This window comes from Streptomyces sp. NPDC002776, from assembly GCF_053592195.1.
Genome location: NZ_JBSFVG010000017.1, coordinates 57,672 through 113,619, shown reverse-complemented (window position 1 = coordinate 113,619; position 55,948 = coordinate 57,672). Strand labels below are relative to the sequence as shown.

Sequence of the window (55,948 nt, the reverse complement as noted above, 5' to 3'; positions counted from 1 at the left end):
TCGCGCCCGACCTGGACGACGTGGACGGCCTGCTGAAGAAGCTCGGCCCGGCCGCGGCCCTGGTGGAGGCCACCGTCCGCAACAGCACCAACCCGACGATGCTGGACGCCGGTTACAAGGTGAACGTCATCCCGGGGGAGGCCGTCGCCCATGTCGACGGGCGGTATCTGCCGGGCACCGAGGACGAGTTCCGCACGACCCTTGACCTGCTCACCGGACCTGACGTGGAGTGGGAGTTCGACCATCGGGAGGTGGCCCTCCAGGCGCCGGTCGACTCGCCGACGTTCGCGAAGATGCGGGCCGCCGTCGAGGAGTTCGCGCCGCAGGGACACGTCGTGCCGTACTGCATGTCCGGCGGCACCGACGCCAAGCAGTTCTCGCGCCTCGGGATCACGGGGTACGGGTTCGCGCCGCTGAAGCTGCCGGAGGGCTTCGACTACCAGGCCCTGTTCCACGGCGTCGACGAACGCGTGCCCGTCGAGGCGCTGCACTTCGGTGTACGGGTCCTGGACCGCTTCCTGCGCACGGCCTAGGCGAGTTGGGGGAGAACGTGCAGACGCTGCCGTACGGTTCCTGGCCCTCGCCCATCGACGCGGCCCTCGCGGCCGCGCACGACGGGCACCCCGAGTACGTCGGGTTCGTCGGCGACGAGGTGTGGTGGACCGAGCCACGGCCCACCGAGGGCGGCCGGCGCACCCTCGTCCGCCGCCGCGCCGACGGCACCCAGGAGCCGGTGCTGCCGGCGCCCTGGAACGTGCGCAGCAGGGTCATCGAGTACGGCGGCCGGCCCTGGGCCGGAGCCGTCGTGGACGGCCGGCCGCTCGTGGTCTTCGTCGACTGCGCCGACCAGCGGCTGTACCGCTACGAGCCCGGCGGTGCGCCGCGCCCGCTCACCCCGCTGTCACCCGTGGGCGGCGGACTGCGCTGGGCCGACCCGCAGTTGCTGCTCGACCGGGGCGAAGTGTGGTGCGTGCTGGAGGAGTTCACCGGTGACGGTCCGACCGACGTACGGCGCGTCCTGGCCGCCGTACCGCTGGACGGGTCGGCCGCGCGGGACCGGGACGCCGTGCGCGAACTCAGCGACGGCTCCCACCGGTTCGTCACCGGGCCGCGGCTCTCGCCCGACGGGCGGCGGGCGGCCTGGCTCGGCTGGGACCATCCGCGGATGCCGTGGGACGGGACGGAGCTGGTCGTCGCGGACGTCGGCACCGCCCTGACCGGCGCGCGGACCGTCGCGGGCGGGCCCGAGGAGTCGATCGCCCAGGCCGACTGGGCGCCCGACGGATCCCTGCTGTACGCGAGCGACCGCTCCGGCTGGTGGAACCTCTACCGCGACGGCCAACCCCTGTGCCCGCGCGAGGAGGAGTTCGGCGGGCCGCTGTGGAAGCTCGGCCACCGCTGGTTCGCCCCGCTGGACAGCGGCCTGATCGCGGTGGTGCACGGCCGGGGCGCCACCGCTCTCGGGATACTCGACCCCGAGAGCGGCGAGGTCGTCGACGCGGCCGGGCCCTGGACCGAGTTCGCGCCCACCCTGGCCGTGCACGGCGAGCGGATCGTCGCCGTCGGGGCCAGCCCGCGCAGCGCCTACGAGGTGGTCGAGCTGGACACCCGCACCGGCCGGGCCCGGGTGATCGGCGCCGAGCACGACGACCCGGTGGACCCGGCGTACTACCCCGAGCCGCAGATCCGCACGTTCACCGGACCGGCCGGACGCGAGATCCACGCGCACGTCTACCCGCCGCACAACCCCGGCTGCGTCGCCCCCGGGGACCGGCCCGCGCCGTACGTGGTGTGGGCGCACGGCGGCCCCACCGGGCGGGCGCCGCTCGTCCTGGACCTGGAGATCGCCTACTTCACCTCGCGCGGCATCGGCGTCGCCGAGGTCAACTACGGCGGCTCCACCGGATACGGCCGGGAGTACCGCGACCGGCTGCGCGAGCAGTGGGGCCTGGTCGACGTCGAGGACTGCGCGGCCGTCGCGCTGGCCCTCGCCGGCGAGGGCACCGCCGACCGCGACCGGCTCGCGGTGCGCGGCGGCAGCGCGGGCGGCTGGACCGCGGCGGTCTCGCTCGCCACCACCGGCGTCTACGCCTGCGGCACCATCATCTTCCCCGTCCTCGACCTGGCCGCCTGGGCCGACGGCGAGACCCACGACTTCGAGTCGCATTATCTGGAGAGCCTGGTCGGGCCGCGCGAGGAGGTGCCCGGACGGTACACGGAGCGCTCGCCCACCGAGCACGCCGAGCGGATCACCGCACCGTTCCTGCTGCTCCAGGGGCTGGACGACGTGATCTGCCCGCCGGCGCAGAGCGAGCGGTTCCTGGCCCGGATGACGGGGCGGGTGCGGCACGCCTACATCGCCTTCGAGGGGGAGGGCCACGGCTTCCGGCGGGCGGAGACCCTGGTGCGCGCGCTGGAGTCCGAACTGTCCCTGTACGCCCAGGTGTTCGGACTGCACCCGCCCGGCATCCCCACCCTGGAGCTCGCCAAGTGAAGCCACTCCTGCACCCGCCCCGGCTCGCCCCCGGCGCCCGCGTCGCCGTCGTCGCCACCAGCGGGCCGGTGCCCGAGGAGCGGCTCCAGGCCGGGCTCGACGTGCTGCGCGCCTGGGACCTGGACCCGGTGGTGGCACCCCATGTGCTGGACCGGCACCCGCAGTTCGGCTACCTCGCGGGGACGGACGCCGACCGGGCCGCCGACCTGCAGAACGCCTGGTGCGATCCGTCCGTGGCCGCCGTGCTCTGCGCCCGCGGCGGCTACGGCGCCCAGCGGCTGACCGGTCTGCTCGACTGGGAGGCGATGCGCGCGGCCGGCCCGAAGGTGTTCGTGGGGTTCAGCGATCTCACCGTCCTGCACGAGGCGTTCGCGCGGCGGCTCGGGCTCGCCACGCTGCACGGGCCGATGGCGGCGGGCATCGACTTCGTCAAGAGCACACGGGCCCAGGAACACCTCAGGGCCACGCTGTTCACCCCGGAGACGGTCCGTCACATCGCCTCGGACGGGCGGGCCATGGTGCCGGGACGGGCCCGCGGGGTCACCCTCGGCGGCTGTCTGAGCCTGCTCGCCTCGGAGCTGGGCACCCCGGACGTCCGGCCGTCCGCCCGGGGCGGGCTGCTGTGCCTGGAGGACGTGGGGGAGGAGACGTACCGCATCGACCGGTACCTCACCCAACTCCTGCGCTCGGGCTGGCTCGACGGGGTCGGCGGGCTGCTGCTCGGCTCGTGGGACCGGTGCGATCCCTACGACCGGCTGCACCCCCTGCTCGTGGACCGGCTCGGCGGGCTCGGGGTGCCGGTGGTGGAGGAGTTCGGGTTCGGGCACTGCGCGGACGCGCTGACCGTCCCCTTCGGGGTGATGGCCGAACTGGACGCCGAAGCGGGCACGTTGACCCTGGACGAACCCGCGCTGCGCTGAACTCCCGTCAAGAAACACCCGGCACGGTGATTGACCTCCTCTGACACGTGTCACACCATGACTACCGGCCGGTACTTACCGGTCGGTAATCCGGGTTGTCCTCAGTGTGGAGGTCTCGTGTCCCGTCGTGTGCTCGGATCCTGCGTTCCCCTCGCTCTCCTGCTCGGTGCCACGCTCGCCCCTCCCGCCGGCGCGACCTCGCCGTACACGGTCACCGCGCTGAAGTTCACCGTCCGGGCGGGTGACCGCAGTTGCACGATCGACGCCGATCTGTACCGGCCCTCCGGCGTGGACCGCGCCCCCGCCGTGCTCGCCACCAACGGCTTCGGAGGCAGCAAGAACGACGGCTCCACCGACGCCATCGGCAAGGCCTTCGCCGAGCGCGGCTATGTCTCACTCGTCTACTCCGGACTCGGCTTCGGCCGCTCCGGCTGTCTGATCTCCCTCGACGACCCGGCGATCGACGGCGCGGCGGCCTCCCGGCTCATCGACTTCCTCGGCGGCAAACGGTCCGCCGACGACGGCACCACCGCCGACTTCGTCACCCTCGACTCCGCGGGCGACCCGCGCGTCGGCATGATCGGCGGTTCCTACGGCGGCGCGGTCCAGCTGGCCACGGCCGCAGTCGACCAGCGCGTCGACGCGATCGTCCCGATGATCACCTGGAACGACCTCGCCTACTCCCTCGACCCCAACAACGCCGTCGGCGCCGACTCCGTGCCGGGTGCCTTCAAGTGGCAGTGGGCCAACGGCTTCTACCTCATCGGCGAGGGCCAGCCGCTGCTCCAGCCGAGTCTGGACCCGTCCCGGATCAACTCCCTGGCGTGTCTGCACTTCGTCACCCGGGCCTGCGAGACCGTCCGCACCCTCAACTCCGGCAGCTACCCGGCCGACCGGACCGCCGAGATGCTCTCCTACGCCCGCAGCGTCTCGCCGGTCTCCTACCTGAGCCGCGTCGAGGCACCCACCCTCCTCGTCCAGGGCCAGGCCGACAGCCTCTTCAACCTCAACGAGGCGACCGCGACGTACCGGGCGCTGAAGGCGCAGGGCACGCAGACCAAGATGATCTGGCAGAACTGGGGGCACAGCGGTGGCATGGTTGCCGGTGAACTCGACCTGAGCCGGGGCAATCTGGAGACCAGCTACGTCGGCCGGCGCATCCTCTCCTGGTTCGACCGCTACCTCGACCGGGAGAACGTCGACACGGGTCCCGCCTTCGCCTACTACCGCGACTGGATCAGCGACCCCGACGACACCTACGCCACCGCGGACGCCGTGCCCTCCGTCAGCCGGAAGCTCTACCTCTCCGGCGACGGCAAGCTGGTCGACAACCGGTCCAAGGTGGTGCGCGGCAGCCGTACGTACACCAACTGGGCGGTCCCCACGAGCCATTCGGAGAGCTCGCTGGCCGGCCTGATCGGCCTGCCCGACCCGGCACCGTACGACACCGCGGGCACCTACCTCGGCTGGACCAGCGAGCCGCTGGCCCGCACCACCGATGTCGTCGGCGCGCCCCGGGCCACGCTCAAGGTGGTCTCCCCGAAGGCCGAGCGGACCCAGGACTCCGGTGACGCCGCCGACCGGCTCGTCCTGTTCGCCAAGCTCTACGACGTCGCGCCCGACGGCAGCAAGACCCTGGTGCACCGGCTCGTCGCGCCGGTACGGGTGCCGGACGTGACGAAGAGCTTCACAGTGACCCTGCCCGGCATCGTGCACCGGTACGAGAAGGGGCACCGGCTGCGGTTCGTGGTCGCGGCGAGTGACGGCGCCTACGTCGGCAACCGGGGGATCAAGCCGGTGACCGTGGTGAGCGCCCCCGAGGAGACCGGGGTGCTCCAGCTGCCGGTGACCGACGGCTGAGTCACCCGGAGGAGCGGCCTCACCATGCGTGACGAGGTCTTCGGGCGCACCCTGGTGACATGACGACCTCCGAGAAGGGCGGCGGCAAGGCCGGCGGCACGGGCGGTGGCAAGGGCGGTGGCAAGGGCGGGGGCCGTAACCCGGCGATGACGCCCGCCCGGATCGCCGTGCTCACGCTGGCCGTCCTCGCCCTGATCTTCATCTTCGAGAACACCCGGCAGACCAAGATCCGCCTGCTGGTCCCCGAAGTCACGATGCCCCTGTGGACGGCGCTCCTGGCCACCGGGCTGATCGGGGCGCTGTGCGGGGCGTACTTCACGAGGCGGCGCGGATAGTCCGCCGTAGGCTGGCGGGATGCCGCACATCGCATCCCGCTACCTGGCCGAAGGCCCCCGCGTGGGCATACGCCCCTTCCGCCCCGAAGACTCCGCCGAGTTCACCGCCCGGGCCCGGGAGAGCAAGGAGCTGCATCAGCCCTGGCTCTTCCCGCCGGACACCGACGCGGCCTACGCGGCCTACGCCGGACGCCTGATCGAGGACCCGACCAAGGCGGGCTTCCTGGTGTGCGAGAAGGACGACGGTGGCTCGATCGCCGGGTACATCAACATCAACAACATCGTCCGGGGCGCCTTCCAGTGCGGCGCCCTCGGCTACGGCGCCTTCGCGCACTCCGCCGGGCGCGGACTGATGCGGGAGGCGCTCGGACTCGTGGTGGACCACGCGTTCGGGCCGCTCGGGCTGCACCGGCTGGAGATCAACGCGCAGCCCGGCAACACCGCGTCGCTGGCGCTGGCCCGCTCCTGCGGCTTCCGTCTGGAGGGCTTCTCCCCGGCGATGCTGTACGTCGACGGGGCCTGGCGCGACCACGAACGCTGGGCGCTCACCACCGAGATGCGCGCCCGCGCCCCGCGTCAGGACTGACGGTCCACGTACTCGTAGACCGCGCCGTCGGGATGCATGGCGATCAGATTGCGGCCCGCCGGGGTGGGCAGCGGGCCGGCGATCACCCGGGCACCGAGCTCGACGAGCACGTCCCGGGCCTCCACGACGTCCTGCACGGCGATCGTCGCGGCGACCTTGCGCAGCACCTCCAACTCCGCCTCCGGGCCGCTCATCAGCAGGAAGCAGCCGACCGCGGCGACCTGGACGCCGCCGCGCTCGAAGCGGAGGGCCCGGCCGCCGGCCAGGCGCTCGTAGAAGGGGACCGCGGTCTCCAGGTCGTCGACGCATACGCGCAGCGTGGCTCCCAGAATCTCCATGGGGAGGAGCCTAGTTGGGGCGCGCCGCCGAAGGAGATCGTTTCGCCCGATCTCCACAGGGCCCTTGTTACGCCCACCCCGGCACGGGTACCCGCCGGCCATGGAGCGCTTGGATCACCTTGAACATCTGGACAGGCATCTGGTCGACGAACTGGCGCAGGTGGCGCGGGAGACGATCCGCGAGGAAGTGCGCGAGCAGACCCGCAGGCAGCGCCGTACGGCGATGCTGTACGCCGCTTCCGGCACCGTAGCCCTGTACGCGGGCGCCGCCCTTGCGCTCGCCGCCGGACTGGCCCTGGCCCTCGTCCTGCCCGACTGGGCGGCGGCGCTGATCACCGCGGCGCTTCTCGCCGTGGTGGCCTACGTGCTGCGCGGGGCGGCCCGGCCCAAGCACACCGGCGCGTCCTCGCCCGGGCAGGCGCTCGGCGGCACGGCGCCGACCGGCCCGACGGGCGGCACCGGCATGCCGTACCAGCCGAGCGGCACGGCTGGGCCGTACCCGCCGATGCCGTCCGCCACGCCCCCCGTCCCCGCGAACCCGCCGAGCCCCGGCGGCACGCCCCCCGAGCAGCCGCACCCCCGGGCCTGACCCACGCCGGCCAGGCCCTGTCCGGGTCGCGTGTTCGGCACCCGGGCCACGCTGCGGAAGAGGCGGGCACCCATTACGGGTGCCCGCCTCTTCGTCACCGGTCCAGCCTTTCGTCAACGGTCCAGCTGCGGCAGCACCTTCGTGCGGTAGAAGTCGAAGAAGCCGCGCTGGTCCGGGCCGATCTGGTTGACGTAGACCCGGTCGAAGCCCGCGTCGGCGAAGGCCGTCAGCGCCGCGACATGTTCCTCGACGTCGTCCCCGCACACCGCCTTCTCGCTCACCGTCTCCTCGGTGACCAGCGGCTGCAGCTGCTCGAAGTGCTTCGGAGAGGGCAGGATCTGGGCCATCTCACCGGGCAGGAACTGGTTGGACCACAGCCGGCGCACCGTGCGCACCGCCTCGTCGCGGTCCGTGCCCCAGCAGACCTTGGTCCCGCCGCTGACGGGCTTCGCGCCCCCGCCGCCCTTGCGGAACTGGGCCACCATGTCCTCGTCCGGCGTCATCGTGATGAACCCGTCGCCCACCCGCGCCGCGAGCGAGGTCGCCGCCGGGCCGAAGCCGGAGATGTCGATCGGGACGGGCTCGTCGGGGACGGTGTAGAGGCGGGCGTTCTCGACCTGGTAGTGCGTGCCGTAGTGACTGACCTCCTCGCCGGAGAACAGCCGGCGCATCACCTGGATCGCCTCCTCCAGCATCTCCAGGCGCACCCGCGCGGGCGGCCAGACATGGCCGAGGATGTGCTCGTTGAGGGCCTCGCCGGTGCCGACGCCGAGCCGGAAGCGGCCCTGGGACATCACCGCCGCGGTGGCCGCGGCCTGGGCGATCACCGCCGGGTGGATCCGTACGGTCGGGCAGGTCACGGCCGTCTCCACGGGCAGTGACACCGCCTCGGAGATCGCGCCGATCACCGACCACACGAACGGGCTCTGGCCCTGCGCGTCGTTCCACGGGTGGTAGTGGTCCGAGATCCACAGCGACTGGAATCCGGCCTGCTCCGCCATCCTCGCCTGCTCGACGAGCTCGGCGGGCCGGAACTCCTCGCACGAAAGGAAATAGCCGTATTCGGGCATCAGGAGACACCTCCGGTACTGCCGCGGGGGGCGGCGGGTCGGGACGCGGTCCGGGTACCCGGCCGGGGAGACGGAAACCGGGCTGTCCGGGGTGACGTTTGGCGGTCCTGACCAGGGGGACGCGGAAAGCTTCCGAGGTACGCGAACCAGCCGCCACAACGGCCGGAGGCCCATGTGAGTCGCCCCCGCATCGTGATCGTCGGCGCCGGTTTCGCCGGGTACCGGACGGCCCGGGTGCTGTCCCGGCTCACCCGTCACCGTGCGCACATCACCCTGCTGAATCCGACCGACTACTTCCTGTATCTGCCCCTGCTGCCCCAGGTCGCCACCGGTGTCCTGGAGCCGCGCCGGGTGACCGTCTCGCTCCCCGGCACCCTGCCCGGCGTACGTCTGGTGCTCGGCGCGGCGGAGGCCATCGACCTCGACGGCCGCACCGTGCACTACAGCGGACCGGAGGGCGATCCCGGCACGCTCTCCTTCGACTGGCTGGTGCTGGCCGCGGGAAGCGCCAACAAGCTGCTGCCGGTCCCGGGGGTCGCCGAGCACGCGCACGGCTTCCGCGGCCTGCCCGAGGCGCTGTACCTGCGCGATCACGTGACCCGGCAGCTGGAGCTGGCCGCCGCCGACGACGATCCGAAGACCTGCTCGGCGCGCTGTACGTTCGTGGTGTCCGGCGCCGGATACACCGGCACCGAGGTCGCCGCGCAGGGCAAGCTCTTCACCGACGCCCAGACCAGGCGCCGCCCCCTGAAGCCGCGCTGGCTGCTCCTCGACACCGCCGACCGGGTCCTGCCCGGACTGGACCCACGGCTCTCCCGCACCGCCGACAAGGTGCTGCGGGAGCGGGGCGTCGACATCCGGACCGGCACCTCGGTGAAGGAGGCCACACCGGACGGAGTGCTGCTGAGCGACGGCGAGTTCATCGACACCCGCACCCTGGTGTGGTGCGTGGGCGTACGGCCCGATCCGCTCGCCGCGTCGCTGGAACTGCCCCTGGAGCACGGCCGGCTGCTGGTCGACCCGCACCTTCGGGTGCCGGGCCGCCCCGAGCTGTTCGCCTGCGGGGACGCGGCGGCCGTACCGGATCTGGAGCGGCCCGGCTCGTACACGCCGATGACAGCGCAGCACGCCTGGCGGCAGGGGAAGGTCGCCGCCCGCAACGTGGCCGCCTCGCTGGGCATGGGGGAGAGCGGGGTCTACCGCCACCGGGACCTGGGCTTCGCCGTCGACCTCGGCGGGGTGAAGGCCGCCGCCAATCCGCTCGGCGTGCCCCTGTCCGGGGTGGCCGCCGGCGCGGTCACCCGCGGCTACCACCTCGCGGCGATGCCCGGCAACCGCGTCCGCGTCGCCGCCGACTGGCTCCTGGACGCCGTACTCCCGCGCCAGGCGGTCCAGTTGGGGCTCGTACGGTCGTGCGCGGTGCCGCTGGACACGGCCTCGCCGGAGCTGGTGCGGGCGCCGGGGGCGGCGCAGGCACCCGGCCGTCAGACCCGCACGGACGGGACCGAACCGGTCAGGAATCAGCCGGGTGGTGGGCACGCGGTCCAGCCGGGCGGCGCACCCGCCAGGCACCAGCCCGGTGGTTGGCCCGCCGGGAAACGGTCCGCCGAATCACCCCGCCGCCCCGTCAAACGTCGCGGCAATCCCGCGTAAAGGAGACTCATGAACACCGCCGAACTCGTCGAACTGGGCCAGCAGTTGCGCGTGGACAGCGTGCGCGCCTCCGACGCCGCGGGGTCGGGGCACCCGACCTCGTCCATGTCCGCCGCCGACCTGATGGCCGTACTCCTCGCCAACCACTTCCGTTACGACTTCGACCGCCCCGCCCACCCCGGCAACGACCGCTTCGTGCTGTCCAAGGGACACGCCTCGCCCCTGATGTACGCCGCCTTCAAGGCGGCCGGTGTCGTCGAGGACGCCGAACTGCTCACCTTCCGCAAGCTCGGCAGCGCCCTCGAAGGGCATCCCACGCCGCGGCGGCTGCCGTGGGTCGAGACGGCCACCGGATCGCTCGGGCAGGGGCTGCCGGTCGGCGTGGGGATCGCGCTCGCGGGCAAGCGGCTCGACCGCAGCGGCTACCGGGTGTGGGTGCTGTGCGGGGACAGCGAACTGGCGGAGGGCTCCGTGTGGGAGGCCGCCGAGCACGCCGCGTACGAGCATCTCGACAACCTCACCGCCGTCGTCGACGTCAACCGGCTCGGCCAGCGCGGGCCCACCCGGCACGGCCATGACCTCGACGCCTACGCACGGCGCTTCCGGGCCTTCGGCTGGCACACCATCGAGATCGACGGACACGACGTCGACGCGATCGACCGTGCCTACGGCGAGGCCAGGTCCACCACCGGACAGCCCACCGTGATCCTCGCCCGCACCCTCAAGGGCAAGGGCGTCGAGGCCGTCGAGGACCGGGAGGGCCTGCACGGCAAGCCGCTCAAGAGCGCCGAGGAGGCCGTCGCCGAACTCGGCGGGCGGCGCGACCGCGTGATCCGGGTGCACGAACCGGCCGCCGCGCGCCTGCTGCACGCCGTCGAGGACGGTGACGTCGACCTCCCGCAGTGGGCGATGGGCGAGGAGGTGGCCACGCGCGACGCCTACGGCAAGGCGCTCGCCGCGCTCGGCGCCGGACGCGGCGATGTCGTCGCCCTGGACGGCGAGGTCGGGGACTCCACCCGCGCGGAACTGTTCGCCAAGGAGCACCCCGACCGGTACTTCGAGTGCTACATCGCCGAGCAGCAGATGGTCGCCACCGCGATGGGACTCTCCTCGCGCGGCTGGGTGCCGTACGCCGCCACCTTCGCCGCGTTCCTGACGCGCGCGTACGATTTCGTGCGCATGGCGTCCATCAGCGGCACCGGCCTCAACCTGGTCGGCTCACACGCGGGCGTCGCCATCGGCCAGGACGGGCCCTCGCAGATGGGCCTGGAGGATCTGGCGATGATGCGCGCGGTGCACGGCTCGACCGTGCTGTACCCGTGCGACGCCAACCAGACCGCCCGGCTCGTCGCCACCATGGCCGGCCTGGAGGGCATCCGCTACCTGCGCACCTCGCGTGGTGAGGCCCCGGTGATCTACGGCCCGGACGAGGAGTTCCCGGTCGGCGGCAGCAAAGTGCTGCGCTCCTCCGGCGCGGACCGGATGACGCTGGTCGCCGCGGGCGTCACCGTGCACCAGGCGCTGGCCGCGGCCGACGCGCTGGAGCGCGAGGGCATCGCGGCCCGGGTGATCGACCTGTACTCGGTCAAGCCCGTCGACCGGGTCGTCCTGCGCCGGGCCGCCGAGGAGACCGGCTGTCTGATCACGGTGGAGGACCACCGCGAGGAGGGCGGCCTCGGCGACGCCGTCCTGGACGCCTTCCTCGACGGGCGCCCGGTGCCCCGGCTGGTGCGGCTCGCGGTCCGGACGATGCCCGGCTCGGCGTCCCCGGACGAGCAGCTGCACGCCGCGGGCATCGACGCCGAGTCGATCGCCGCCGCGGGCCGGCTGCTGGTGGCGGAGGCGATCGTGCCGTGAGCGGGGAGGACGGCGTACGGAGCGTGCGGGCCGGGCGGCGCACCGTCGAGGTGCACCGGCCCGAGAAGGTGCTGTTCCCCGGCGACGGCGGCACGAAGGAGTACACCAAGGCCGACCTCGTCGACTACTACCGGTCCGTCGCGCCCTTCATGCTGCCGCATCTGCGGGGCCGCCCGCTGATGCTGGAACGGCACCCCGACGGGCTCGACGGGCCCCGGTTCATGCAGAAGAACACCCCGGAGAGCTACCCGGACTGGGTCACCCGCATCGAGGTGCCCAAGGAGGGCGGCACGGTCTGTCACACCGTGTGCGACGACACCGCCACCCTCGTCCTCCTCGCCGACCAGGCCGCCCTCACCCTGCACCGCTGGCTCTCCCGGACCGGGCGGCTCGACCGGCCCGACCGGATGGTTCTCGACCTGGACCCGGCGGGGGACGACTTCGGGCCGGTGCGCGAGGCGGCCCGGCTGCTCGGCGAACTGCTGGACGAACTGCATCTGCCGTCGGCCCTGATGACGACCGGCTCGCGCGGACTGCATGTGATCGTCCCGCTGAACGGCCGGCACGACTTCGACGAGGTGCGGGAGTTCTCCCGGGACGTCGCCGACACCCTCGTCGCCGCCCACCCCGACCGGCTCACCACCGCGGCGCGCAAGAAGGACCGCGGCGACCGCCTCTACCTCGACATCCAGCGCAACGCCTACGCGCAGACCACCGTCGTGCCCTTCACGGTCCGCGCCCGGCCAGGCGCCCCCGTGGCGGTCCCCATCGACTGGTCCGAACTGGACGACCCGGAGCTGCACGCCCGCCGGTGGACCATCACCGACGCGGTGGACCAGGCCCGCACCGATCCGTGGGCCGGACTGCTCGGCCGGGGCCGGGCTCTCGGGCCCGCCCGGCGCAGGCTCAACGCCCTGAGTGGCCACGGAAAGTAAAGCCAGGGGTTTGACCACGTCTTCTCGGGCCACCCGATGTCGGGAGGGGACCATGACTGATTCACACGACACACACAAGAAATCCCAAGAAGAAACGGATGAATCGGACGCCGAGTCGACGCCGACGCCGATGGAGGTGCTCCGCCAGGCCCGCGCCCAGCTGGCCGAACTCACCGGCATGACCGCCGAGTCGGTCTCGTCCTTCGAACAGACGGAGGACGGCTGGGCGCTCGAGATCGAAGTCCTGGAGCTGGTTCGTGTCCCCGACACGATGAGCCTGCTCGCCAGCTACCAGGTGGAACTCGACCGGCAGGGCATGCTCACCGGCTACCGGCGGGTGCGCCGCTACGAGCGAGGGCGTTCCGACGCACGCGGGCAGGGCGGCCGCTAGGCCGTCCCCCCGTCCCGTTTCGATCACCATCACAGAAGAGGAGGATCGGTCGGCATGACCGTAGTCCCGGCACAACAGAGCGGTGGCGGAGGCGGCAGCAGCGGTCTCTACGACGTCTTGGAGCTCGTCCTGGATCGGGGGCTCGTCATCGACGCATTCGTCCGCGTGTCCCTGGTGGGCATCGAGATCCTCAAGATCGACGTACGAGTCGTCGTCGCCAGCGTCGACACCTATCTCCGCTTCGCCGAGGCGTGCAACCGCCTCGACCTGGAGGCCGGTCCGCGCAAGAGCCCGGGTCTGCCCGACATGGTCGGCCAGATAACCGAGTCCGGCGCCCGCGGCAAGTCCAAGGGAGCGCTGTCCGGCGCGGCCGAGACCGTGTCCGAGGCCTTCAAGCAGGCCCGGGGCGAGGGGCAGGCCGAACCCCGGCGCGCCCGCAAGTCCACCACGACGCGTAAGAAGGAGGAGCAGGAGTGAGCACGTACGTCTATGGCATCACCGCGAGCTCGCATCCCTCCCTCCCCCACGACATGACCGGGGTCGGCGAGCCGCCGCGCCCGGTGCGGGTGCTGAAGGCGGGCGAGCTGGCCGCGCTCGTCAGCGACGCGCCCGAAGGGCTGCGCCCCAAGCGGCGGGACCTGCTCGCCCACCAGAGCGTCCTCGCGGAGACCGGCGCGGCCGGCTGTGTGCTGCCCATGCGGTTCGGCAGCATCGCCCCCGACGACGACACGGTGACCGGAGTGCTCACCGAGCGCGCCGACCACTACCAGGAGCGGCTGCGCACGCTGGACGGCAAGGTCGAGTACAACATCAAGGCCACGCACGACGAAGAGGCCGTGCTGCACCGGGTGATGTCGCAGAGCCCGGAGATCCGCAGCATGACCGAGGCCAACCGGCAGGCGGGCGGCGGAAGTTACGACCAGAAGCTGAAGCTCGGCGAGATGGTGGTGGCCGCCGTCAAGGCCCGCGAGGCCGAGGACGCCGCCGAGGTCCGGCGGGTCCTGGAGGCCGAGGCGTCAGCGGTCAGCGTGGGCCCCGAGTCCAGTGGCTGGCTCGCCAACATCTCGTTCCTGGTCAGCCGGGACACCGCGGATGTGTTCCTGGCCGCCGTCGACGAGCTGCGCAAGAACCGGCCGCACCTGGAGGTGCGGGTCAACGGTCCGCTGCCGCCGTACAGCTTCGTCGAGCCCGGACCGGCGGAACCCGCGACCACCCTGTCCGCCGCGGAGGAGTAGGCACATGGGTCTGCTCGGAGAGGTCCTGCTGCTGCCGTTCGCCCCGGTGCGCGGTAGCGCGTGGGTGATGGGCCAGGTGCTCAGCGAGGCGGAGCGCATCTACTACGACCCCGCCACGATCCGGGCCGAACTCGCCCGCCTCGAAGAGCAACTGGACGCCGGAGAGATCGACGAGGAGGAGTTCGACCGCCGGGAGGACGAACTACTCGACAGGCTGGAGCACACACCATGAACAGAGTGGGACTTGGCCTCGCCGTAGGGGCGGGGTATTTCCTCGGACGGACGAAGAAGCTGAAGCTGGCGTTCGCCGTCGGCACGCTCGTCGCCGGCAAGCGCATGAACCTGAGCCCGAAGATGCTCGCGGACCTGGCCTCCCAGCAGCTGCGCAACAACCCGCAGTTCAAGGAGATCGGGGACCAGCTGCGCGAGGACATGCGCGGCGTCGGGAAGGCGGCCAGCGGGGCGATGCTCGAGCGGCAGCTCGACGCGTTCGCCGACCGGCTGCACGGCCGCACCGCGCAGGTGCGTGACCAGCTGTCGGGCGTGGTCCCGAATCTCGACTCGGAGGACTCGGAGGACAGGGAGGACTCCGAGGAGTACGAGGAAGAGGACGAAGCCGCCGAGGGCTACGACGACCGCGACGCGGAGGGCTACGAGGACGACGCCGACGAGGACGACGAGCCGGAGCAGCGCGCGCCGCGCAAGAAGGCGCCTCCGGCGAAGAAGGCGGAGGCTAAGAAGACCGCCCCGGCCAAGAAGACGGCGAAGAAGACGGTTCCCGCGCAGCAGGGATCGGCCGCCAAGACCGCCTCAGCCGGAAAGAAGACGGCTCGCAAGACCGTCGGCAAGAAGGCGCCCGCGGCTCGCGGTGCCCGCTCGAAGGGCGGTGAAGGGCGATGAGCGAGAACACCGGCCCCGTGAGCTCCCTGGCCCGCAGCGAAGCCGTCGAACGGCTGAAGGCGGAGTTCCAGGAGTATCTCGCCGCGCAGGCCCAGCGCCTGCTGGTCGGCGCCGGCCAGAAGCTCGGCGAGACCACGATGAAGCTGAACGACGTAGCCGACGGCAAGAGCCCGGGCTTCGCCAAGCTCGCCCTCGACGGCGGCCGCAAACTGGCCGAGGGCAAGGGCCCGCTGCGCAGCGCGCTGGAGATCGGCGCCTCGCGCGCCAAGGACAACGTGACCGACGCGCTGCGCAATCTCGGCGGCGGCAAGGGCAAGAGCAAGACCGCGGCGGGCAAGAAGCCCACCGTCATCATGGAGTTCATCGATGTCGGCGTCCCGCTGCGCACCGCCTACGACCAGTGGACCCAGTACCAGGAGTTCAGCACCTTCGCCAAGGGCGTGCAGAGCGCGAACCGCGCCGACGACACCACCTCCGACTGGCGGATGAAGATCTTCTGGTCCAGCCGGAGCTGGAAGGCGCACACGACCGAGCAGGTGCCGGACGAGCGGATCGTCTGGACCTCGGAGGGTGCCAAGGGCACCACGAAGGGCGTCGTGACCTTCCACCAGCTCGCCGACAACCTCACGCGCGTGCTGCTGGTGATCGAGTACTACCCCAAGGGGCTGTTCGAGAAGACCGGCAACATCTGGCGCGCCCAGGGCCGCCGGGCCCGGCTGGACCTCAAGCACTACGCCCGGTTCGTCTCGCTCAAGGGCGAGGTCGAGGACGGCTGGCGCGGCGAGATCCGGGACGGTGAGGTCGTCGTCAGCCACGACGACGCGGTGGCCGAGGAGGAGCAGGAGCAGGAGGAGTCGCAGGACGCCTACGAGGAGGACGAGGCGGACGACGAGGCGACGGACGAGGTCCAGGACGAGGCGGACGACGAGCCGGAGGACGCCTACGAGGACGACGCCGAGGAAGCCGCTGAGGACGACACCGAAGAAGTGGCCGAGGACGAAGCGGCCGAGGACGAACTCGCCGAGGACGAGGCGGACGAGGGAGAGGAAGAGTACGAGAGCGAGCCGGAGGAGACCCACGCCGGCACCGGGGACCGCCGATGACGATGCCCAGCCGGCTCCCGGATCCCTATGGCCAGGGTGGCGGTTCCAACCTCGCCGACATCCTGGAACGCGTCCTGGACAAGGGCGTGGTCATCGCGGGCGACATCCGGATCAACCTCCTCGACATCGAACTGCTCACCATCAAACTGCGTCTGATCGTCGCCTCCGTCGACAAGGCGCGGGAGATGGGCATCGACTGGTGGGAGGACGACCCGGCGCTGTCCTCGCGCGCCCGGCGCGACGAACTCGCCCGGGAGAACGCCGAGTTGCGTGAGCGGCTGGCCCAGCTGGAGCCCAGCCTGGAGCCCAGTCGCTCGCAGGAGGAGGCCTGATGTCCGGGCTGCGCTATGTGTACGCCGTCTGCCGGCCCTTCGGGTCGGCCCTCCAGTCCCAGCTCACCGGCGTCGGCGGGCAACCGCCGCGCCAGCTGACCCATCACGGCCTGATCGCCGTGTACAGCGTGGTGCCGGAGGAGGACTTCGCCGAGGAGCCGCTGCACGCCCATCTGGAGGACCTGGACTGGCTCACCGAGACGGCCAGGGCCCACCAGGGCGTCATCGACGCGCTCACCGCCGTCACCACCCCGCTCCCGCTGCGGCTCGCCACCGTGTTCCGGGACGACAGCGCCCTGCGCACGATGATGGAGTCCCGCGAGGAGTACTTCCAGCGCACCCTGGACCGGCTGACGGGCCGGGTGGAGTGGGGTGTCAAGGTCTACGTCGAACCGCCGGCCGAGGACACCCGGGCGCCCGCCGGGAAGCCGGCCTCGGGCCGGGACTACCTCCGCCAGCGACGCCGCAGCGTGCGCAGCCATGAGCAGACCTGGCAGGAGGCGTCGGCCTTCGCGGACCGCCTGCACGCGACGCTTTCCTCCTTCGCGGAGGAGTCCCGGCTGCACAATCCGCAGAACTCGGCGCTCTCCGGTGCCACCGGGCAGAACGTGCTCAACGCGGCCTATCTAGTAACGCGCGGGAACTCCGAGGAGTTCGTGGAGATGGTGGACCGCACGAAGGACGAGGCCGAGGGGATGCGGGTGGAACTCACCGGCCCCTGGGCGGCCTATTCCTTCACCGGCGAGGGGCCGGGCGAGGAAACGGGAGCGGACAGGAGGGGCGAGGGCAGGTGACGGTCATAGAACGCCGGGAGGTCGCCCTGGTGGACCTCCTGGACCGGCTGCTGGCCGGCGGCGTCGTCATCAAGGGCGACATCACGCTGCGCATCGCGGACGTCGACCTCGTGCGCATCGACCTCAACGCGCTGATCAGCTCGGTGAACGCCAACGTCCCCTCGCCCTTCGGAGACCTCACGTGAGCGCCCGCAACCGGCTCGACCTCGACCCCGAGAGCGTGGACCGCGACCTCATCAAGCTCGTGCTCACCGTGGTGGAACTGCTCCGCCAGCTCATGGAGCGCCAGGCGCTGCGCCGCTGCGACGAGGGCAATCTGAGCGAGGAGCAGGAGGAGCGGATCGGGCTCACGCTGATGCTGCTCGACGAGCGCATGGGCGAGCTGCGCGAGCGCTACGGACTGCGGCCCGAGGACCTGAACCTCGACCTCGGGCCGCTCGGTCCGCTGCTGCCCCGGCAGTGATCCACCTGTACCTAGCGGCCCCTGCCTCCGGCGGCAGCGGGGCCGCTTTCAGCTGTCCTTGCGGCACAGGATCTCGCCGTGCAGCACGCTGAACCAGCCGTCCGCCCGCTCCCCCCACTCCCGCCAGGCCGCCGACACCGCGCGCAGCCGCTCTTCGGTGGCGTGGCCGCCCTCCACGGCCCGCTCGGCATAGGCCGAGGCCAGCGTCCGGTCGGCCCACAGCCCGCTCCACCAGGCCCGCTCCTCGGCGGACGCGAAGGTCCAGGTGTCCGAGGTGGCCGTGATGTCGCGCAGCCCCGCCGCCAGCGCCCAGGACTTCAGCCGCCGCCCCGCGTCCGGCTCGCCGCCGTTGGCGCGGGCCACCCGCCGGTACAGATCCAGCCAGTCGTCCATCCCCGGGGACGCCGGGTACCAGGTCATCGCCGCGTAGTCCGAGTCGCGGACCGCGATGAGCCCGCCGGGCCGGGTCACCCGGGTCATCTCGCGCAGCGCCCGCACCGGGTCGCCGACGTGCTGGAGCACCTGGTGGGCGTGGACCACGCAGAAGGTGTCGTCCGGGAAGTCCAGCGCGTGCACGTCGGCGACCGCGAAGTCGACGTTGTCCAGGCCCCGTTCGGTGGCGGTGGCCCGGGCCTGTTCCAGCACCCCCGGCGCCCGGTCCACCCCGGTGACCCGGCCGTCCGGCACCAGTGCCGCGAGATCGGCGGTGATGGTGCCGGGCCCGCAGCCGATGTCCAGGATCCGCATGTGCGGTTCGAGCGAACCCAGCAGGTAGGCAGCGGAGTTGGCGGCGGTGCGCCAGGTGTGCGAGCGCAGCACCGACTCATGGTGCCCATGGGTGTACACGGCGGTCTCCCGCGGCTTCGACATGCGTTCCCCTCGTTTCGTCGTGGTGGCGCCACGGTACGCCCGCATGTCGAATGATGAGACCCGCGTTTTGAATAGTGGAATGACGGGTGGTCAGCTCTCGGGCAGCGGCCGGTACACGGTCAGCGCCTCCGGCAGCTTCTCCAGCGTCACCTCGCCCTCCACCTCGGTCACTTCACCGTCGTAGGCGAGGAGCGAACCGGGGGCGACGCCGGACAGGCGCAGCCGGCCGACCTGGACCGCCGCGTGGGCGGGGGAGCGGGTCAGCGGCCCGGCGACGGCGGCCGCCAGCAGCCGGGCCGCGGGGCGGCGGCCGCCGTGCACGACCCGCACGTCCAGCACCCCGTCGGCGAGGTCGACCCGGCGGCCGGGGGCCAGGCCCATCCGGTGGTAGGTGCCGTTCCCGGCGAACAGCAGCCACAGCGGCCGGGTGCTGGTGCCGATCTGCGCCTCCAGCGGATGTCCGTCGGTCCGCAGGACCCGCAGCGCGGCCAGCACCCCGGCCGGCCAGCCGCCGATCCGGGGCGACCAGCGGTCCCGCTCGCGCACCAGCTCCGGATAGACGCCCAGGCTGCACGTGTTGACGAACACGCCCTCCCGCGCGCCGCACCGGAACCGGCCCAGGTCCACCCGCACGGCCTGTCCGTTCACCAGGGCATGGGTCAGATCGCGCACGTCCTCCACGCCCAGGTCGTAGGCGAAGTGGTTGAGGGTGCCGCCGGGCAGGACCGCGAGCGGCAGTCCGTACCGCAGGGCGACCTCGGCGGCGGTGTTCACCGTGCCGTCGCCGCCGCACACCCCGAGCACCCGGGCCCGGGCCGCCGCCTTCTCCAGCTCCGGCCGCACCTGGCCGGGTTCGCACTCCACGACCTCGGCGCCGGGCAGGACGTCCAGCAGGGTGCGCACCCGGTCGGCGGAGCCCGAGCCCTTGTTCGCCACCAGCACCAGGCCCTCGCCCTCGGTCAGCGCCGGCACCTCCGCCCGCGGCCGGGCGGGCGGGCGGAGCTGGGCACGGGTCGGCACCAGACCCCGTACGGCGTACGCGGCGCCCGCGCCGAGCACCGCGCCCGCCAGCACATCGCTCGGGAAGTGGACCCCGGTGTAGACCCGGGACAGCGCCACCGACCAGGCGACGGGGGCCACCGCGGCCCCCCAGGCCGGGGACTCCAGCGCCACTCCGGTCGCGAAGGCCGCCGCCGAGGCGGAGTGGCCGGAGGGAAACGAGGTGGTGATCGGCTGCCGCTTCAGCTGCCGCGCCCGCGGTACGGAGTCCAGGACCGGGCGGGGCCGGCGCACCGAGCGCTTGCCGAGCGTGTTGATCGTCAGTGAGGCCAGGCTCAGCGAGGCGAGCCCGCGGACGGCGGCCCGGCGGGCCCGCGGGGTGCGGCTCGCCGCGATGACGGCGCCGGCGGCGAACCAGAGGACGCCGTGGTTGGCGCTCCGGCTCAGCCGGGGCAGTACCCGCTCGGCGCCCGGCCAGTGCTGCCCGGCGGCGAATTCGAAGAGCTGGGAGTCGAGGGCGAGGAGCCGGTCGCGCAGCGCGTGGCGGCCGGGCTTCGGCAAGGTGAGGTCGACATCGGGACTCATAAGGTCACAGGTACCCTGATGTGGCTGTGTCTTGTCCGGTCCCGTCCCCGGAGGGCCCTCGATGCGACTGCTCCTCGTCCGCCACGGCCAGACCCCCACGAACGTCGACTGGCTGCTGGACACCGCCGTGCCGGGACCGGGTCTGACCGCACTCGGCGAGGCCCAGGCCGCCGCGCTGCCCGAGGCGCTCGCCGACGAGGACATCGAGGCCCTGTACGCCTCCACCCTGGTGCGCACCCAGCTCACCGCCGCCCCGCTGGCCGCCGCCCGCGCCCTGGAGGTGACCGTCCGTGACGGCATCCGGGAGATCACCGCCGGCGACCTGGAGATGCTGCCCGGCGACACGGAACTGGGCGAGCTGTACATGCGTACGGCGTTCTCCTGGGCGGCCGGGGACACCGAGCTGCGGATGCCCGGCGGGGAGAACGGCACCGAGTTCCTGGCCCGCTACGACGCCGTGGTCGAGGAGGCCGCGCGCAGCGGCGCCGGCACGGTCGCGATGATCAGCCACGGCGCTGCCATCCGTACCTGGACGGCGGCCCGCGCGCACAACGTCGACCTCGCCTACGCCGCCGAGCACCGGCTGGCGAACACCGGCGTGGTGATCCTGGAGGGCTCGCCGTCCGACGGTTTCAAGGCGCTGTCGTGGGCGGGCGCGAGCGTGGCACCGGCGGGCGCGGGCGGTCCGGCGGGGGAGCCGCTGGCGGACGCCGGATAACGGTTTGCCGCATCCGGCGGCGGACCCGCAGAATGCCACCTCATGGGACATCTGGAAGCCGCGCACCTGGAGTATCACCTCCCCGACGGGAGGGCGCTGCTGGGCGATGTGTCCTTCCGGGTGGGCGAAGGGTCCGTGATGGCCCTGGTCGGCCCGAACGGCGCGGGCAAGACGACCCTGCTGCGGCTGATCTCCGGTGAGCTGAAGCCGCACGGCGGCTCGGTCACGGTCAGTGGCGGCCTCGGGGTGATGCGCCAGTTCGTGGGGTCGGTACGGGACGAGACGACCGTACGGGACCTGCTCGTGTCGGTCGCGCCGCCCCGCATCCGGGAAGCGGCGCGGGCCGTCGACGAGGCCGAGCACGCGATCATGACGGTCGACGACGAGGCCGCCCAGCTCGGGTACGCGCAGGCCCTCGCCGACTGGGCCGAGGTGCGCGGGTACGAGGCGGAGACCCTGTGGGACATGTGCACCACGGCCGCGCTGGGCGTGCCGTACGACAAGGCGCAGTTCCGGCAGGTGCGCACGCTCTCCGGCGGTGAGCAGAAGCGGCTGGTGCTGGAGGCGCTGCTGCGCGGCACCGACGAGGTGCTGCTGCTCGACGAGCCGGACAACTACCTCGACGTGCCCGGCAAGCGCTGGCTGGAGGAGCGGCTGAAGGAGACCCGCAAGACGGTCCTGTTCGTCTCCCACGACCGTGAACTGCTGGCCCGGGCCGCCGAGAAGATCGTCTCGGTCGAGCCCTCGCCGGCCGGCGCGGACGCCTGGCTGCACGGCGGCGGCTTCGCCACCTACCACGAGGCCCGCCGCGAACGGTTCGCCCGCTTCGAGGAGCTGCGCCGCCGCTGGGACGAGAAGCACGCGCAGCTGAAGAAGCTGGTGCTGACGCTCCGTCAGGCCGCCGCGGTCAGCCATGAGATGGCCTCCCGCTACGCCGCGGCCCAGACCCGGCTGCGCAAGTTCGAGGAGGCGGGCCCGCCGCCGGAGCCGCCGCGCGAGCAGGACATCCGGATGCGCCTGAAGGGCGGCCGGACCGGAATCCGCGCGGTCACCTGCGAGGCGCTGGAGCTCACGGGCCTGATGAAGCCGTTCGACCTGGAGGTCTTCTACGGCGAGCGGGTCGCCGTGCTCGGCTCCAACGGCTCCGGGAAGTCGCACTTCCTGCGGCTGCTCGCCGGGGAAGAGGTGGCGCACACCGGCACCTGGAAGCTGGGGGCGCGGGTCGTGCCCGGCCACTTCGCCCAGACGCACGCCCATCCGGAGCTGGCGGGCCGCCCCCTGCTGGACATCCTCTGGCAGGAACACGCCCAGGACCGGGGTGCGGCGATGTCCCGGCTGCGCCGCTACGAGCTGACCCAGCAGGCCGAGCAGACCTTCGACCGGCTCTCCGGCGGCCAGCAGGCCCGCTTCCAGATCCTCCTGCTGGAGCTGGAGGGAGTCACCGCCCTCCTGCTGGACGAGCCGACCGACAACCTCGACCTGGAGTCGGCGGAAGCCCTCCAGGAGGGGCTGGAGGCCTTCGAGGGCACGGTTCTCGCGGTGACCCACGACCGCTGGTTCGCGCGCGCGTTCGACCGCTATCTGGTCTTCGGCACGGACGGCCGGGTACGGGAGACCGCGGAGCCGGTCTGGGACGAACGGCGGGTGGAGCGGGCGCGCTGACGCCCTCCCGCCCGCGGGCCCGGGGCCGGGGATGTTCGTAGAGTGGACGCAGGCGGGCGAAATCCCTCCAGGCGGGTACCCGGACCGCGGACCAGACACGGACGAGACGAGTGGGGCACACCATGACCGGAGTCGACCCCGGCCGGCTGGACGACCAGCAGCTCATGAAGGAGCTGGAGACCATCCACCGCACGCGCCACGACACCCTCCTGTACGGCTCGAACGACGCGCTGCGGGCCCACAACGAACGCATGGCCCAGCTGGAGGGCGAATACCTCCGCCGCAACCCGCGCCGCCCGGTCGCCTCCGGCCGTACCCGCGAAGGAGCCCGGGACCGCGGCTCGGGCGACGCCGCGACCCCGGGCACCTGACCGGCCCGCCTCCCCTCAGCGGCGCAGCGGCGAACGGTCCCAGAACCGGTGGGCCGCCACCGCCGCCGCGAAGGCCCGGCAGAACTCCTCGCTCGCCGTGCCCGGCGAGGTGTCCGTCACCACGCCCTGATCCTCGACCACCCGGTGGAACTCGGTGGAGACGTCGAGGCTCTCCGGCTCCAGCGACGACAGGATCCCCACGCCCGAGCCGAGCGCGCCGACCGGCTTGCCGTGCCGGTAGGCGTCCCGCACGAAGCGCAGGACGTCCGGATCGGCCGCGCCCGGCGGGGTGCCTCCCGGGCCCCCGGGCAGCAGCACCGCGTCGTACAGCACCGAGGCCATGGTCGGCAGCGCCCGGTCCACCGGGACCCGGTCGCCGTCCGCGCCGGCGACGGTGCCGTCGGTGGCCGCGAGCACCTCGACGACCGCACCCTCGGCGGTCAGGCTCTCGCGCACCGACGTCAGCTGGTCGCCGTCGACGCCGTCGGTGACCAGGGCCGCGATCCGCCGGGTGCGCAGGGAGCCGTCGCCCCGCAGCGCCTCAAGGCTCAGCGCGGGGGAGAGCACCTCGGGGGTGCCCTCCGCGGCCCCGGACGGCTCCGGAACCCCGATGCCGCGGGCCACCTGGGTCGCCAGCTCGCCGTTGACCTTGGCCAGCTCCTGCACGGTCCGGGTGCGGACGGCCATCGTGTCCACCTTGCCGAGCTCGAACCGGAAGGCCTCGACGATGTGCTGCCGCTCCCAGTCCGTCATGCTGTGCCAGAACAGCGCGGGCTGGCTGTAGTGGTCCTGGAAGCTCGGGCTGCGCCGGCGGATCTTCGCGCCGTCGACGCGTTCGGCGTAGTGCGTGAAGGCGCCGCTGTCCACGCCCGCGTGCGCGGGGCAGCCGCCGCCCAGGGAGTTGGGGAAGTAGTTGGTGCCCCGGTGGATCGCGCTCTGGCCGTAGCCGTCGCGCTGGTTGGTGCGGACCGGCACCACGGGCCGGTTCACCGGCAGCTGCGCGAAGTTCGGCCCGCCGAGCCGGATCAGCTGCGTGTCCAGATAGGAGAAGTTGCGGGCCTGCAGCAGCGGGTCGTTGGTGAAGTCGATGCCGGGGACCACATTGGCCGTGTGGAAGGCGACCTGTTCCGTCTCGGCGAAGAAGTTCTCCGGGTTGCGGTCCAGGACCATCCGGCCGATCGGCCGCACCGGCACCAGCTCCTCCGGGATGAGCTTGGTGGCGTCCAGCAGATCGAAGTCGAAGGCGAACTCGTCCTCCTCCGGCACGAGCTGGACGCCCAGCTCCCACTCCGGGTACTCGCCCGCCTCGATCGCGTCCCACAGGTCCCGCCGGTTGAAGTCCGGGTCGCGGCCCTGGCACTCCTGCGCCTCGTCCCACACCAGCGAGTGCACACCGAGCCGCGGCTTCCAGTGGAACTTCACGAACGTGCCGCGGCCCTCGGCGTTCACGAACCGGAAGGTGTGCACGCCGAAGCCCTGCATCATGCGGTAGCTGCGCGGGATCGCCCGGTCCGACATCAGCCACATGATCGCGTGCAGCGTCTCGGGCTGCAGCGACACGAAGTCCCACAGGGTGTCGTGGGCGGACGCCCCGGTCGGCATGTCGTTGTGCGGCTCGGGCTTCACGGCGTGCACGAAGTCCGGGAACTTGATGCCGTCCTGGATGAAGAAGACCGGGAAGTTGTTCCCGACGAGGTCGTAATTGCCCTCGGACGTATAGAACTTGGTCGCGAAGCCGCGCACGTCCCGTACGGTGTCCGCCGACCCCTTCGGGCCCTGCACGGTGGAGAACCGCACGAACACGGGCGTCCGCACGGACGGGTCCTGGAGGAACGCCGCCCGGGTGAACTCCGCGCAGGACTCGTACGGTTCGAAGTAGCCGTACGCGCCCGCGCCCCGGGCGTGCACCACCCGCTCCGGGATCCGCTCATGGTCGAAGCGGGTCAGCTTCTCCCGGAAGTGGAAGTCCTCCATCAGGGTCGGCCCGCGCTCACCGGCGGCCAGCGAGTCGTCGGTGTGGTCCACCGGCACGCCCTGGTCGGTGGTGAGCGGCCCGCCCTTCGGGTCGTCCGCCCGGAACCGGTCGCGCTGCTGCTGCTTGCGGTCCTCCATCAAGCGGCCTCCTTCGCGAACACGTCCAGGAATGTCTCGCAGAACGCCGTCAGGTCGTCGGGCTTACGGCTGGTGACCAGCTTGTTGGGACCGTGGTCGCACACCTTCACCTGCTCGTCGACCCAGGTGCCGCCCGCGTTGCGGATGTCGGTGCGCAGGCTCGGCCAGGAGGTGAGCACCCGGCCCCGCACGACGTCCGCCTCGACCAGCGTCCACGGCGCGTGACAGATCGCGGCGACCGGCAGGCCCCGCTCGAAGAAGGCGGCGACGAAGGCGACGGCCTGCTCGTCCATCCGCAGGAAGTCCGGGTTGGCGACGCCGCCGGGCAGGACGAGGCCCTCGAAGGAGTCGGCCGTGGTCTCACCGACGACCTCCTGCACCGGGAAGGTGTCGCCCTTGTCGAGATGGTGGAACGCCTGGATCTTCCCCGGCTCCGTCGACACCAGCACGGGTTCGTGACCGGCGTCCACCGCCGCCTGCCAGGGGTCGGTCAGTTCGACCTGTTCCACGCCCTCGGGCGCGGTGAGAAATGCGATGCGCATGGTGGTTCAGCTTCCTTTCGTCCTCTAGCGCGTGCTCGTGCGCGGCGTCGCCCGCCGGTCCCGCGGCAGCACACGGGCCGGGACAGCGGGCGCCCGCGGCGTCCGGCGCCCCGGCCCTCCTGCAGCAGGGACCGCGCGCTCACTCGTCCGGTGTGGCGCGACTGATGTCGGCCAGTGCCGAGTCCGGGGCCTGCGCCTCGGCCAGGTCGCCGAGGCTCACCACCCCGACCGGCAGGCCGTCCTCGACGACCGGCAGCCGGCGCACGGCGTGCTGCCGCATCAGGGCGACCGCGGCCGCCACCGGGTCCTGCGGGGCGACCACCAGGGGATCGGGCGTACACACCGACCTCACGCTCGCCGTCAGCGGGTCGACGCCCTCGGCGACCGCCCGCACGGTGATGTCACGGTCGGTGAGCACGCCCACGATCCGCTGGCCGTCGGCCACCAGCACATCACCGATGTCCTGGTCGCGCATCAGCTGCGCCGCCTCGGCCAGTGAGGCGTCCGGGCGGACGGCGACCACTCCGGCGGTCATCACGTCCCTGACGAAATCGGCCATCGTGTTCCCCTCCGGGGCTAGCGTCGGGTCAGGGCTTCGGCGAGCTCCTGGACAGTGGTGTAGCGCTCCGCGCGCGGCAGCCGCTCCACCGGCTCCACCAGGGCATCGGGCGCGTAGGCGCGGCGCAGGGTGCCGGCCAGCTCGTGCGGGCTCGCCGGGAACAGACTGCGACTGAGGTACCGGGCCAGCTCCTGGCGCACCGCCGCCAACGAGGCCGTACCCCCGCCGGGTGCCACCGGTCCGCCCGCGACCTGCGGGTCGTCGTCGGCGCTCGGCTCGGGGTCGTACCACTCGTCGACCCGGGTCGGATGACCGGACCTGAGCAGGCCCTGGAGTTCGTGCTTCATCTCGTCGTCACGGTGAACGTTCAGCCGGTCGCTGCCTCGCTGCATGACTCCCTCCAGATCTTCGGGTCCGCACCGCGTACCCGAAGAGCCACGGCCGACACGGTCCGGCCTGGTTTGCCCGGTGCACGGCGGGAGACCCGGCCTGCGCCCCCCGCGCTTCATCCCCGGGGAAGGACAGGCCATGGTGTTGCTCGCTGTGATAGTTCCGCTGCTCATGCTCGGCGTCATGCTGGCCATGGGCCGCTACGAGGAGCTCCTGCTGCCCAAGGAGCCGGGTGAGGCTACTTCTTCGCCCGTCCCGGCAGGAACTCCTGCATCTTTGCCTTGAATCCCTGCTTGACCATGGAGCCGCGGTCCGCGTCACCCTTCAGGATCGACGCGGCCGTGGCCTCCATCTGGTCCCAGGTGGCGTGCGGCGGCACCGGCGGCACCGCGGGGTCGGTGAGGAACTCGATCACGGCCGGGCCGTCCGCCTCCAGACCGGCCCGCCAGGCGGCCTCCACGTCCTCCGGCTTCTCCACCCGGATCCCGGTCAGCCCCAGCGAACGGGCGAAGGCGGCGTACTGCACGTCCGGGAGCTCCTGCGAGGGCAGGAAGGACGGGGCGCCTCCCATGGCCCGCATCTCCCAGGTGACCTGGTTGAGGTCCTGGTTGTTCCAGATGCCGATCACCAGCCGCGGATCCTGCCACTGATCGCGGTACTTCGCCGCCGTGATCAGCTCCGCCATTCCGTTCATCTGCATCGCCCCGTCCCCGACCAGCGCGATCGCGGGCCGGTCCGGATGCGCGAACTTCGCGCCGATGGCGTACGGCACCGCGCAGCCCATCGTGGCGAGCGTGCCGGACAGCGAGCCGCGCATGCCGGGCCGCATCGTCAGATGCCGTGCGTACCAGTTCGCCATCGAGCCCGCGTCGGAGGTGACGATGGCGTCGGCCGGCAGCAGCGGGTCCAGGGCATGGGCGACGTACTCCGGGTTGATCGGGTCCGCCGACAGCTTCGCCCGCCGCTCCAGCACGTCCCGCCAGCGCGTCACGTTGTCGCACACGGTGTCGAACCACTCCCGCCCGCGCGCCGGGTCGATCATCGGGATCAGGCGTTCCAGGGTGGCCCGCGCGTCGCCGACGAGATTTACTTCGTACGGATACCGCATCCCGACCATGTGCGGGTCGATGTCGATCTGCACGCCCCGCGCCTCGCCGAAGTCCGGCAGGAACTGGGAGTACGGGAAGGAGGACCCGATGGTCAGCAGCGTGTCGCAGTCCCGCATCAGCTCGTACGACGGCCGCGTGCCCAGCAGGCCGATGGAACCGGTGACGTACGGGAGTTCATCGCTCAGCACGTCCTTGCCGAGCAGCGCCTTGGCGACACCCGCGCCGAGCACCTCCGCCAGCCGCTCCACCTCGGCCCGCGCCCCGGCGGCGCCCTGGCCGACCAGGATCGCCACCTTGTCACCGGTGTTGAGGATCTCCGCGGCCCGCTCGATCGACTCCCGCGAGGGGAGCGCCGTCCAGGAACTGCGGTCCAGGCTGGACGGCACCATCTTGAACTCGTGCGTGGGCGGTTCGTAGTCCAGGTCCTGGACGTCGCCCGGGATGATGACCGCGGTCGGGCAGCGCCGGGCGTACGCGGTGCGGATCGCCCGGTCCAGCACGTTCGGCAGCTGCTCGGGGACCGTCACCGTTTCCACGAAGTCCGAGGCCACGTCCTTGAACAGGGTGTGCAGATCGACTTCCTGCTGGTACGAGCCGCCCATCGCCGTGCGATGCGTCTGGCCGACGATCGCCAGCACCGGGACATGGTCCAGCTTGGCGTCGTACAGGCCGTTCAGCACATGGATCGCACCCGGCCCGGAGGTCGCCACGCACACCCCGAGACGGCCACTGAACTTCGCGTACCCGACGGCCTGCAGCGCCGACATCTCCTCGTGCCGGGACTGGATGAAGCGCGGCTGGTTCTCCGCCCGCCCCCAGGCCGCGAGCAGGCCGTTGATGCCGTCACCGGGATAGCCGAAGACATGCTCGACCCCCCACTCGCGCAGCCGCTGAAGTACGTGATCGGAGACCTTGGTGCTCATACGGGGACCTCCCGGCCGGGATGAAATGGGCAGCATCCCTACGAGTCACCCTGGTCGTCCGCCGAAAACCTGAGCCGGTGTTTGCGGGACAGGGGCACGGGCAGGCGCACTCCCAGTGCTTCGGACAGGAGGCACATCCGTGGGAGCGGCGGAACGTCGACACGGCTGCGTACCGTCCGGTTCCGCTGCGCGCTCCCACGCTGACCGTCCAACCCAGAGCACCGACGAGGGAGTTGCGACGCACATGCCCACACGAGTGAGCGCGAAGCACCACCCGCACGACGACGCCCCCGACACCGCGGAGGCGTTCCGCACGCTCAGCACGCTGCCGGCGGGTCCGGAGCGCGACGCGCTCCGTGGGCGGATCGTCGAGGCCTGGCTGCCGATGGCGGACCGGCTCGCGGGACGGTTCCGCAGCCGAGGCGAGAGCTACGAGGATCTGCGTCAGGTCGCGGCCCTCGGCCTGGTCAAGGCCGTCGACCGGTACGACCCCGAGCGCGGCAACGCGTTCGAGAGCTACGCCGTGCCGACCATCACCGGCGAGATCAAGCGGCACTTCCGGGACCACATGTGGACGCTGCACGTGCCGCGCCGGGTCCAGGACCTGCGCAACCGGGTGCGCTTCGCCGTGCAGGACCTGCAGACCGTCTCCGGGCGCAACCCCTCGGTGGCCGAGATCGCGGAACACGCCGACATGAGCGAGGCCGACGTCCGGGCCGGCCTCGAGGCGCTGGAGAGCTTCACGGCGCTGTCCCTGGACGCGGAACTGCCCGGCAGTGAGGACGGGTACTCCCTGAGCGACGCGCTCGGCTCCGCGGATCCCGCCCTGGACACGGTGGTGGACCGGGAGGCCGTGAAACCGCGGCTCGCCGCACTGCCGGAGCGGGAGCGGGCGATTCTGTACATGCGGTTCTTCGGGGACATGACGCAGAGCCGGATCGCCGAGGAGCTGGGCATCTCGCAGATGCACGTGTCCCGGCTGATCAGCCGGTGCTGCGGACGCGTCCGGGAACAGATCCTCCGGGACGCGGCCTAGACCTACCGGCGGGCAAAGCTTTCCCTCGGTTTTCACCCGCACGGCCGCCTCGCGTCCCGCTAACGGCGGACGCCGCGCGCGGCCGGCCCCCGGGCGGGCTGTGATGGCTGCGGGACACGTGTCTGCGTGTCCCGCAGCCATCCGCGCGAGGAGCCCGCACCATGCGCCGCAGAGTCCGTGTCCTGTCCGCCCTCGCCCTGGGGGGTGTCCTCCTGGGCTTCGCCGCCTCCTCGGCCTTCGCGGAACCGGCCGCGGAGGTCAGCCCGGCCACCGCGCATCCCGGCGGAAGCATCACCGTCTCGGTCACCTGCGACCCCACCGGCGGCCCCGCGCCCGCCACCCTCGACGCCACCTCGCTGGCCTTCGAGGAGGAGACCGTCGCCCTGCACAAAGCCACCGGCGACGACGGGGCCGCCTACCGCGGCACCGCCCGGATCGCCTCCGCCGAGGAACTCGAAGGCGGAGTCGAACCGCTGGGCCCCGACACCGCCTGGACCGTCGAGGGAACCTGCCCCGCCGCCCCCGGCGGCCAGGGGAAGCAGTGGAGCGCCACCTTCACCGTCGCCAAGGGCGGCCCCACCGCCCCGCGGCCGTGCCCCACCGAGCACCACACCCCGTCCTGCCCCCCGACGGCCGTCACCCCTCACCCGTGCGTGACCGGCGGACACCGCGCGTCCTGCCCGCCCGCGGTCGTCCAGCGCGGGGTACGCGCCGGCGAGGGCGGTACGTTCACCGACTCCGTCCCCGCCCTGGTGGCCGGCGGCGTGCTGATCGCGGGAGCGCTGGGCGGTGCCGTGTACCGGCTGCGCCGCACGGGAAGAGGTGCCGACAGCTGATCTCGTACCGTGTACGTACCAGGAGGGAGTCCAGGTGGCGCGGAGCGTTCCCGAGAGCCACGGCCCCGTCCGGTACGGGCCGCCGCTGCCCGGGGACGGGCTGCCCGTGCTGCCCGAGCTGTCCGCCGAGCTCGCCGCTGCCGCCGCCCGCCCGGAGAGCGAACCCGTCGGAGGCGGCGGGGCCCTGCTCGACGCCGCCTGCGGCCACTGGGACCGGCGTGGTCTGCCCGCCGTGCCCGACCGGGTGGTCGCCGCCCCCGGCGCCCCCGCCCTGCTGCTCGCGCTGACCGCCGCGCTCGGCGGTGACGTCCTGGTGCCCCGGCCCTGCGCGGCCTGGTGGGGGCCGTACGCCCGGCTGCTGGGACGACCCGTCTTCCATGTCGCCACCCCGGCCGAGTGCGGCGGGGTGCCCGACCCGTACGCCCTGCTGGAGACCGTGCGCCGGGTCCGCGCCGAGGGCGGCGACCCCCGCCTGCTGGTGCTGTCCGTCGCCGACGACCCCACCGCCACCGTGGCGCCGCCCGAGCTGCTGCACGAGACCGTCGAGGCCGCCGCGGGCGAGGGACTGCACCTGGTCAGCGACGAGACCTGGCGCGACACCCGGCACCTCCCGTACGACACCGTGCTGCTCAGCCCCGCCGAGATGCTGCCGGAACGGGTCACCGTCGTCACCGACCTGGCCGGAGCCCTGCTGCCGCCCGGCTGGCCGGCCGCGATCGCCCGGTTCCCCTCGGACGAGGTCGGCGCGGACCTGCACGCGCGCGTGCTCGACGTGCTCACCGCGATGGGCGCCCGCGTCGCCGGTCCGGTCGCCGCCGCGGCCGGATACGCGCTGACCGAACCCGAACCGGTCCTCGCCCGCCGGGCGGCCGCCGTGGCCCTGCACACGCACCTGGCCGCCGACCTGCACGCGGCCGTCGTCGGGGCGGGAGCCCTCGCCCTTCCCCCGCAGGCCGGCCGCCACCTCTACGTCGACCTCGGCCCGCTGCGCCCCACACTGAGCGTGCACGGAGTAGGGGACGCCCAGGACCTGGAGGACTTCCTGACCGCCCGCCTCGGCCTGCCCGCGCCGGGCGGCCACCGTTTCGGCGACGACCTCGGGGCGCCGCGCGTACGGCTGTCCACCGGGGACCTGCTCGGCGCCACGGACGAGGAACGCGCGGCCTGCCTCGGATCCCCCGCGCCCTGGGAACTGCCGCATGTGCGACGGGCGTTGAGCCGTGTGACATCGGTCTTCGACGATCTCCGCGACGACGCCCGGCGAGGGGAGCCCGCTCGATGACGCAGCAGTCCGAGACCACCCGGGAAAAAGAAGGGGCAGCCGAGCGGGAAAGGTCAGCTGAGCGGGAAAAGGGAGCCGAGCGGGAAGGGGGAGCCGAGCAGGAAAGGGTGGCCGAGCCGGAAGGGGCAGCCGAGTTGGAAGGGGCAGCCCGTCACCCCGCCTCCACGGCACCGTTTCCGCCGCTCGCCGAACCCCGCCCGCTGGGCGAGCGCCGGGTGTGGCCGCGTACCTTCCACGACCGGCTGACCGCCCCGCTGCCCGGCCTGAAGGCCATGGCCCGGTTCGCCCGCGAGGGCGCCGTCCGACCCGGCCGGGAGGGCCTCGCCGACCTCCCGCTGCTGCCCTTCGAACCCGGCCCGCTGCCGAGCGTCGACGCCCGCACGGTCGCCGTCTCCTGGGCCGGACACGCCAGTTGGGTGGTCCGGATCGGCGGGCTCACCGTCCTCACCGACCCGGTCTGGTCCCGCCGCATCATCGGCACGCCCGCCCGGATCACCCCGGTCGGCATCGACTGGGACGCCCTGCCGCGCGTGGACGCGGTCGTCATCAGCCACAACCACTACGACCATCTGGACGCCCCCACCCTGCGCCGGCTCCCGCGCGACACACCGGTGTTCGCGCCGGCCGGCCTCGCCCGCTGGTTCCACCGCCGCCGCTTCACCCGCGTCACCGAACTGGACTGGTGGGAGGCGGCCGAACTGGACGGCGTGCGCTTCGACTTCGTCCCGGCCCACCACTGGTCCAAGCGCAGCCTCACCGACACCTGCCGCAGTCTGTGGGGCGGCTGGGTCCTCACGGCCCCGGACGGCCGGCGCGTGTACTTCGCGGGCGACACCGGCTACGGCCACTGGTTCGCCCGCATCGGCCAGCGCCACCCCGGGATCGACCTCGCCCTGATGCCGGTCGGCGCCTACGACCCGCGCTGGTGGCTCAGCGACGTCCACTGCGACCCGGAGGAAGCGGTGCGGGCCGTGCAGGACCTGGGAGCGCGCAGGATGGCCCCCATGCACTGGGGCACGTTCGTCCTGTCCGCGGAGCCGGTCCTGGAGCCGCTCACCAGGGTGCGGGCGGCGTGGCAGGCGGCGGGGCTGCCCAGGGAGGACCTGTGGGACCTGCCCGTCGGTGCGTCGCGGGTACTGGAGGACCGGTGACCGGCGGTGACTGACCTCACCCGGCAGCCCGGAGGCGCCGCCAGACGCTGGGCGCCGCACTGACGGCCAGCGTCAGCCCCACCGCCGCGACGACCCCCTCCCAGGGCTCCGGGAACAGCGACCCGCCCAGGATCCCGATCAGCTGATACGTCACCGCCCACGCCAGGCACGCCGGGAAGTTCCCCCGGGCGAACCTCCGCATCGGCCACTTCGCGACCAGACAGGCGAGCATCACCGGAAGCCGCCCCGCCGGAACCAGCCGGGACAGCACCAGCACCGCCACCCCGTGCTCGGCCAGCTTGGTCTGCGCCTGCTCCAGGCGCTCCTCCGGCGCCCGCGACCGTATCGCCTCCAGCCACCGCGACCCGTTCTTCGACTTCATCCCCCGCCGCCCGAGCCAGTACAGCGTGGCATCCCCCAGGAACGCGGCCAGGGACGCCGTGACGAACACCATCGCCAGCGCGAAGGGCGCCGTCTGATGGAACGCCACCACCGCGGCCGTACTCACCAGCACCCCCGTCGGCACGACCGGCACCAGCGCGCCCAGCAGCACCAGGACGAACAGCGTCGGGTAGCCGATCGCCTGGTGCGTGGACTCGGCCGACACCGTCGCCGACGCGGCGGTGAGCCAGGTCACGCGCTCACCCCCAGCCGTATGCTCTCGCCGTGCCCGAGCCGGTGCACGGTGACATCGGGCGCGCGCTGCGCGGCGAGCCGGACGAACTCGTGGCCGGGCGAGTGGAACTCGTGGGGGCGCACGGCGTCCATCCCGATCGGCCAGTACGTGCCGTAGTGCACCGGCACGGCACTGCGGGGCGCCAGCCGCGCCAGTGCCTCCGCCGCGCGCCCCGCGTCCAGATGACCCTCGCCGAGATACGGCCCCCAGCCGCCCACCGGCAGCAGCGCCGCGTCCACCGGCCCGACCTCCTCGGCCATCTCGTCGAACAGGCCGGTGTCCCCGGCGAAGTAGGTGCGCGCCTCGCCCTCGACGACGAAACCGAGAGCGGGGGAGTGATGGCGCCCGACCGGCAGCCGGCGGCCGTCGTGCCGGGCCGGCACGACACGCACCCGCACCGCGCCCACCTGTGCCACATCCCCGGGCACCACCTCGGTGACCCGCAGGTGCGTGAGCCGGCGCAGTCCCGGCACGGCCCGTGGTGCGCCCCGGGGCACGAGCAGGCGGGTGCCCTCCGCGAGCCGCGCCAGGGAGGGAACGTGCAGGTGGTCGGCGTGCAGATGGGAGACGAGCGCGACGTCCGCGCGCCAGGCACCGGGCGCCGGGAGCGCGCCTCGGCGCCGGCGCAGATGCGCGAGCCGGCGGGCGAACAAAGGGTCGGTGAGGACGCGTACGTCCGAGTCGGCGACCGTGCAGGTGGCGTGACCCCACCAGGTGATCTCCACGGACACCTCTTTGCCTCCTTCGCGCGACTCCCCCGAAGCCTACGGGCAGGAGTAGTGTCGGCGCCTGAAACCCGGAGGTGAGGGGGACCCCATGGGACCGGTGCGGGTCACGGCGATCGCGAGTCTGACGCCGCTGGAGGAACTGGACGCCGACCCCTTTCTGGTGGACTCCCGCAGCCAGCACGCCATCTGCGCGCGATGGGCGGCGGAGCGGGGCTACACGGTCAGCCGGGAGCTGCTGGTCCGCAAGCTGCGGCCGGACCACCTGGTGCTGTGGGACGGGGTGCGGCCCGGCGTCGACCTGTTCGTGGTGCCCAGCCGCCGGGTGCTGGAGAGCGCGCTGTCCTCCGCCGAGGAGTTCACCGCGGAGTGCGCGCGGCGCGGGGTGCGGGTGGAGACCGTGGGCTGCGAGGAGCCGCGGTACGACTCCCGGATGAAGGCCCAGGTGCACCGGCGGCTGTCGCTGCCGACCGCGGGGTACGACGGCCGCTAGCAACGGCGCCCTGCCTCCGCGCGTCCATATGACAAGGTGGAGGGCAGGCCCGCCGGTGTCGGGCCGGGACGTGAGGTGTGCGGGGAGTGCAGGGGCGGCGTTGGCGGCGGGTCGCCAGTCAGATCGGGCGCAGCGTCGCGGTGTGGGCGGTGTCGACGCTCACCCTGCTGGTGCTCGCCGGGATCCTGCCGGACTTCCAGCTCCAGTCCCCCCACGGCGACAGCTCGACCCGGATCGCCGTCACCGCCGCGTTCGGCGCCGGCGCCTTCGGTGTGCTGTCCGCCCTGGTCTGGCCGCTCCTGGTCCGGTTGCTGCTGCTGGTGCCCGCCCTCGTCCTCGGCCTGCTGGTCTTCTTCCTCAACGGCGCCCTCCTGCTGGTCGCCCTGCGGCTGAACCCCGCCGAGCGCGGCGGCGTCGCCTGGGAGACCGCCGTGGTGGTCGCCGCCGTGATGTCCGCGGTCGCCTCCGCCACCGGCGCCGCCCTCGCCGTACGGGACGACGACGCCTACCGCCGCCGGCTGTACCGCCTGGCCGACCGCCGGCGCGGCACCGGGCCGCCCTGTCCGTCGACTCCGGGCACCGTCTTCCTGCAGCTCGACGGGGTCGGTCACGACGTGCTGCGGGACGCCGTCCGCAAGGGGCTGATGCCGACCCTGGCCCGCTGGACCGGCGGGGACCGCCCCACCCACCGGCTCACCCCCTGGCGCACCGACTGGTCCAGCCAGACCGGCGCCAGCCAGCTCGGCATCATGCACGGCAGCAACCACGACGTCCCGGCCTTCCGCTGGTACGAGAAGGACAGCGGGGAGGTGATGGTCTGCAACCGCCCGACCAGCGCCGCCGAACTCCAGCGCCGGGCCGTGCGGCACAGCGGCGACGGCGGACTGCTCACCGTCGACGGCGCCAGCCGCGGCAACCTGTTCAGCGGCGGCGCCGAGGAACAGGCCCTGGTGCTGTCCATCGCGACCATGCGCCGCAGCCGCGAAACCCGCTCCCGCGCCGGCTACTTCGCCTACTTCTCCGACCCGGCCAACGCGGTGCGCACCGCGCTGTCGTTCGTCGCCGAGGTCGGCCGGGAGATCGGCGAGTCCACCCGGGCCCGGCTGCGCAAGACCCGCCCGCGGGTCTCCCGAGGCGGCCTCTACCCCTTCGTACGGGCCTTCGCGACCGTCGTCGAACGGGACGTCGTCGTCTCCGCGGTGATGGGCGACATGCTCGCCGGGCGCACCGCCGTCTACGCCGACCTCGTCGCCTACGACGAGGTGGCCCACCACTCGGGACCGGCGAGCCGGGACGCCGAGAAGGTCCTCGAACGCCTGGACCGGGCGCTGGAGCTCATCGAGAACGTTGCCGAGCACGCCCCCCGGCCGTACCGGATCGTGGTGCTGTCGGACCACGGGCAGAGCCCCGGCGAGACCTTCCGCGCCCGCTACGGCCTCACCCTCGGCGACCTGGTGCGGGCCGGCTGCGGGCTGCCCGTGCCGCGCCGGGCCCGCCGCACCCACAGCGATGCCGAGGCCCGCACCGCCGTGCGCGCGGCGCTGCGCATCCCCGTCGAGGAGCGCGGCGAGAAGGACCGTCCGGCCCGCCGCTCGGAGCCGATCGTGCTGGCCTCCGGCAACCTCGGCCTGATCTCCTTCCCGGACGTCCCCCACCGGATGACCAAGGAGGAGATCGACGCCCGCCACCCCGCGCTGCTGACCACGCTCGCCAACCACCCCGGCATCGGCTTCCTGCTGGTGCGCAGCGAGCGGCACGGCGGGGTCGTGCTCGGCCCGTTCGGCACCGAGATCCCGCTGGACCGCCTCGACCAGGACCCCGGCCCGCTCGCCCCCTTCGGGCCCGGCGCCGCGGACGCCGTGCGGCGCACCCACTCCTTCCCGCACACCGCCGACATCATGGTCAACTCCATGTACGACCCCGCCGACGGCGAAGTCCTCGCCTTCGAGGAGCAGATCGGCTCGCACGGCGGGCTCGGCGGCGCCCAGGGCCGGGCCTTCCTGCTCTCGCCGCTCGTGCTGTCCGCGCCGGCCGAGGACGGGGCGGAACTTGTCGGCGCCGAGCACATCCACCGTGTGCTGCGCCGCTGGCTGGACGAGGCGGGCGGGCCCCAAGTGCCGGTGGAGCGGCCCGCGGAGGAGCGGGCGGCCTGAAAACCGGGTGCGTCAAAAGGGTCGTACGCCCACACTGTTCGCAGCCGACATCGCTCGAACACCCCTGAGGAGTCCTGCTTTGCAGGCTGCCGTCACCGTCACCCCCGCCCGCCTTCCGGAACTCCTCCTCGGCCTCGCCACCGTGCGGCCCGTGTTCGTCTGGGGCGCCCCCGGCATCGGAAAGTCCTCCCTGGTGCGGGACTTCGCCGCCTCGCTGGGACTGGAGTGCGTCAGCCTGCTCGGCACCCAGCTCGCGCCCGAGGACCTGATCGGCGTGCCGCAGATCAAGGACGGGCGGTCGGTGTTCTGCCCGCCGGAGACGATCGCCCGCGACGAGCCGTACTGCCTGTTCCTGGACGAGCTGAACGCGGCCGGCCCGGATGTGCAGAAGGCGTTCTACTCGCTGATCCTGGACCGCCGGATCGGCAGCTACGAGCTGCCCGAGGGGTCGATCGTCATCGGGGCCGGCAACCGCGCCACCGACAACGCGCTCGCCCGCCCGATCGCCTCCGCGCTGATCAACCGTCTCACTTATGTCCATCTGGCGGCCTCCCCGAAGGACTGGCTGGTCTGGGCGGGGGAGAACGGCGTGCACCCCTGGGTGGTGGACCACCTCACCGACCGGCCCGACCAGCTGTGGTCCAAGCCGCCCAAGACCGAGGAGCCGTTCTCCACGCCCCGGTCCTGGCACATGCTCTCCGACGCGCTGCACTCCTTCGGACGGGACCTGGACGAGGAGACCCTGAAGGTCCTCGCGCACGGCACGCTGACGCCCGCCCACGCGACCGCGTTCTGCGGCTACGTCAAGATCGTCCGCAGCCGGTTCGGCATCGAGGCGATCATCAAGGGCGAGGCCCGCTGGCCGAACCGCCCGGAGGACCGCGACCTGCTCTACTACCTCGCCGACTCCTTCCGCGGCCGGCTGGTCAAGGAACTGCCCGCCGGCAAGGAGCACATGTCGGCGAGCGGCCGCCAGACCGCCTACCGCGCCAAGTCGCTGCTGGTGCAGCTCGCGGAGATCTCCGTCGAGGTCGCCCAGACCGTCATCGCCTCCGACGCGGACGGCAATCCCGTGCTGCCCTCGTGGTTCCTCGTCGAGGCGGCCCGGGACATGCCGCGGCTGGTGGAGGCCCGCCGGTGAGCCGTCAGCGGCCGAAGAGGCGGGACCTGGCCGCGGAGGCGCTCGCCGAGGGGATGCGGCTGGTGAAGGCCAACCCGGCGCTGGCGGCCGTGGAGTTCGACCTGTGCCGCCAGGAGGACTGCGCGCTGGCCCCGCGCGAGGGGCTGGTGCGCGTCACCTCCTCCGCCACCCTGCACGTCCACCCCGACCTCCCCCACGCTCGAACAGACTCGCGCGGGGGGACCCCCATGGCCACGCCGGCCGCGTGGGCCTGGGCCCTCGCCCACGCGATCCTGCACCTCGGCTTCGGCCATGTCCCGGCGGCCCCAGGCGTCCGCGAGCAGCCCGACGCCTGCGACCTCGCCGCCCGCTGTGTCGTCGTCAACCGCTTCCTGCTCGGCTTCACCATCGGCGAGACCCCCGAGGAACTGCCCGCCGCCTACCCCGACGGCGACGAGGAGCAGCTCGCCGCGCGCTGGCGCCGCACCGGCCTCCCGGCCGCGTACGAGCGCTGCGGCACCGCGGGCGGCGAGCCGGACCTGCGGCTGGTGGAGTGGCAGGGCTGGTACGGGCAGCCGCCCGACCACCAGCTGGCCTTCGCCACCGCGCTGGCCCGGACGGTGTCCGCGGCGATGGACATGGCGGGCGGCCGCCGCGAGAGCCTGGACGGCGAACCGGCCCGGCAGCGCCCCTGGCAGCGCGCCCTGAGCTGGTTCATCGCCTCCTACCCGCTGCTCGCCGGGATCGCCTCCGGCATCAGGCTGGTCGCCGACGCCGAACTCGCCCGCGCCCACGGCATCTCCGTCGCCGCGGTGAACGCCGAGGCGGGCGAGATCTACGTCAACCCGCTCCGCTCCCTCGACGACGAGGAGTGGCGGTTCGTGCTCGCCCACGAGATGCTGCACGCCGCCCTGCGCCACGGCGACCGCTGCGGCGCCCGCGACCCCTACCTCTTCAACGTCGCCTGCGACTACGTCGTCAACGGCTGGCTCAAGGAGATGGACGTCGGCACCATGCCCGAGGGCCTGCTGTACGACGCCGGGCTCACGGGGCTGTCCGCCGAGGAGGTCTACGACCGCATCGCCGGCGATCTGCGCCGGATGCGGCGCCTGGCCACCCTGCGCGGCAAGGGCGTAGGCGACATCCTCGGCGCGCCGCTGTGCCCGCCGGGCGACTTCGCCGACCTCGACGAGTTCTACCGGCGCGGCCTGTACCAGGGCCTGGATCTGCACCAGCGACAGGAACGCGGCTTCCTGCCCGGCGGCCTGGTCGAGGAGATCCGCGCCCTGAGTCATCCGCCGCTGCCCTGGGACGCGCGACTGGCCCGCTGGTTCGACGAGTTCGTGCCCCGCCCCGAGCCGGTACGGACGTACGCCCGCCCGGCGCGCCGGCAGGCCGCCACGCCCGGCATCCCCCGCGCAGGACGCCGGTTCCCGCCCGAGGAGGTCGCCCGCTGCACCTTCGGCGTGGTCCTGGACACCTCCGGCTCCATGAACCGCATCCTGCTCGGCAAGGCGCTCGGTGCCATCGCCTCCTACGCCGAGGCCCGGGACGTCCCGGCCGCGCGGGTGGTGTTCTGCGACACGGCTCCGCACGACGCGGGCTATCTGCCGGTCACGGAGATCGCCGGGCGGGTGCGGGTGCACGGCCGGGGCGGCACGGTCCTGCAGCCGGGCATCGATCTGCTGCACCGCGCCGACGACTTCCCGCCCGGCGCCCCGGTCCTGGTGATCACGGACGGCTGGTGCGACGTGCTCAGGGTGCGGCGCGAGCACGCCTATCTGATTCCGCAGGGCGCCCGGCTGCCGTTCTCCGCAGGCGGGCCGGTCTTCCGGGTGAGCTGAGCCGGAATGTGATCGGATAGTGCTCACGGACCCGAACACGGGACCTCACTGAAGGGAATCATCGTGGCAACCACGCGCTCCGCACACACCGTGTGGGAAGGCAACCTGTTCCAGGGCAACGGCGTCGTGACCTTCGACTCCTCCGGCAGCATCGCCGCGCAGCCGGTGTCGTGGCCGTCGCGCGCCGAGGAGGCGAACGGCAAGACCAGCCCCGAGGAACTGATCGCGGCGGCGCACTCCAGCTGCTACTGCATGGCCTTCTCCAACGGCCTGGACAAGGCGGGCACTCCGCCCACCAAGCTCGTCACCTCCGCGGACGTGACCTTCCAGCCCGGCCAGGGCATCACCGGCATCCACCTCACCGTCGAGGGCACGGTGCCCGGCATCAGCGAGGAGGACTTCCTGGCCGCCGCCGAGGACGCCAAGGCCAACTGCCCGGTCAGCCAGGCCCTCAAGGCCGTCCCGATCACGCTGTCCGCGAAGCTCGCCTGAGCGTCGGGGAGCATGGTTCGCGCAGGCCGCCCGCCGGGGTGGCCTGCGCGACGTCGGTTCGGGGTATGACTTGGACGCCGATGAGTCGGAAGGACCGCGATGGTGACGGGAACCGCAGGCGGCGGGACGGTGCTCGACTCCGCCACCCGGGAACTGACCCGCGTTCTGCTGCTGTTCAGCCTCGGCTGCCGGGTCCGCCCGCCCGACCCCGCCCCGGACACCCTTGTCGACCGCTTCCCCTTCGGCCGGTTCCGGCCGCACCTGGAGTCCGGCGAGGCGGTGCTGCCGGTACCGGTGCTGGCCGAGACGACGGCCCCGGGCGAGCTGAGGCTGCCCGGCGGCGACCACGGCCTGACCCTGGCTCGCGTCGACCTGCTCGTCGTCGCCACCCCGCGCGGGGACGCCACGCTGCTGCTGGACTGCGAGTTCGCCGGAGACACCGAGGCGCTCGCCGTCGCCTCCTGGCTCGCCACCACCTGCTTCGAGCGCGACCGCCTGCGGCTCGGCGGCCGACCGCTGCTGGAGGTGCTGAGGGAACGCCTGGCCCTGCGGGAGCCGGTCACCTTCGGCCTCAACGTCCACCAACTCGTCTACCCGGGCGGCCGGTTACGCGAGGACGTGCTCTCCCACGCCGACGACACCCACCGGGCGGCGCTGCTGAACAGGATCATCTACCGCGGCATGATGCCCGTCGAGGCCGCCGACCGGCTCGCGGTCAGTGTGCCGCCCAACCTCACCCACCACGGCGTCACGCTCACCGCCCACGGCCGCGGGGTCTCCGTCCAGGCGGGCTGGGCGGTCCATGTGGAGAACGGCCTCGCCGTCGTCGCGCTCGGCATGATCTCCGCGCTGGCCGTGCTCCAGCGCACCCGGCTCGCGGCCTTCGCGATGATGAAACAGAACGAACAGGCCCTGACCGACTCGGCGTCCGAGGTCCGCACCCTGATCTCCCGCCTCTCCGACGGCGTGAACGAGCTCCAGCTGGACCTCGCCTTCGGTGTCGAGGCGTACGTCGACAGCCTGCTGATCCCGGAGATGCTCACGGAGGGTTTCCAGTCGTCGCTGCGCGACACCCTCGGCATCCGCGACAGTCTCGACAACTCCGCCCGCATGGTCGAGCGGCTCACCTCCGTCATCAGCGCCCGCTCGGCCGCCCTGGACGCCGCCCTCGCGGAACGGGACGAGCGGCAGAACCGGGTCGTCTCCGCGCTGGTCGCGGCGGCCACCCTGATCGCTCTGCCACCGACCCTGCTGCTGGCCTTCTTCGGCGTGAACGCCACCGACGTCGACGAGGACCGCTCCATCCTCGACCTCGGCCGGTACGGCACCGCGTACGCGCTGGCCTGGCTGCCCTTCGTCGCGCTGGCGGTGATCGGCTACCTGCTGCTGCGCAGGGTCGGCAGACGGCCCGGCACGCTGCTGCCCGCCTCCGACCCGCCGACCGCTCCGGTGCCCGCACCACGTACCTCTCCCGGGAGTTGACCGATCATGCCGCGACGACCCGCCGTCTCCGCCCACCGCGGCGGCTCCGAACGCGCCGGTGCCGCCACCTGGGAGGCGTACGAGGACGCGCTGCTCAGCGGCGCGGAGTACGTCGAGTTCGACATCCGGCGGACCGCGGACGGCGTCCTCGTCGTCTACCACGACGCCCGCGCCTGCCACACCGGGCCGCTCCTGTCGACGATCACCCACGCGGAGCTCAGCGAGCGGGCCGGGTACGCGGTGCCGGTCGTCGACGAGGTGATGGAACTGATCGCCGGGAAACTCGTCGGCCACCTGGACCTCAAGGAGGTCGGCTACGAACGCGAGGTGATCGACCGGGCCGTCGCCCTGCTCGGTGAGGACGGCTTCGTCGCCACCACCCTGGAGGACCGTTCCGTCGCCGCGATCTCCCGGGCCTTCCCCCGGGCGCGCACCGCCCTCTCGCTGGGCCGCGACCGGGACGAGGTCGGCTGGGCCCGGCTCCCCGGGACCCGGCTCAGCGAACTGCTGCCGATGCGGCGGGTGCGGGCCTGCGGGGCCGGCGGGGTCGCGGTGCACCAGCAGCTGGCCCGTGCCCGGGTGCTCAGGGAGGCGACCCGCAACGGCCTGTTCACCATGGTGTGGACGGTCAACGACGACACCCTGATGCGGACCTTCCTCGGCCACCCGCGGGTGGACGTCCTGATCACCGACCGGCCGCGGCGGGCCGTGGCCCTGCGCGGCGAGCCCCGGGAACCGGAGCGGGTGACCGGCTGAGCCCGCGCCCGGGGTACCCGCACCATTGACAAGAGCGCACTCAAGTTTTGTGCTGGAGTTCGGGGAAGTGCCCTGGCACGGAAGGGGACAGCGATGGGACGTGCGGTCGGTATCGATCTCGGGACCACGAACTCGGTGGTGGCCGTGCTGGAGGGCGGCGAAGCCACGGTCGTCGCCAATGCGGAGGGGGCCAGGACCACCCCCTCGGTCGTGGCCTTCGCCAAGAACGGCGAGGTGCTCGTCGGTGAGGTGGCCAAACGGCAGGCGGTGACCAACGTCGAGCGCACCGCCCGCTCGGTCAAGCGCTACATGGGGGACGGCGGCTGGCGCTTCCCGCAGGAGGGCTCGGTCGACGGCACCCGCTACCGCGCGCAGGAGCTGTCGGCCCGGGTGCTGCAGAAGCTGAAGCGGGACGCCGAGTCCTATCTCGGCGAGGACGTCACCGACGCCGTGATCACGGTCCCCGCCTACTTCGACGACGCCCAGCGGCAGGCGACCAAGGAGGCCGGTGAGATCGCGGGCCTGAAGGTGCTGCGGATCATCAACGAGCCGACCGCGGCCGCCCTCGCCTACGGCCTGGACCGCGGCGAGGAGCAGACCGTCCTCGTCTTCGACCTCGGTGGCGGCACCTTCGACGTCTCCCTGCTGGAGATCGGCGACGGCGTCATCGAGGTCAAGGCCACCAACGGCGACACCCACCTGGGCGGCGACGACTGGGACCAGCGGGTCGTCGAGCACCTGGTGAAGAAGTTCAAGGGGCAGTACGGCGTCGACCTGGGCAACGACAAGATGGCCCTGCAACGGCTGCGCGAGGGCGCCGAGAAGGCCAAGATCGAGCTGTCCAGCTCCTCGGAGACCACGATCAACCTGCCCTACATCACGGCCTCCGCCGAAGGGCCGCTGCACCTCGACGAGAAGCTGACCCGCGCCCAGTTCCAGGAGCTCACCGCCGATCTCCTGGACCGCTGCAGGACGCCCTTCCACCAGGCGGTCAAGGACGCCGGGATCAAGCTCGCCGCGGTCGACCACGTGATCCTCGTCGGCGGCTCGACCCGGATGCCGGCCGTGACGGAGCTGGTGAAGGAGCTGACCGGCAAGGACCCGCACAAGGGCGTCAACCCCGACGAGGTCGTGGCGGTCGGCGCGGCCCTCCAGGCGGGGGTGATCCGCGGCGATGTCAAGGACGTGCTGCTGCTCGACGTGACCCCGCTGTCCCTGGGCATCGAGACCAAGGGCGGCATCATGACGAAGCTGATCGAGCGCAACACCACGATCCCGACTCGGCGTTCGGAGATCTTCACCACCGCCGCCGACAACCAGCCCTCCGTCGGCATCCAGGTCTACCAGGGCGAACGCGAGATCGCGGCCTACAACAAGAAGCTCGGCGTCTTCGACCTGACGGGTCTGCCGCCCGCGCCCCGGGGGGTTCCGCAGATCGAGGTCGCCTTCGACATCGACGCCAACGGCATCATGCACGTCTTTGCCAAGGACCTGGCCACCGGCCGCGAGCAGAAGATGACGGTCACCGGCGGCTCGGCCCTGCCCAAGGAGGACATCGACCGCATGATGCGGGACGCCGAGCAGTACGCGGAGGAGGACCGCAAGCGCCGCGAAACCGCCGAGACCCGCAACCAGGCCGAGCAACTCGTCTACCAGACGGAGAAGTTCGTCCGCGAGAACGAGGACAAGGTGCCCGCCGACACCCGCTCCGAGGTGCAGTCCGCGCTCACCGAGCTGAAGGCGCTCCTGGAACGCGAGGCGGACACCGCCGAGTTGCGCACCGGCGTCGAGAAACTCGCCACCGTCAGCCAGAAGATGGGGCAGGCGATGTACGCGCAGGCCGACTCGGAGCCCACGGACCGGCCCACCGCACCCCAGGAGGACGAGGGCGTGGTGGACGCGGAGATCGTCGACGACGAGAAGGACCAGAAGGACCAGAAAGGAGGGGCCGCCTAGCGGTCAGCGGCGGGTCGTCTCCCAGCCCCGCCGCTCCGGTCGCGGGCCGAGCTGCTTCGGGTCCCGGCTGCGGTACACCACGTACGGCCGGAACAGATACTGCACCGGCGCGCTGAACATGTGCACCAGCCGGGTGTACGGCACCAGCGCGATCAGGACCATGCCGATCACCGCGTGGACCTGGTACAGCACCGGCACGCCCGCCATCGCACCGGTGTCCGGGCCGAGCGTGAACAGGCTGCGGGCCCACGGGGCGAGGGAGTGCCGGTAGTCGTACCCGTCGCCGGAGGAGTGGGCCAGCTTGGCGGCCATGCCCAGCACGATCGCCGCGACCAGCACCAGGTACATCAGCTTGTCGTTGGCGGTCGTGGCGCGGAACACCGGGGCCCGGGTGCGACGGCGGTAGACCAGCAGCGCGATCCCGGCGACGGTGACGACACCGGCCGCGGTGCCGCCGTAGAGGGAGAACAGGTGGTAGGCGTGCTCGCTCACGCCCAGGGCGGCGGTCCACGACTCCGGGACGAACAGGCCGACGAGGTGGCCGACCAGGACGAAGAGGATGCCGTAGTGGAAGGCGGGCGAGGCGATGGTCAGCAGCTTCGACTCGTACACCTGGGAGGAGCGGGTGGTCCAGCCGAACCTGTCGTAGCGGTGGCGCCAGAGCAGTCCGGCGACGAGCAGGACGAGGACGAGGTACGGCAGGACGCCCCACAGGAACAGTGTCATCGGCGCGTCCCGGTGGGCGTGGTCGGCAGCGTGGCGCACACGGCGTCCAGGACGGCGGCGTACGGCGTGCCGAAGTCGGTGAGCCGGGAGCGGAGCTGCTCCAGGGCGTCGCGGTGTTCGAGGAGCAGGTCGAGGTTGCCGGTGCGGGCCGCGAACTCCAGTACCGCGGGCAGGAAGTCGGGCAGTTCCTCGCCGCTGAACTCCAGGCCGTGCTCGCGGTAGAGGTCCTTGAAGCGCACCAGCGACATCCCGCGCCGCCGGGTGTCCCCGTCCCGCCACCAGCTCAGGTACAGGCTGTGCCGGTTCTTGAAGTCGAAGACCTGCACATAGTGCGCGGCCAGCTCCTGGGCGTCGGTCACCGCCGCGTGGTCGGTGAACTCCCGCAGCTGGGGCGCGGCTTCGCGCAGCAGCGGAAGCCGGGCGCGGAAGTCGTCGTCGGGATAGGTCAGGCAGAGCGCCGCCGCCTGGTAGAGCACCGCGTCCGAGGGCATCAGGTCTCCTCCGCGTCGTCCGAGGTCTGGCGTCTGCGCAGCAGGTGGAAGTTCTCCACGCTCACCAGGGGAAGCAGCCGGCGGCCCGAGTCCTGGCCGAACGGCCCGTCCCCGCCCATGCCGGGCCCGCCGTCGTGGTCGAGGGAGCAGTCCTGCGGCAGCGCGGACTCCTCCAGGCGCCGCGCGTCACCGACGGCGGCGGTCGGAATCACGTACCGGTCCTCGTACTTGGCGATGGCCAGCAGGCGGTACATCTGCTCGATCTCCTCCGGTCGCATCCCGACGGCGGCCGGCACCGCCGGGTCCGGGTCCTCGCCGAGGTTCAGCGCCCGCATGTGGGAGCGCATCGCGGCGAGCTTCTCCAGCGAGGCCCGCACCGGTGCGGTGTCCCCGGCGGTGAAGAGCTCCGCGAGGTACTCCAGCGGGATGCGGAGGGTGTCGATGGCGCCGAACAGGTTGTCCGCGTCCTCGCCGTCGTGGCCCGTCTCCGTCAGCGCGTCCACCACCGGTGACAGCGGCGGGATGTACCAGACCATCGGCATCGTGCGGTACTCCGGGTGCAGCGGGAGGGCGACCCGGTAGGTGCTGATCAGCGCGTGCACGGGGGAGCGGCGGGCAGCCTCCAGCCAGTCGTACGGGATCCCCGCCTCCTCGGCCGCCCGCCGCACCTCCTCGTCCTCCGGGTCGAGGAAGACGCCCAACTGGGCTTCGTACAACGCCCTCTCGTCCCGCACGGACGCGGCGGCCGTCACCTTGTCGGCGTCGTAGAGCACGACCCCGAGATAGCGCAGCCGTCCCACGCAGGTCTCCGAGCAGACCGTCGGCAGTCCGGCCTCCAGGCGCGGGTAGCACAGGGTGCACTTCTCGGCCTTGCCGGTGCGGTGGTTGAAGTAGACCTTCTTGTACGGGCATCCCGTCACGCACATCCGCCAGCCCCGGCAGCCGTCCTGGTCGACCAGGACGATGCCGTCCTCCGCCCGCTTGTACATCGCGCCGGACGGACAGGCGGCCACGCACGCCGGGTTCAGGCAGTGCTCGCAGATGCGCGGCAGATAGAACATGAAGGTCTGCTCGAACTCGAAGCGCACCTTGTCGGCGACCTGCTGCCGGGTGCGTTCCACCATCGGGTCCAGGTCGCCGTAGGCGGGGGCGCCCGCGAGGTTGTCGTCCCAGTTCGAGGACCACTCGATCTTCATCGGCTTGCCGTCGAGCCGGGAGACCGGGCGGGCCACGGGGTAGTCGTCGCCGAGCGGGGCGTCGGTGAGGTTCTGGTAGTCGTACGTCCAGGGCTCGTAGTAGTCCTTGATCTCCGGGAGCTTGGGGTTGGAGAAGATCCCGGCCAGCGTGCGCAGCCGCCCGCCCGACTTCAGTTTCAGCGCGCCCCGCCGGTTCAGCTCCCAGCCGCCGCGCCAGCGCTCCTGGTCCTCGTAGCGGCGTGGATAGCCCTGTCCCGGGCGGGTCTCGACGTTGTTGAACCAGACGTACTCCATGCCCTGCCGGTTGGTCCACGTCTGTTTGCAGGTGACCGAGCAGGTGTGGCAGCCGATGCACTTGTCGAGGTTCATCACCATGGCGATCTGGGCCATCGGGCGCATCAGTACTCGACCTCCTGCCCGCGGCGGCGGATCACCGTCACCTCGTCGCGCTGGTTGCCCGTCGGGCCCAGGTAGTTGAACGCCCACGACAACTGGGCGTAGCCGCCGATCAGATGGGACGGCTTGAGGATCAGCCGGGTGAGCGAGTTGTGGATGCCGCCGCGCCGGCCGGTCGTCTCCGCGGTGGGGACGGCGATCGTGCGCTCCTGGGCGTGGTGCATGTACACCGTGCCGGCCGGCATCCGGTGCGAGACGACCGCCCGCGCGACGACGACGCCGTTGCGGTTGACCGCCTCGATCCAGTCGTTGTCGGCGACCCCGATCGCCTCCGCGTCCTGCGGGGACATCCAGATGGTCTGGCCGCCGCGGGAGAGCGCCAGCATGAACAGGTTGTCCTGGTACTCGGAGTGGATGGACCACTTGTTGTGCGGGGTGAGGTAACGGACCGTCACCTCGCGGGTGCCGTCCGGACCCGGACGCGGTTCCCCGAACAGCCGGTGCATGTCCAGCGGCGGCCGGTACACGGGCAGCGCCTCGCCCAGCTCATGGATCCAGTCGTGGTCCAGGAAGAAGTGCTGCCGCCCGGTGAGGGTGTGCCAGGGCTTGAGGTGCTCGGTGTTGAGCGTGAACGCCGTGTAGCGGCGCCCGCCCGATTCGCTGCCCGACCACTCCGGCGAGGTGATGACCGGCACGGGCGCGGCCTGGGTGTCGGCGTACGTGACGCGCTTGCCCTCGTGCTCGGCGGCGAGGTGGGCCATCGGCTGCCCGGTGCGGGCCTCCAGGGTGCGGAAGCCCTGGGTGGCGAGGCGGCCGTTGGTGGTGCCGGAGAGGGCGAGGATGGTGTTGGCGGCCTTGACCGCGGTGTCGAGGGAGGGGCGGCCCTCGAAGCCGGTGCCGTTGAGCCGCCGCAGGTGCTCGACCTCCTCGTCCGGCCGCAGGGCGATTCCCTTGGCGGGCAGCCCCAGTTGCTCGACCAGCGGGCCGAGCGCCGCGAACTTCGCGCCGATCTTGGTGTAGTCGCGCTCCACGACGGCCAGGTGCGGCATCGTCCGGCCGGGCACGGGGTCGCACTCGCCGCGCTTCCAGTCCCGTACCACCCCGCCCGGCTGGGCGATCTCGCCCGGGGTGTCGTGCTGCAGCGGGGAGGCGACGAGATCCCTGCGCACGCCGAGGTGGCCGGCGGCCAGCTCGCTCAGTTTCTCCGCCAGCGCCTTGAAGGTGTCGAAGTCGGTGCGCGCCTGCCAGGGCGGGTCGACCGCCGGGGTGAACGCGTGCACGTAGGGGTGCATGTCCGTGCTGGACAGGTCGTGCTTCTCGTACCAGGTCGCGGCCGGGAGGACGACGTCGGACAGGAGCGTGGAGGAGGTCTGCCGGAAGTCCAGCGACACCAGCAGGTCGAGCTTGCCCTCGGGCGCCTCGTCCCGCCAGGTCACCTCGCGCGGCCGTTCCTCGGGCCGGGCCTCCTCGGCGCGCAGGGAGGAGTGCGTGCCCAGCAGGTGCTTGGTGAAGTACTCGGCGCCCTTGGCCGACGAGCCCAGCAGGTTGGCCCGCCACAGCGTCAGTACGCGCGGCCAGTTCTCCGGCGCGTCCGGGTCCTCGCAGGCGAACGTCAGGGTGCCCGCCCGCAGTTCGGCGACGGTTCTGGCCACCGGATCGCCGAACGCCTCGCCCAGCTCCAGCGGATTGCGGTCGAAGGTCGGGTACGACGGCATCCAGCCCGCCCGCGCGGACAGCGCGAGACAGTCCGCGCCCGTCATCCCCGCCAGCAGGCCCGCACCCAGCGGCGAGGTGAGCGCGTCGGCGGTGAACCGGTCGTAGCGCCACTGGTCGGTGTGGAGGAACCAGTACGCCGTGCCGATCATCTGCCGCGGCGGGCGGGACCAGTCGGAACCGGCCGCGAGGGTGGCCCAGCCGGTCGCCGGGCGGCACTTCTCCTGGCCGACGTAGTGCGCCCAGCCGCCGCCGTTGCGGCCCTGGCAGCCGGTGAGCTGGAGCAGCGCCAGAAAGGCGCGGTAGATCGTCTCGGAGTGGAACCAGTGGTTCGTCCCGGCGCCCATGAGGATCATGCAGCGGCCCTTGGAGCGCTCGGCGGTGCGCGCGAACTCCCGGGCGATCCTGACGCACTTCGCCGCCGGGACGGAGGTGTGGGCTTCCTGCCAGGCGGGGGTGCCGGGCGCGTCCGCGTCGTCGTAGGAGGCGGGCCAGCTGCCCGGCAGACCGGGGCGGGAGACCCCGTACTGGGCGAGCAGGAGGTCGTGGACCGTGGTGACCAGCGGGCCGTCGGCACCACCGAGACGGATCGCCGGGACGCCCCGGCGCAGGACGTCCCCGGAGCCCTGCGCGGTGTCGAAGCGGGGGAGCAGCACCTCGACCCCGGCCGCGCCGGAGTGGCCGTACAGGCTCAACCGCGGGACGGTGTCGCCGAGTTCCAGATTCCAGTCGCCCTTGCCGGAGTCGGTCCAGCGGAAGCCCAGGGAGCCCTTCGGGACGACGGCGCGGCCGGTGACCTCGTCGAGGACGACCGTCTTCCACTCGGCTCCCTCACCGTCCTGGCCGACATCGCGGGCGCGCAGGAACTTGCCGGGGACGTGGGCGCCGTCCCGTTCGGTGAGCGTGACCAGGAAGGGCAGGTCGGTGAACTGCCGTACGTAGTCCGCGAAGAACGGGGTCTCGCGGTCGACGAAGAACTCCTTGAGGACGACGTGGCCCATCGCGAGGGCCAGTGCGCCGTCCGTTCCGGGGTGCGGGTGCAGCCACTCGTCGGCGAACTTGGCGTTGTCGGCGTAGTCGGGGGCGACCACCACGACCTTCTGGCCGCGATAGCGGGCCTCCGCCATCCAGTGCGCGTCCGGGGTCCGGGTGACCGGGACGTTCGAGCCCCACATCATCAGATAGGCCGCGTCCCACCAGTCGCCGGACTCCGGTACGTCGGTCTGATCGCCGAAGACCTGCGGGGAGGCCACCGGAAGGTCGGCGTACCAGTCGTAGAACGACAGCATCGGGGCGCCGATCAGGGAGTGGTAGCGGGCGCCCGCCGCGTGCGACACCATCGACATCGCGGGAATGGGGGAGAAGCCGGCGATGCGGTCGGGGCCGTGGGTCTTGATGGTGTGGACCTGGGCGGCGGCGACGATCTCCACCGCCTCGTCCCAACTCGCCCGCACCAGACCGCCCTTGCCGCGGGCCCGCTGGTAGCGGCGGCGGCGCTCGGGGTCGCCCTGGAGGTCGGCCCAGGCGAGCACGGGGTCGTGCAGGCGCTGCTTCGCCTCCCGGTACAGCTCCAGCAGCACGCCTCTGACGTACGGGTGGCGGACCCGGGTGGGGGAGTAGGTGTACCAGGAGAAGGCGGCGCCGCGGGGACAGCCGCGGGGCTCGTACTCGGGGCGGTCGGGGCCGACGCTCGGATAGTCCGTCTCCTGGGTCTCCCAGGTGATGATGCCGTCCTTGACGTACACCTTCCAGCGGCAGGAGCCGGTGCAGTTCACGCCGTGCGTGGAGTTCACGACCTTGTCGTGGCTCCAGCGGTCCCGGTAGAAGACGTCCGCCTCCCGGCCGCCCGTGATCCGGACGCTGTGCAGGTCCGGCGCGGCCGTGCCGGACCGGAAGAACCGGCCGGCCCGCAGCAGGGCCGCACCGGGCTCGGTGGGCGGTACCCGGGTGTCGGTCACCTGCGCTCCCTTGCTTGCCCGTGACTTTCGAACCTAGGCCGGAGCGGGGAAGCGCACCCGCTGACGGCACCCGTACGGGTCAGACGGTGCGGGCGGGCGGGAAGCCGGGAGGGCTCAGAAGTCCGCGCGGCGGTCCCGCAGGAGCTTCCTGGTGCGGTCGGCGGTGGCGGCACTGGTGGACATGTGGTCCAGCACCTCCAGGTGCGCCGCGACCTCGGTGCGCGAGTCCAGGTACAGGGCGCCGGTCAGGTACTCGGTGAAGACCATGTCGGGCAGCTCGGGCTCGGCGAAGCGGAACAGGGTGAACGGGGCGTAGGTGCCGGGGTGCGGGCCCCGGGCGAACTCGGCGATCTGCAGGGTGACCCGGTCGCGCTCGGCGAACTCCAGCAGCTTGTCCAGCTGCGCGCGCATCACCGAAGGGTGGTCGCTCACCGGCCGCCGCAGCACCGTCTCGTCCATGATCACCCACAGGTGGGGGCGGTCCGGGCTCTCCAGCAGGCGCTGGCGCTCCATGCGCAGGGCCACATGCCGCTCGATCGCCGCGGGTCCGGTCTGGCCGATGGTGCCCGCCTCCAGCACCCCGCGCGCATAGTCCTCGGTCTGCAGCAGGCCCGGCACGAAGTGCGGCTCGTAGGAGCGGATGAGCCGCGCCGCGCCCTCCAGGCTCACGTACAGGCTGAACCAGTCCGGCAGGACGTCGTGGTACCGCTGCCACCAGCCCGGCTGGTTCGCCTCCTCGGCCAGGGAGACGAAGGCGGCCGCCTCCTCCTCGGGCACCCCGTAGGTGTCGAGCAGCACCTGCACGTACGGGATCTTCAGGGAGACCTCGGCCATCTCCATCCGCCGTACGGTCGCCGGGGCCACCCGCAGGACCTTCGCGGCCTCCTCGCGCTTGAGTCCGGCCGCCTCCCGAAGCTCCTGCAACCGCTTGCCGAGCACCACTTGCCCCACGGTCGGCGCGGGCCGCCGCTCACTCACGCCACGCCTCCCCTACGCGCCGAAGTACCCGTGCAGTGTGCCACGTTCCGCTTCCGCTCTCACCGGTTCGGCGGTGAGGCGCTCACCACTGCCCGGAACCGCATTACCCGGGAGGTAATCGACCCCGTCCCCGGGGCGCGGGATCGTAGGGGTCACCGGGCTCCGGATCGGCGCACTCCGATCCGGGGCCCGCCTCCCCTGACCCTGACCCGACGGAGGGTGATTCGTCATGTCCGCGACCCAGCTTGCCGCGCTCGCCAGGACCTCCGAGCCGGGGACCGTGCTGCGCCGGTTCCTCGCCCTCGACGCGGTGGTGACGGGCACCAACGCCCTGGCCTACCTGGCCGCGTCCGGTCCGCTGGGACGACTCCTCGGGGTCGAACCGGCGCTGCTGCTCGCCCTCGGAGCCTTCCTCGCGGTGTACGCCGCGGGCGTCGGGCTGCTCGCCTCCCGCGCCCGGCCGGCCGCGCTCGGGGTCCGGGCCGTGATCGAGGCCAACTTCGCCTGGGCCGCCCTGAGTCTGCTCGCCCTCGCGGTGTGGCTGTCCCCCACCACGGCCGGTGCCGTGTGGACCGCCGTGCAGGCGCTGACCGTCGCCGGGTTCGCCGCCCTGCAGCATCTGGCGCTGAAAAGCCGTCAGGACACCAGTTCCTGAAGGTACTTGACCGTCGCCGGGTCGGCCGGGAGCAGCGTCTCGATGGCCAGCTCGGCGACGGTCACGTCCATCGGGGTGTTGAAGGTGGAGATCGAGGAGATGAAGGACAGCGTCCGTCCCCCGTGCTCGATCCGGAGCGGCAGCGCGAAGTACGGGACCGGCTCCGCGGGTTCCTCGCTCGGGTCCTCCTCCGGCACCGGATAGGCCGCCACCTCCTCGTACAGCCTGCGCAGCGGCTGCGAGCGGTGCAGGGCGATCTGCCGCTGCATCTGCTCCAGCAGATGGCCGCGCCACTCACGGAGGTTGCGGATGCGCGGTGCCAGGCCCTCCGGGTGGAGGGTCAGCCGCATCGCGTTCAGCGGCGGAGCGAGCAGCTGCTCAGGCAGGCCGTCCAGCAGCATCAGGATGCCCCGGTTGGCGGCCAGGACGTTGTACATCGCGTCCACCACGATCGCCGGGTAGGGCTCGTAGCCCTGGATCAGCCGCTCCATACCCTGGCGCACGGCGTCCAGCGCCGGGTCGTCCAGCGGCGTCTCCGGGTAGTGCGGGGCGTAACCGGCGGCCAGCAGCAGGGCGTTGCGCTCGCGGACCGGCACGTCCAGGTGCTCGGCCAGCCGCAGCACCATCTCCTCGCTGGGCCGGGACCGGCCTGTCTCGATGAAGCTGATGTGCCGGGCCGAGGAGTCGGCGCGCAGCGCCAGTTCCAGCTGGCTGACCCGGCGCTGCTCCCGCCAGGCCCGCAGCAGCGGCCCGATGCCCCGGTCGGTGGAAGTGACGGTCATGCCACGACCGTAGACGACCCACCGGCCCCCCGGCGATGCCACCCTTTGCGACCAGGGCCCGGGCACTGGCTCTGTGGCAGTCTTGGAGGGCATCCGCAGCCCAGGAAGGAGCGGCGCATGGCCGTCGAACCGCTGTCCCAGAAGGAGATCGAGGACCGTCTCGCGGAACTGCCGGGCTGGTCGCTCGACGGGGACCGCCTCGCCCGTTCCTACCGGCTCTCCTCGCACTTCGCGGCCACCGCGATGGTCGTCCACATCGCCCAGGTCCAGGAGGAGCTCGACCACCACTCCGACCTCACGCTCGGCTACCGCTCCGTCTCGCTGACCGTGCACACGCACAGCGCGGGCGGCGCGGTCACCGAGAAGGACGTCGAGCTGGCGCGCCGGGTCGCCGAGCTGGCCCCGGGGCACGGGGCCGAGTGAGGGGCGGGTGCTCGACTACGACAAGGAAGCCGACGCCTACGACTCCTCCCGCGGCGGCGAACCCCGGGCCGCCGCGGCGGCCGAGGCGGTCCTCGGCCTGATCCCGGACGGCGCCCGGACCCTCCTCGACGTGGCCTGCGGCACCGGGATCGTCACCCGGCGGCTCGCGGCGGCGCGGCCCGCGCTGCGGGTGACGGGCGCGGACCTGACGTACGGGATGGCCCGGATGGCCGCCGCCCGGCTGCCCGGCGCGATCGTGCTGGCGGACAGCCGGAGGCTGCCGTTCCCCGACGGGACCTTCGACGCGGTGACCAGTGTGTGGCTGCTGCACCTATTGGACCGGGGCGACGACATGGGCGCGGTGGTCGCCGAGTGCGCCCGGGTGCTGCGGCCCGGCGGGGTGTACGTGACCACCGTCGACAAGGCCGCCGCCCATGACGTCGGCAGCGACATCGACGCCGTGCTCGCACCGCGCCCGCGCCGGTCCGCCCCGGACGCCTCGCCCCGCGTCGAGGCCCGCGCCGCCGAGCACGGCCTGCGCCCCGTCGCCGGCGCGCGGTTCCGGGGCGTCGGTCAGGGCCGCAGTCCTCGTGGCACCGCGGCCGACCTGCGCCGGGGCTGGTTCACCCAGCTGCCGCCCGGCACCCCCCTCACCGAACGCTTCGCCGCCGAGCTGGAATCCCTGCCCGACCCGGACCGCCGCCGCCCCGACCCGGTGTTCGGTCTGCGGGCGTTCCGGAAGCCGGGGACTCCCTGAGGGCGGGCCGCTGATACGTCGTGGCGGGACCGGGGCCGCGCACCTCCCGGGTCGGCCGGATACTCCAACCGGCTGCCACGGCAGCGGAGTTCGACTCGCCCGGTCGTTCCCGCCGCGTACCGGGCCGGGTACCGGCGGGACTTCCAGGACCGGCTGCATCGGGGCGAGGCGCCGGGGCGGCGGACCCGGCCCAGGGCGCGCGACGCGCGTACGAAGGGGGCTCCGAACCGGCCGAGCGACGCGGCAACTTCGCGGACGGCGGTGGCGACTGAAGGGGAACGGAACCCGTCCGTCCTCCCGGGAGGTATCTCGTGCAGCACCCGCGCAAGCACCGCAGACGCAGCATCCTCCTGCCCGCCCTCGGCGCCACCGCGGCGCTCCTCGCCGCCGGGCTGACCTCGCTCACCGTCGCCGACCGCGCCGAGGCCGCCACCGCACGCCAGGTCGAGGCGCTGGACCGGGGTGTGGTCAGCGTGTACACCGGCAGCGGCAACCTGGTCAGCTGGCGCTGGCTCGGCACCGACCCCGACAGCGTCTCCTTCAACCTCTACCGGGCCGGTACGAAGGTCAACGCGGTCCCCATCACCGGCTCCACCAACTACTTCCACTCCGGCGCCCCCGCGCACGCCGACTACACGGTCCGCGCGATCGTGGGCGGCGTGGAGCAGGGCGACTCCGTCCACGCGATCCAGTTCCGCACCGGATACGAGGACGTCCCCCTCTCCCCGCCGGCCGGCGGCACCACACCCGACGGGGTGGCCTACACCTACGAGGCCAACGACGCCTCCGTCGGCGACCTGAACGGCGACGGCGCCCTCGACCTGGTCCTGAAGTGGCAGCCGCCCAACGCCAAGGACAACTCCCAGTCCGGCTACACCGGCAACACGGTCGTCGACGGCATCACCCTCGACGGCACCCGGCTGTGGCGCATCGACCTGGGCCGCAACATCCGCTCCGGCGCCCACTACACGCAGTTCCAGGTCTACGACTACGACGGCGACCGCAAGGCCGAGGTCGCGATGAAGACCGCCGACGGCACCGTCGACGGCGGCGGCACGGTGATCGGCAGCGCCTCGGCCGACCACCGCAACTCCAGCGGGTACGTGCTGTCCGGACCCGAGTACCTGACCATGTTCAACGGGCAGACCGGCCGGGCCATGCAGTCCGTGGACTACG

The 55,948-nt window shown here is 72.5% G+C and carries 55 protein-coding genes and 1 pseudogene (2 of these 56 only partly in view); 39 read left to right on the top strand and 17 right to left on the bottom strand.

Annotated elements, in window-relative coordinates:
- The 6 genes in view from ACWD11_RS28815 to ACWD11_RS28790 are tightly spaced (at most 59 nt apart) and all read left to right on the top strand, a layout consistent with a single transcriptional unit that may run on beyond the window.
- A protein-coding gene (locus tag ACWD11_RS28815; protein WP_389420745.1) for a M20/M25/M40 family metallo-hydrolase crosses the window boundary here: on the top strand, positions 1-533 show its 3' end. The gene continues 772 nt to the left of window position 1, outside the view; 533 of the gene's 1,305 nt are visible here — the last part of the coding sequence; its start codon lies off the left edge, out of view; the stop codon is at positions 531-533.
- A 17-nt stretch (positions 534-550) separates the two neighbouring features.
- Positions 551-2,494, top strand: a complete 1,944-nt coding sequence (locus ACWD11_RS28810) for a prolyl oligopeptidase family serine peptidase (protein WP_451286456.1) — start codon at positions 551-553, stop codon at positions 2,492-2,494.
- Positions 2,491-3,414 (top strand): S66 peptidase family protein, encoded by a 924-nt coding sequence (locus tag ACWD11_RS28805; RefSeq protein ID WP_451286454.1) that lies wholly within the window; start codon positions 2,491-2,493, stop codon positions 3,412-3,414. The genes ACWD11_RS28810 and ACWD11_RS28805 overlap by 4 nt, the downstream gene beginning before the upstream one ends.
- A gap of 57 nt (positions 3,415-3,471) precedes the next feature.
- Positions 3,472-5,274 (top strand): CocE/NonD family hydrolase, encoded by a 1,803-nt coding sequence (locus ACWD11_RS28800; RefSeq protein WP_389420748.1) that lies wholly within the window; start codon positions 3,472-3,474, stop codon positions 5,272-5,274.
- Positions 5,275-5,333: 59 nt separating this feature from the next.
- The gene (locus tag ACWD11_RS28795) at positions 5,334-5,609 is read left to right on the top strand and encodes a LapA family protein (RefSeq protein ID WP_389420749.1); all 276 of its coding nucleotides are present in this window, start codon (positions 5,334-5,336) and stop codon (positions 5,607-5,609) included.
- Positions 5,610-5,628: 19 nt separating this feature from the next.
- Positions 5,629-6,195, top strand: coding sequence for a GNAT family N-acetyltransferase (locus tag ACWD11_RS28790; RefSeq protein ID WP_389420750.1), 567 nt, complete (start codon positions 5,629-5,631; stop codon positions 6,193-6,195).
- Here ACWD11_RS28790 and ACWD11_RS28785 read toward each other — a convergent pair.
- Positions 6,186-6,533 (bottom strand): VOC family protein, encoded by a 348-nt coding sequence (locus ACWD11_RS28785; protein ID WP_451286451.1) that lies wholly within the window; start codon positions 6,531-6,533, stop codon positions 6,186-6,188. The two genes, ACWD11_RS28790 and ACWD11_RS28785, sit on opposite strands and share 10 nt — an antisense overlap.
- A 100-nt stretch (positions 6,534-6,633) precedes the next feature.
- Here ACWD11_RS28785 and ACWD11_RS28780 point away from each other — a divergent pair, with 100 nt between their 5' ends.
- Positions 6,634-7,122 (top strand): phage holin family protein, encoded by a 489-nt coding sequence (locus tag ACWD11_RS28780; RefSeq protein WP_389420752.1) that lies wholly within the window; start codon positions 6,634-6,636, stop codon positions 7,120-7,122.
- A gap of 113 nt (positions 7,123-7,235) precedes the next feature.
- Here the strand turns inward: ACWD11_RS28780 and ACWD11_RS28775 are convergent, their stop codons facing one another.
- Entirely contained in the window at positions 7,236-8,192 is a 957-nt protein-coding gene (locus ACWD11_RS28775) for an LLM class F420-dependent oxidoreductase (protein ID WP_451286449.1), read from the bottom strand.
- 174 nt (positions 8,193-8,366) lie between these two features.
- On the opposite strand from ACWD11_RS28775, the gene ACWD11_RS28770 reads away from it, so the two are divergent.
- The 13 genes from ACWD11_RS28770 to ACWD11_RS28710 are packed head-to-tail and all read left to right on the top strand — an operon-like array spanning position 8,367 to position 17,855.
- The gene (locus ACWD11_RS28770; protein ID WP_451286447.1) at positions 8,367-9,845 is read left to right on the top strand and encodes an NAD(P)/FAD-dependent oxidoreductase; all 1,479 of its coding nucleotides are present in this window, start codon (positions 8,367-8,369) and stop codon (positions 9,843-9,845) included.
- 9 nt (positions 9,846-9,854) lie between these two features.
- Positions 9,855-11,702: a transketolase gene (locus ACWD11_RS28765; protein WP_389420755.1), complete on the top strand. Its 1,848-nt coding sequence runs from the start codon at positions 9,855-9,857 to the stop codon at positions 11,700-11,702.
- Positions 11,699-12,637, top strand: coding sequence for a non-homologous end-joining DNA ligase (ligD, locus tag ACWD11_RS28760; protein WP_451286445.1), 939 nt, complete (start codon positions 11,699-11,701; stop codon positions 12,635-12,637). The genes ACWD11_RS28765 and ligD overlap by 4 nt, the downstream gene beginning before the upstream one ends.
- 52 nt (positions 12,638-12,689) lie before the next feature.
- Entirely contained in the window at positions 12,690-13,028 is a 339-nt protein-coding gene (locus ACWD11_RS28755; RefSeq protein WP_389420757.1) for a gas vesicle protein GvpO, read from the top strand.
- A gap of 54 nt (positions 13,029-13,082) precedes the next feature.
- A complete protein-coding gene (locus ACWD11_RS28750; RefSeq protein ID WP_389420758.1) occupies positions 13,083-13,505 on the top strand; it encodes a gas vesicle structural protein GvpA in 423 nt (140 codons plus the stop codon).
- A complete protein-coding gene (locus ACWD11_RS28745) occupies positions 13,502-14,263 on the top strand; it encodes a GvpL/GvpF family gas vesicle protein (protein WP_389420759.1) in 762 nt (253 codons plus the stop codon). The genes ACWD11_RS28750 and ACWD11_RS28745 overlap by 4 nt, the downstream gene beginning before the upstream one ends.
- Positions 14,264-14,267: 4 nt before the next feature.
- Positions 14,268-14,495, top strand: coding sequence for a gas vesicle protein GvpG (locus ACWD11_RS28740; RefSeq protein WP_389420760.1), 228 nt, complete (start codon positions 14,268-14,270; stop codon positions 14,493-14,495).
- Entirely contained in the window at positions 14,492-15,163 is a 672-nt protein-coding gene (locus ACWD11_RS28735) for a DNA primase (protein WP_451286442.1), read from the top strand. The genes ACWD11_RS28740 and ACWD11_RS28735 overlap by 4 nt, the downstream gene beginning before the upstream one ends.
- Complete coding sequence (locus tag ACWD11_RS28730; protein WP_451286440.1) at positions 15,160-16,266, top strand: SRPBCC family protein; 1,107 nt, start codon at positions 15,160-15,162, stop codon at positions 16,264-16,266. The genes ACWD11_RS28735 and ACWD11_RS28730 overlap by 4 nt, the downstream gene beginning before the upstream one ends.
- The gene (locus tag ACWD11_RS28725; protein ID WP_389420763.1) at positions 16,263-16,598 is read left to right on the top strand and encodes a gas vesicle protein; all 336 of its coding nucleotides are present in this window, start codon (positions 16,263-16,265) and stop codon (positions 16,596-16,598) included. Before ACWD11_RS28730 ends, ACWD11_RS28725 begins: the two co-directional genes overlap by 4 nt.
- Positions 16,598-17,392 carry a GvpL/GvpF family gas vesicle protein gene (locus ACWD11_RS28720; protein ID WP_451286438.1) on the top strand — a complete coding sequence of 265 codons (795 nt, stop codon included), beginning with the start codon at positions 16,598-16,600 and terminating at the stop codon, positions 17,390-17,392. Before ACWD11_RS28725 ends, ACWD11_RS28720 begins: the two co-directional genes overlap by 1 nt.
- Positions 17,389-17,577: a gas vesicle protein gene (locus ACWD11_RS28715; protein ID WP_389420765.1), complete on the top strand. Its 189-nt coding sequence runs from the start codon at positions 17,389-17,391 to the stop codon at positions 17,575-17,577. The genes ACWD11_RS28720 and ACWD11_RS28715 overlap by 4 nt, the downstream gene beginning before the upstream one ends.
- Complete coding sequence (locus tag ACWD11_RS28710; protein WP_389420766.1) at positions 17,574-17,855, top strand: gas vesicle protein K; 282 nt, start codon at positions 17,574-17,576, stop codon at positions 17,853-17,855. Before ACWD11_RS28715 ends, ACWD11_RS28710 begins: the two co-directional genes overlap by 4 nt.
- A 48-nt stretch (positions 17,856-17,903) precedes the next feature.
- Here ACWD11_RS28710 and ACWD11_RS28705 read toward each other — a convergent pair whose 3' ends face one another.
- Both ACWD11_RS28705 and ACWD11_RS28700 read right to left on the bottom strand, forming a co-directional pair.
- Positions 17,904-18,725 carry a class I SAM-dependent methyltransferase gene (locus tag ACWD11_RS28705; RefSeq protein WP_451286436.1) on the bottom strand — a complete coding sequence of 274 codons (822 nt, stop codon included), beginning with the start codon at positions 18,723-18,725 and terminating at the stop codon, positions 17,904-17,906.
- Between the two features lie 90 nt (positions 18,726-18,815).
- Complete coding sequence (locus ACWD11_RS28700) at positions 18,816-20,309, bottom strand: phosphatase PAP2 family protein (protein ID WP_451286434.1); 1,494 nt, start codon at positions 20,307-20,309, stop codon at positions 18,816-18,818.
- Positions 20,310-20,370: 61 nt separating this feature from the next.
- Here ACWD11_RS28700 and ACWD11_RS28695 point away from each other — a divergent pair, with 61 nt between their 5' ends.
- From ACWD11_RS28695 to ACWD11_RS28685, 3 genes are all read left to right on the top strand, one after another.
- Complete coding sequence (locus ACWD11_RS28695) at positions 20,371-21,027, top strand: histidine phosphatase family protein (protein WP_389420769.1); 657 nt, start codon at positions 20,371-20,373, stop codon at positions 21,025-21,027.
- Positions 21,028-21,069: 42 nt separating this feature from the next.
- Complete coding sequence (locus tag ACWD11_RS28690) at positions 21,070-22,689, top strand: ABC-F family ATP-binding cassette domain-containing protein (RefSeq protein WP_451286431.1); 1,620 nt, start codon at positions 21,070-21,072, stop codon at positions 22,687-22,689.
- Between the two features lie 122 nt (positions 22,690-22,811).
- Positions 22,812-23,060 (top strand): DUF6158 family protein, encoded by a 249-nt coding sequence (locus tag ACWD11_RS28685; RefSeq protein ID WP_389420771.1) that lies wholly within the window; start codon positions 22,812-22,814, stop codon positions 23,058-23,060.
- A 15-nt stretch (positions 23,061-23,075) separates the two neighbouring features.
- Here ACWD11_RS28685 and ACWD11_RS28680 read toward each other — a convergent pair whose 3' ends face one another.
- The 5 genes from ACWD11_RS28680 to ACWD11_RS28660 all read right to left on the bottom strand — a co-directional run bounded on the left by ACWD11_RS28680 (position 23,076) and on the right by ACWD11_RS28660 (position 28,695).
- Positions 23,076-25,172, bottom strand: coding sequence for a catalase (locus ACWD11_RS28680; RefSeq protein ID WP_389420772.1), 2,097 nt, complete (start codon positions 25,170-25,172; stop codon positions 23,076-23,078).
- Positions 25,172-25,714: a type 1 glutamine amidotransferase domain-containing protein gene (locus ACWD11_RS28675; protein WP_389420773.1), complete on the bottom strand. Its 543-nt coding sequence runs from the start codon at positions 25,712-25,714 to the stop codon at positions 25,172-25,174. The genes ACWD11_RS28680 and ACWD11_RS28675 overlap by 1 nt, the downstream gene beginning before the upstream one ends.
- Before the next feature lie 139 nt (positions 25,715-25,853).
- Positions 25,854-26,273 (bottom strand): CBS domain-containing protein, encoded by a 420-nt coding sequence (locus ACWD11_RS28670; RefSeq protein WP_451286429.1) that lies wholly within the window; start codon positions 26,271-26,273, stop codon positions 25,854-25,856.
- Between the two features lie 17 nt (positions 26,274-26,290).
- Complete coding sequence (locus tag ACWD11_RS28665; protein ID WP_451286427.1) at positions 26,291-26,665, bottom strand: DUF2795 domain-containing protein; 375 nt, start codon at positions 26,663-26,665, stop codon at positions 26,291-26,293.
- A gap of 236 nt (positions 26,666-26,901) precedes the next feature.
- Positions 26,902-28,695: a thiamine pyrophosphate-requiring protein gene (locus ACWD11_RS28660; RefSeq protein ID WP_389420776.1), complete on the bottom strand. Its 1,794-nt coding sequence runs from the start codon at positions 28,693-28,695 to the stop codon at positions 26,902-26,904.
- Positions 28,696-28,939: 244 nt separating this feature from the next.
- On the opposite strand from ACWD11_RS28660, the gene ACWD11_RS28655 reads away from it, so the two are divergent.
- The 4 genes from ACWD11_RS28655 (at position 28,940) to ACWD11_RS28640 (ending at position 33,000) form a co-directional block, all read left to right on the top strand.
- The gene (locus ACWD11_RS28655) at positions 28,940-29,731 is read left to right on the top strand and encodes an RNA polymerase sigma factor SigF (protein ID WP_451286425.1); all 792 of its coding nucleotides are present in this window, start codon (positions 28,940-28,942) and stop codon (positions 29,729-29,731) included.
- 161 nt (positions 29,732-29,892) lie between these two features.
- Complete coding sequence (locus ACWD11_RS28650; RefSeq protein ID WP_389420778.1) at positions 29,893-30,567, top strand: hypothetical protein; 675 nt, start codon at positions 29,893-29,895, stop codon at positions 30,565-30,567.
- 34 nt (positions 30,568-30,601) lie between these two features.
- Positions 30,602-31,849, top strand: a complete 1,248-nt coding sequence (locus ACWD11_RS28645) for an aminotransferase class I/II-fold pyridoxal phosphate-dependent enzyme (protein WP_451286423.1) — start codon at positions 30,602-30,604, stop codon at positions 31,847-31,849.
- Positions 31,732-33,000 (top strand): MBL fold metallo-hydrolase, encoded by a 1,269-nt coding sequence (locus tag ACWD11_RS28640; protein WP_451286507.1) that lies wholly within the window; start codon positions 31,732-31,734, stop codon positions 32,998-33,000. The genes ACWD11_RS28645 and ACWD11_RS28640 overlap by 118 nt, the downstream gene beginning before the upstream one ends.
- Before the next feature lie 16 nt (positions 33,001-33,016).
- Here the strand turns inward: ACWD11_RS28640 and ACWD11_RS28635 are convergent, their stop codons facing one another.
- Complete coding sequence (locus ACWD11_RS28635) at positions 33,017-33,637, bottom strand: DedA family protein (protein ID WP_389420781.1); 621 nt, start codon at positions 33,635-33,637, stop codon at positions 33,017-33,019.
- Positions 33,634-34,407 carry an MBL fold metallo-hydrolase gene (locus ACWD11_RS28630; RefSeq protein WP_451286421.1) on the bottom strand — a complete coding sequence of 258 codons (774 nt, stop codon included), beginning with the start codon at positions 34,405-34,407 and terminating at the stop codon, positions 33,634-33,636. Before ACWD11_RS28630 ends, ACWD11_RS28635 begins: the two co-directional genes overlap by 4 nt.
- 85 nt (positions 34,408-34,492) lie before the next feature.
- Here ACWD11_RS28630 and ACWD11_RS28625 point away from each other — a divergent pair, with 85 nt between their 5' ends.
- The 8 genes from ACWD11_RS28625 (at position 34,493) to dnaK (ending at position 44,697) form a co-directional block, all read left to right on the top strand.
- Positions 34,493-34,894, top strand: a complete 402-nt coding sequence (locus ACWD11_RS28625) for a hypothetical protein (RefSeq protein ID WP_389420783.1) — start codon at positions 34,493-34,495, stop codon at positions 34,892-34,894.
- 86 nt (positions 34,895-34,980) lie between these two features.
- Complete coding sequence (locus ACWD11_RS28620; RefSeq protein WP_451286419.1) at positions 34,981-37,047, top strand: alkaline phosphatase family protein; 2,067 nt, start codon at positions 34,981-34,983, stop codon at positions 37,045-37,047.
- 79 nt (positions 37,048-37,126) lie between these two features.
- Positions 37,127-38,188 carry an ATP-binding protein gene (locus ACWD11_RS28615; protein WP_451286417.1) on the top strand — a complete coding sequence of 354 codons (1,062 nt, stop codon included), beginning with the start codon at positions 37,127-37,129 and terminating at the stop codon, positions 38,186-38,188.
- A 53-nt stretch (positions 38,189-38,241) separates the two neighbouring features.
- A complete protein-coding gene (locus ACWD11_RS28610; RefSeq protein WP_451286505.1) occupies positions 38,242-40,011 on the top strand; it encodes a vWA domain-containing protein in 1,770 nt (589 codons plus the stop codon).
- Positions 40,012-40,074: 63 nt separating this feature from the next.
- Complete coding sequence (locus ACWD11_RS28605; protein ID WP_351981101.1) at positions 40,075-40,503, top strand: OsmC family protein; 429 nt, start codon at positions 40,075-40,077, stop codon at positions 40,501-40,503.
- A gap of 99 nt (positions 40,504-40,602) precedes the next feature.
- Positions 40,603-41,985 carry a CorA family divalent cation transporter gene (locus ACWD11_RS28600; RefSeq protein ID WP_451286415.1) on the top strand — a complete coding sequence of 461 codons (1,383 nt, stop codon included), beginning with the start codon at positions 40,603-40,605 and terminating at the stop codon, positions 41,983-41,985.
- A gap of 6 nt (positions 41,986-41,991) precedes the next feature.
- On the top strand, positions 41,992-42,741 hold the full coding sequence (locus tag ACWD11_RS28595; protein WP_389420787.1) for a glycerophosphodiester phosphodiesterase family protein: 750 nt from the start codon (positions 41,992-41,994) through the stop codon (positions 42,739-42,741).
- 93 nt (positions 42,742-42,834) lie between these two features.
- Positions 42,835-44,697: a molecular chaperone DnaK gene (gene dnaK / locus ACWD11_RS28590; protein WP_389420788.1), complete on the top strand. Its 1,863-nt coding sequence runs from the start codon at positions 42,835-42,837 to the stop codon at positions 44,695-44,697.
- A gap of 3 nt (positions 44,698-44,700) precedes the next feature.
- Here dnaK and narI read toward each other — a convergent pair whose 3' ends face one another.
- The 5 genes from narI to ACWD11_RS28565 form a co-directional block, all read right to left on the bottom strand.
- On the bottom strand, positions 44,701-45,423 hold the full coding sequence (gene narI / locus ACWD11_RS28585) for a respiratory nitrate reductase subunit gamma (RefSeq protein WP_451286412.1): 723 nt from the start codon (positions 45,421-45,423) through the stop codon (positions 44,701-44,703).
- Positions 45,420-45,914, bottom strand: a complete 495-nt coding sequence (narJ, locus tag ACWD11_RS28580) for a nitrate reductase molybdenum cofactor assembly chaperone (RefSeq protein ID WP_389420790.1) — start codon at positions 45,912-45,914, stop codon at positions 45,420-45,422. The genes narI and narJ overlap by 4 nt, the downstream gene beginning before the upstream one ends.
- Positions 45,914-47,509, bottom strand: a complete 1,596-nt coding sequence (narH, locus tag ACWD11_RS28575) for a nitrate reductase subunit beta (protein WP_451286410.1) — start codon at positions 47,507-47,509, stop codon at positions 45,914-45,916. Before narH ends, narJ begins: the two co-directional genes overlap by 1 nt.
- Positions 47,509-51,177, bottom strand: a complete 3,669-nt coding sequence (locus tag ACWD11_RS28570) for a nitrate reductase subunit alpha (protein WP_451286408.1) — start codon at positions 51,175-51,177, stop codon at positions 47,509-47,511. The genes narH and ACWD11_RS28570 overlap by 1 nt, the downstream gene beginning before the upstream one ends.
- A 114-nt stretch (positions 51,178-51,291) precedes the next feature.
- Positions 51,292-52,155: a helix-turn-helix domain-containing protein gene (locus ACWD11_RS28565; protein ID WP_389420793.1), complete on the bottom strand. Its 864-nt coding sequence runs from the start codon at positions 52,153-52,155 to the stop codon at positions 51,292-51,294.
- A gap of 229 nt (positions 52,156-52,384) precedes the next feature.
- Between ACWD11_RS28565 and ACWD11_RS28560 the strand changes: the two genes are divergently transcribed.
- Positions 52,385-52,810 carry a hypothetical protein gene (locus ACWD11_RS28560; RefSeq protein WP_451286406.1) on the top strand — a complete coding sequence of 142 codons (426 nt, stop codon included), beginning with the start codon at positions 52,385-52,387 and terminating at the stop codon, positions 52,808-52,810.
- Here the strand turns inward: ACWD11_RS28560 and ACWD11_RS28555 are convergent.
- Entirely contained in the window at positions 52,792-53,592 is an 801-nt protein-coding gene (locus ACWD11_RS28555; RefSeq protein ID WP_389420795.1) for a helix-turn-helix domain-containing protein, read from the bottom strand. The two genes, ACWD11_RS28560 and ACWD11_RS28555, sit on opposite strands and share 19 nt — an antisense overlap.
- A 117-nt stretch (positions 53,593-53,709) precedes the next feature.
- Here ACWD11_RS28555 and ACWD11_RS28550 point away from each other — a divergent pair, with 117 nt between their 5' ends.
- The 3 genes and pseudogenes from ACWD11_RS28550 to ACWD11_RS28540 all read left to right on the top strand — a co-directional run.
- Positions 53,710-54,015, top strand: a complete 306-nt coding sequence (locus ACWD11_RS28550; RefSeq protein WP_451286404.1) for a 4a-hydroxytetrahydrobiopterin dehydratase — start codon at positions 53,710-53,712, stop codon at positions 54,013-54,015.
- 7 nt (positions 54,016-54,022) lie between these two features.
- Entirely contained in the window at positions 54,023-54,772 is a 750-nt protein-coding gene (locus ACWD11_RS28545; RefSeq protein WP_451286402.1) for a class I SAM-dependent methyltransferase, read from the top strand.
- A gap of 311 nt (positions 54,773-55,083) precedes the next feature.
- Positions 55,084-55,948: pseudogene (locus tag ACWD11_RS28540) on the top strand (rhamnogalacturonan lyase); its annotated part runs 989 nt beyond the window's last position; the annotation flags it as partial.

What these genes read in the sequence shown, in the direction of transcription:
- ACWD11_RS28800 (WP_389420748.1), top strand. Translation starts at nt 3,472, where the DNA reads ATGACTACCGGCCGGTACTTACCGGTCGGTAATCCGGGTTGTCCTCAG.
- ACWD11_RS28795 (WP_389420749.1), top strand. Translation starts at nt 5,334, where the DNA reads ATGACGACCTCCGAGAAGGGCGGCGGCAAGGCCGGCGGCACGGGCGGT.
- ACWD11_RS28790 (WP_389420750.1), top strand. Translation starts at nt 5,629, where the DNA reads ATGCCGCACATCGCATCCCGCTACCTGGCCGAAGGCCCCCGCGTGGGC.
- ACWD11_RS28785 (WP_451286451.1), bottom strand. Translation starts at nt 6,533, where the DNA reads ATGGAGATTCTGGGAGCCACGCTGCGCGTATGCGTCGACGACCTGGAG.
- ACWD11_RS28780 (WP_389420752.1), top strand. Translation starts at nt 6,634, where the DNA reads ATGGAGCGCTTGGATCACCTTGAACATCTGGACAGGCATCTGGTCGAC.
- ACWD11_RS28775 (WP_451286449.1), bottom strand. Translation starts at nt 8,192, where the DNA reads ATGCCCGAATACGGCTATTTCCTTTCGTGCGAGGAGTTCCGGCCCGCC.
- ACWD11_RS28765 (WP_389420755.1), top strand. Translation starts at nt 9,855, where the DNA reads ATGAACACCGCCGAACTCGTCGAACTGGGCCAGCAGTTGCGCGTGGAC.
- ACWD11_RS28755 (WP_389420757.1), top strand. Translation starts at nt 12,690, where the DNA reads ATGACTGATTCACACGACACACACAAGAAATCCCAAGAAGAAACGGAT.
- ACWD11_RS28750 (WP_389420758.1), top strand. Translation starts at nt 13,083, where the DNA reads ATGACCGTAGTCCCGGCACAACAGAGCGGTGGCGGAGGCGGCAGCAGC.
- ACWD11_RS28740 (WP_389420760.1), top strand. Translation starts at nt 14,268, where the DNA reads ATGGGTCTGCTCGGAGAGGTCCTGCTGCTGCCGTTCGCCCCGGTGCGC.
- ACWD11_RS28735 (WP_451286442.1), top strand. Translation starts at nt 14,492, where the DNA reads ATGAACAGAGTGGGACTTGGCCTCGCCGTAGGGGCGGGGTATTTCCTC.
- ACWD11_RS28730 (WP_451286440.1), top strand. Translation starts at nt 15,160, where the DNA reads ATGAGCGAGAACACCGGCCCCGTGAGCTCCCTGGCCCGCAGCGAAGCC.
- ACWD11_RS28725 (WP_389420763.1), top strand. Translation starts at nt 16,263, where the DNA reads ATGACGATGCCCAGCCGGCTCCCGGATCCCTATGGCCAGGGTGGCGGT.
- ACWD11_RS28720 (WP_451286438.1), top strand. Translation starts at nt 16,598, where the DNA reads ATGTCCGGGCTGCGCTATGTGTACGCCGTCTGCCGGCCCTTCGGGTCG.
- ACWD11_RS28705 (WP_451286436.1), bottom strand. Translation starts at nt 18,725, where the DNA reads ATGTCGAAGCCGCGGGAGACCGCCGTGTACACCCATGGGCACCATGAG.
- ACWD11_RS28700 (WP_451286434.1), bottom strand. Translation starts at nt 20,309, where the DNA reads ATGAGTCCCGATGTCGACCTCACCTTGCCGAAGCCCGGCCGCCACGCG.
- ACWD11_RS28695 (WP_389420769.1), top strand. Translation starts at nt 20,371, where the DNA reads ATGCGACTGCTCCTCGTCCGCCACGGCCAGACCCCCACGAACGTCGAC.
- ACWD11_RS28690 (WP_451286431.1), top strand. Translation starts at nt 21,070, where the DNA reads ATGGGACATCTGGAAGCCGCGCACCTGGAGTATCACCTCCCCGACGGG.
- ACWD11_RS28685 (WP_389420771.1), top strand. Translation starts at nt 22,812, where the DNA reads ATGACCGGAGTCGACCCCGGCCGGCTGGACGACCAGCAGCTCATGAAG.
- ACWD11_RS28680 (WP_389420772.1), bottom strand. Translation starts at nt 25,172, where the DNA reads ATGGAGGACCGCAAGCAGCAGCAGCGCGACCGGTTCCGGGCGGACGAC.
- ACWD11_RS28675 (WP_389420773.1), bottom strand. Translation starts at nt 25,714, where the DNA reads ATGCGCATCGCATTTCTCACCGCGCCCGAGGGCGTGGAACAGGTCGAA.
- ACWD11_RS28670 (WP_451286429.1), bottom strand. Translation starts at nt 26,273, where the DNA reads ATGGCCGATTTCGTCAGGGACGTGATGACCGCCGGAGTGGTCGCCGTC.
- ACWD11_RS28665 (WP_451286427.1), bottom strand. Translation starts at nt 26,665, where the DNA reads ATGCAGCGAGGCAGCGACCGGCTGAACGTTCACCGTGACGACGAGATG.
- ACWD11_RS28660 (WP_389420776.1), bottom strand. Translation starts at nt 28,695, where the DNA reads ATGAGCACCAAGGTCTCCGATCACGTACTTCAGCGGCTGCGCGAGTGG.
- ACWD11_RS28655 (WP_451286425.1), top strand. Translation starts at nt 28,940, where the DNA reads ATGCCCACACGAGTGAGCGCGAAGCACCACCCGCACGACGACGCCCCC.
- ACWD11_RS28650 (WP_389420778.1), top strand. Translation starts at nt 29,893, where the DNA reads ATGCGCCGCAGAGTCCGTGTCCTGTCCGCCCTCGCCCTGGGGGGTGTC.
- ACWD11_RS28625 (WP_389420783.1), top strand. Translation starts at nt 34,493, where the DNA reads ATGGGACCGGTGCGGGTCACGGCGATCGCGAGTCTGACGCCGCTGGAG.
- ACWD11_RS28610 (WP_451286505.1), top strand. Translation starts at nt 38,242, where the DNA reads ATGCGGCTGGTGAAGGCCAACCCGGCGCTGGCGGCCGTGGAGTTCGAC.
- ACWD11_RS28600 (WP_451286415.1), top strand. Translation starts at nt 40,603, where the DNA reads ATGGTGACGGGAACCGCAGGCGGCGGGACGGTGCTCGACTCCGCCACC.
- ACWD11_RS28595 (WP_389420787.1), top strand. Translation starts at nt 41,992, where the DNA reads ATGCCGCGACGACCCGCCGTCTCCGCCCACCGCGGCGGCTCCGAACGC.
- dnaK (WP_389420788.1), top strand. Translation starts at nt 42,835, where the DNA reads ATGGGACGTGCGGTCGGTATCGATCTCGGGACCACGAACTCGGTGGTG.
- narI (WP_451286412.1), bottom strand. Translation starts at nt 45,423, where the DNA reads ATGACACTGTTCCTGTGGGGCGTCCTGCCGTACCTCGTCCTCGTCCTG.
- narJ (WP_389420790.1), bottom strand. Translation starts at nt 45,914, where the DNA reads ATGCCCTCGGACGCGGTGCTCTACCAGGCGGCGGCGCTCTGCCTGACC.
- narH (WP_451286410.1), bottom strand. Translation starts at nt 47,509, where the DNA reads ATGCGCCCGATGGCCCAGATCGCCATGGTGATGAACCTCGACAAGTGC.
- ACWD11_RS28560 (WP_451286406.1), top strand. Translation starts at nt 52,385, where the DNA reads ATGTCCGCGACCCAGCTTGCCGCGCTCGCCAGGACCTCCGAGCCGGGG.
- ACWD11_RS28555 (WP_389420795.1), bottom strand. Translation starts at nt 53,592, where the DNA reads ATGACCGTCACTTCCACCGACCGGGGCATCGGGCCGCTGCTGCGGGCC.
- ACWD11_RS28550 (WP_451286404.1), top strand. Translation starts at nt 53,710, where the DNA reads ATGGCCGTCGAACCGCTGTCCCAGAAGGAGATCGAGGACCGTCTCGCG.